This window comes from Paractinoplanes ferrugineus, assembly GCF_016862195.1.
In the GTDB taxonomy this organism is placed as follows: domain Bacteria; phylum Actinomycetota; class Actinomycetes; order Mycobacteriales; family Micromonosporaceae; genus Actinoplanes; species Actinoplanes ferrugineus.
Genome location: NZ_BOMM01000056.1, coordinates 1 through 55973 on the forward strand (window position 1 = coordinate 1; position 55973 = coordinate 55973).

Annotated in this window: 54 protein-coding genes (1 of these 54 running past the window's edge); 19 read left to right on the forward strand and 35 right to left on the reverse strand. The window is 70.5% G+C overall.

From position 1 onward, the window contains the following. Positions 1 to 2: 2 nt before the first annotated feature. The 11 genes from Afe05nite_RS31445 to Afe05nite_RS31495 all read right to left on the reverse strand — a co-directional run bounded on the left by Afe05nite_RS31445 (position 3) and on the right by Afe05nite_RS31495 (position 9591). Positions 3 to 554, reverse strand: coding sequence for a MerR family transcriptional regulator (locus tag Afe05nite_RS31445; protein WP_203820891.1), 552 nt, complete (start codon positions 552 to 554; stop codon positions 3 to 5). 132 nt (positions 555 to 686) lie between these two features. Continuing rightward, complete coding sequence (locus Afe05nite_RS31450; RefSeq protein ID WP_203820892.1) at positions 687 to 1151, reverse strand: bifunctional nuclease family protein; 465 nt, start codon at positions 1149 to 1151, stop codon at positions 687 to 689. A 90-nt stretch (positions 1152 to 1241) separates the two neighbouring features. After that, the gene (gene ftsR / locus Afe05nite_RS31455; protein ID WP_203820893.1) at positions 1242 to 1910 is read right to left on the reverse strand and encodes a transcriptional regulator FtsR; all 669 of its coding nucleotides are present in this window, start codon (positions 1908 to 1910) and stop codon (positions 1242 to 1244) included. Between the two features lie 71 nt (positions 1911 to 1981). Beyond that, complete coding sequence (gene odhI, locus Afe05nite_RS31460) at positions 1982 to 2428, reverse strand: oxoglutarate dehydrogenase inhibitor Odhl (protein ID WP_203820894.1); 447 nt, start codon at positions 2426 to 2428, stop codon at positions 1982 to 1984. A gap of 200 nt (positions 2429 to 2628) precedes the next feature. After that, positions 2629 to 3009 (reverse strand): glycine cleavage system protein GcvH, encoded by a 381-nt coding sequence (gcvH, locus tag Afe05nite_RS31465; RefSeq protein ID WP_203820895.1) that lies wholly within the window; start codon positions 3007 to 3009, stop codon positions 2629 to 2631. Between the two features lie 39 nt (positions 3010 to 3048). Further along, on the reverse strand, positions 3049 to 4206 hold the full coding sequence (locus tag Afe05nite_RS44130) for a DUF881 domain-containing protein (RefSeq protein ID WP_239118323.1): 1158 nt from the start codon (positions 4204 to 4206) through the stop codon (positions 3049 to 3051). Positions 4207 to 4208: 2 nt separating this feature from the next. Then, positions 4209 to 4541: a small basic family protein gene (locus Afe05nite_RS31475; protein ID WP_203820896.1), complete on the reverse strand. Its 333-nt coding sequence runs from the start codon at positions 4539 to 4541 to the stop codon at positions 4209 to 4211. Next, a complete protein-coding gene (locus tag Afe05nite_RS31480; RefSeq protein ID WP_203820897.1) occupies positions 4538 to 5446 on the reverse strand; it encodes a DUF881 domain-containing protein in 909 nt (302 codons plus the stop codon). Before Afe05nite_RS31480 ends, Afe05nite_RS31475 begins: the two co-directional genes overlap by 4 nt. After that, positions 5443 to 6051, reverse strand: a complete 609-nt coding sequence (gene clsA / locus Afe05nite_RS31485; protein WP_203820898.1) for a cardiolipin synthase ClsA — start codon at positions 6049 to 6051, stop codon at positions 5443 to 5445. The genes Afe05nite_RS31480 and clsA overlap by 4 nt, the downstream gene beginning before the upstream one ends. Positions 6052 to 6219: 168 nt before the next feature. Continuing rightward, complete coding sequence (locus Afe05nite_RS31490; RefSeq protein WP_203820899.1) at positions 6220 to 8163, reverse strand: VWA domain-containing protein; 1944 nt, start codon at positions 8161 to 8163, stop codon at positions 6220 to 6222. 6 nt (positions 8164 to 8169) lie between these two features. Next, complete coding sequence (locus tag Afe05nite_RS31495) at positions 8170 to 9591, reverse strand: sigma 54-interacting transcriptional regulator (protein ID WP_203820900.1); 1422 nt, start codon at positions 9589 to 9591, stop codon at positions 8170 to 8172. A 949-nt stretch (positions 9592 to 10540) separates the two neighbouring features. On the opposite strand from Afe05nite_RS31495, the gene Afe05nite_RS31500 reads away from it, so the two are divergent. After that, a complete protein-coding gene (locus tag Afe05nite_RS31500) occupies positions 10541 to 11362 on the forward strand; it encodes a PhzF family phenazine biosynthesis protein (RefSeq protein WP_203820901.1) in 822 nt (273 codons plus the stop codon). A 156-nt stretch (positions 11363 to 11518) separates the two neighbouring features. Here Afe05nite_RS31500 and Afe05nite_RS31505 read toward each other — a convergent pair whose 3' ends face one another. Further along, positions 11519 to 13375, reverse strand: coding sequence for a ricin-type beta-trefoil lectin domain protein (locus Afe05nite_RS31505; protein WP_203820902.1), 1857 nt, complete (start codon positions 13373 to 13375; stop codon positions 11519 to 11521). A gap of 141 nt (positions 13376 to 13516) precedes the next feature. On the opposite strand from Afe05nite_RS31505, the gene Afe05nite_RS31510 reads away from it, so the two are divergent. Both Afe05nite_RS31510 and Afe05nite_RS31515 read left to right on the forward strand, forming a co-directional pair. Beyond that, positions 13517 to 15151 carry an ABC-F family ATP-binding cassette domain-containing protein gene (locus Afe05nite_RS31510; protein ID WP_203820903.1) on the forward strand — a complete coding sequence of 545 codons (1635 nt, stop codon included), beginning with the start codon at positions 13517 to 13519 and terminating at the stop codon, positions 15149 to 15151. Beyond that, positions 15151 to 15798 (forward strand): maleylpyruvate isomerase N-terminal domain-containing protein, encoded by a 648-nt coding sequence (locus Afe05nite_RS31515; protein ID WP_203820904.1) that lies wholly within the window; start codon positions 15151 to 15153, stop codon positions 15796 to 15798. Before Afe05nite_RS31510 ends, Afe05nite_RS31515 begins: the two co-directional genes overlap by 1 nt. Here the strand turns inward: Afe05nite_RS31515 and Afe05nite_RS31520 are convergent. Further along, positions 15795 to 16160, reverse strand: a complete 366-nt coding sequence (locus tag Afe05nite_RS31520; RefSeq protein ID WP_203820905.1) for a cupin domain-containing protein — start codon at positions 16158 to 16160, stop codon at positions 15795 to 15797. The genes Afe05nite_RS31515 and Afe05nite_RS31520 overlap by 4 nt on opposite strands. A gap of 52 nt (positions 16161 to 16212) precedes the next feature. On the opposite strand from Afe05nite_RS31520, the gene Afe05nite_RS31525 reads away from it, so the two are divergent. Beyond that, positions 16213 to 17229 (forward strand): GlxA family transcriptional regulator, encoded by a 1017-nt coding sequence (locus Afe05nite_RS31525; RefSeq protein WP_203820906.1) that lies wholly within the window; start codon positions 16213 to 16215, stop codon positions 17227 to 17229. Here Afe05nite_RS31525 and Afe05nite_RS31530 read toward each other — a convergent pair. Next, complete coding sequence (locus Afe05nite_RS31530; RefSeq protein WP_203820907.1) at positions 17165 to 18091, reverse strand: AraC family transcriptional regulator; 927 nt, start codon at positions 18089 to 18091, stop codon at positions 17165 to 17167. The two genes, Afe05nite_RS31525 and Afe05nite_RS31530, sit on opposite strands and share 65 nt — an antisense overlap. 59 nt (positions 18092 to 18150) lie before the next feature. Here Afe05nite_RS31530 and Afe05nite_RS31535 point away from each other — a divergent pair, with 59 nt between their 5' ends. Continuing rightward, positions 18151 to 19032, forward strand: a complete 882-nt coding sequence (locus tag Afe05nite_RS31535) for an SDR family NAD(P)-dependent oxidoreductase (protein ID WP_203820908.1) — start codon at positions 18151 to 18153, stop codon at positions 19030 to 19032. Here the strand turns inward: Afe05nite_RS31535 and Afe05nite_RS31540 are convergent. Continuing rightward, entirely contained in the window at positions 18966 to 20585 is a 1620-nt protein-coding gene (locus tag Afe05nite_RS31540) for a glycoside hydrolase family 10-like protein (RefSeq protein WP_203820909.1), read from the reverse strand. The genes Afe05nite_RS31535 and Afe05nite_RS31540 overlap by 67 nt on opposite strands. Before the next feature lie 54 nt (positions 20586 to 20639). Here Afe05nite_RS31540 and Afe05nite_RS31545 point away from each other — a divergent pair, with 54 nt between their 5' ends. Continuing rightward, positions 20640 to 21512, forward strand: a complete 873-nt coding sequence (locus Afe05nite_RS31545) for an NAD(P)/FAD-dependent oxidoreductase (protein ID WP_203820910.1) — start codon at positions 20640 to 20642, stop codon at positions 21510 to 21512. Here the strand turns inward: Afe05nite_RS31545 and glgA are convergent. After that, complete coding sequence (gene glgA / locus Afe05nite_RS31550; protein WP_239118324.1) at positions 21494 to 22693, reverse strand: glycogen synthase; 1200 nt, start codon at positions 22691 to 22693, stop codon at positions 21494 to 21496. The genes Afe05nite_RS31545 and glgA overlap by 19 nt on opposite strands. Positions 22694 to 22868: 175 nt before the next feature. Between glgA and glgC the strand changes: the two genes are divergently transcribed. Next, complete coding sequence (glgC, locus tag Afe05nite_RS31555) at positions 22869 to 24101, forward strand: glucose-1-phosphate adenylyltransferase (RefSeq protein ID WP_203820911.1); 1233 nt, start codon at positions 22869 to 22871, stop codon at positions 24099 to 24101. Here the strand turns inward: glgC and Afe05nite_RS31560 are convergent. The 5 genes from Afe05nite_RS31560 to Afe05nite_RS31580 all read right to left on the reverse strand — a co-directional run bounded on the left by Afe05nite_RS31560 (position 24098) and on the right by Afe05nite_RS31580 (position 28131). Further along, positions 24098 to 25096, reverse strand: coding sequence for an AraC family transcriptional regulator (locus Afe05nite_RS31560; protein WP_203820912.1), 999 nt, complete (start codon positions 25094 to 25096; stop codon positions 24098 to 24100). The two genes, glgC and Afe05nite_RS31560, sit on opposite strands and share 4 nt — an antisense overlap. A 20-nt stretch (positions 25097 to 25116) precedes the next feature. Continuing rightward, the gene (locus Afe05nite_RS31565; RefSeq protein ID WP_203820913.1) at positions 25117 to 25461 is read right to left on the reverse strand and encodes a phospholipase; all 345 of its coding nucleotides are present in this window, start codon (positions 25459 to 25461) and stop codon (positions 25117 to 25119) included. After that, on the reverse strand, positions 25458 to 26849 hold the full coding sequence (locus tag Afe05nite_RS31570; RefSeq protein ID WP_203820914.1) for a DUF4331 domain-containing protein: 1392 nt from the start codon (positions 26847 to 26849) through the stop codon (positions 25458 to 25460). Before Afe05nite_RS31570 ends, Afe05nite_RS31565 begins: the two co-directional genes overlap by 4 nt. Before the next feature lie 15 nt (positions 26850 to 26864). After that, positions 26865 to 27059, reverse strand: coding sequence for a hypothetical protein (locus Afe05nite_RS31575; protein WP_239118325.1), 195 nt, complete (start codon positions 27057 to 27059; stop codon positions 26865 to 26867). Positions 27060 to 27219: 160 nt separating this feature from the next. Next, complete coding sequence (locus Afe05nite_RS31580) at positions 27220 to 28131, reverse strand: lytic polysaccharide monooxygenase (RefSeq protein ID WP_203820916.1); 912 nt, start codon at positions 28129 to 28131, stop codon at positions 27220 to 27222. 136 nt (positions 28132 to 28267) lie between these two features. Here Afe05nite_RS31580 and Afe05nite_RS31585 point away from each other — a divergent pair, with 136 nt between their 5' ends. Then, entirely contained in the window at positions 28268 to 28636 is a 369-nt protein-coding gene (locus tag Afe05nite_RS31585; protein ID WP_203820917.1) for an FKBP-type peptidyl-prolyl cis-trans isomerase, read from the forward strand. Between the two features lie 51 nt (positions 28637 to 28687). On the opposite strand, the gene Afe05nite_RS31590 is transcribed toward Afe05nite_RS31585, so the two are convergent. The 6 genes from Afe05nite_RS31590 to Afe05nite_RS31615 form a co-directional block, all read right to left on the reverse strand. Next, positions 28688 to 29758 (reverse strand): SGNH/GDSL hydrolase family protein, encoded by a 1071-nt coding sequence (locus tag Afe05nite_RS31590; protein ID WP_239118326.1) that lies wholly within the window; start codon positions 29756 to 29758, stop codon positions 28688 to 28690. A gap of 821 nt (positions 29759 to 30579) precedes the next feature. Next, positions 30580 to 31449: a hypothetical protein gene (locus Afe05nite_RS31595; protein WP_203820918.1), complete on the reverse strand. Its 870-nt coding sequence runs from the start codon at positions 31447 to 31449 to the stop codon at positions 30580 to 30582. Positions 31450 to 31619: 170 nt separating this feature from the next. Then, on the reverse strand, positions 31620 to 32507 hold the full coding sequence (locus Afe05nite_RS31600; protein ID WP_203820919.1) for a carbohydrate ABC transporter permease: 888 nt from the start codon (positions 32505 to 32507) through the stop codon (positions 31620 to 31622). Further along, positions 32504 to 33460, reverse strand: coding sequence for a carbohydrate ABC transporter permease (locus Afe05nite_RS31605; RefSeq protein ID WP_203820920.1), 957 nt, complete (start codon positions 33458 to 33460; stop codon positions 32504 to 32506). Before Afe05nite_RS31605 ends, Afe05nite_RS31600 begins: the two co-directional genes overlap by 4 nt. Next, positions 33457 to 34818 (reverse strand): ABC transporter substrate-binding protein, encoded by a 1362-nt coding sequence (locus Afe05nite_RS31610; RefSeq protein WP_203820921.1) that lies wholly within the window; start codon positions 34816 to 34818, stop codon positions 33457 to 33459. Before Afe05nite_RS31610 ends, Afe05nite_RS31605 begins: the two co-directional genes overlap by 4 nt. Positions 34819 to 34935: 117 nt before the next feature. After that, positions 34936 to 35145, reverse strand: coding sequence for an RNA-binding S4 domain-containing protein (locus Afe05nite_RS31615; RefSeq protein WP_203820922.1), 210 nt, complete (start codon positions 35143 to 35145; stop codon positions 34936 to 34938). Positions 35146 to 35241: 96 nt separating this feature from the next. Here Afe05nite_RS31615 and Afe05nite_RS31620 point away from each other — a divergent pair, with 96 nt between their 5' ends. Continuing rightward, the gene (locus tag Afe05nite_RS31620; RefSeq protein ID WP_203820923.1) at positions 35242 to 36078 is read left to right on the forward strand and encodes a DUF1775 domain-containing protein; all 837 of its coding nucleotides are present in this window, start codon (positions 35242 to 35244) and stop codon (positions 36076 to 36078) included. Positions 36079 to 36257: 179 nt separating this feature from the next. On the opposite strand, the gene Afe05nite_RS31625 is transcribed toward Afe05nite_RS31620, so the two are convergent. Continuing rightward, on the reverse strand, positions 36258 to 37196 hold the full coding sequence (locus Afe05nite_RS31625; RefSeq protein ID WP_203820924.1) for an exopolyphosphatase: 939 nt from the start codon (positions 37194 to 37196) through the stop codon (positions 36258 to 36260). Between the two features lie 158 nt (positions 37197 to 37354). Here Afe05nite_RS31625 and zwf point away from each other — a divergent pair, with 158 nt between their 5' ends. Continuing rightward, positions 37355 to 38848, forward strand: a complete 1494-nt coding sequence (gene zwf, locus Afe05nite_RS31630) for a glucose-6-phosphate dehydrogenase (RefSeq protein WP_203820925.1) — start codon at positions 37355 to 37357, stop codon at positions 38846 to 38848. Between the two features lie 38 nt (positions 38849 to 38886). Here zwf and Afe05nite_RS31635 read toward each other — a convergent pair whose 3' ends face one another. From Afe05nite_RS31635 to Afe05nite_RS31650, 4 genes are read right to left on the reverse strand one after another with little or no spacing between them, the layout of a single operon-like run. Next, positions 38887 to 39942 (reverse strand): amidoligase family protein, encoded by a 1056-nt coding sequence (locus Afe05nite_RS31635; protein WP_203820926.1) that lies wholly within the window; start codon positions 39940 to 39942, stop codon positions 38887 to 38889. After that, complete coding sequence (locus Afe05nite_RS31640; protein ID WP_203820927.1) at positions 39939 to 40769, reverse strand: hypothetical protein; 831 nt, start codon at positions 40767 to 40769, stop codon at positions 39939 to 39941. The genes Afe05nite_RS31635 and Afe05nite_RS31640 overlap by 4 nt, the downstream gene beginning before the upstream one ends. Next, entirely contained in the window at positions 40766 to 41323 is a 558-nt protein-coding gene (locus Afe05nite_RS31645; RefSeq protein ID WP_239118327.1) for a SigE family RNA polymerase sigma factor, read from the reverse strand. Before Afe05nite_RS31645 ends, Afe05nite_RS31640 begins: the two co-directional genes overlap by 4 nt. A gap of 11 nt (positions 41324 to 41334) precedes the next feature. Beyond that, positions 41335 to 41811 (reverse strand): peroxiredoxin, encoded by a 477-nt coding sequence (locus tag Afe05nite_RS31650; protein ID WP_275407526.1) that lies wholly within the window; start codon positions 41809 to 41811, stop codon positions 41335 to 41337. A 126-nt stretch (positions 41812 to 41937) separates the two neighbouring features. On the opposite strand from Afe05nite_RS31650, the gene Afe05nite_RS31655 reads away from it, so the two are divergent. Beyond that, the gene (locus Afe05nite_RS31655; protein ID WP_203820928.1) at positions 41938 to 42270 is read left to right on the forward strand and encodes an STAS domain-containing protein; all 333 of its coding nucleotides are present in this window, start codon (positions 41938 to 41940) and stop codon (positions 42268 to 42270) included. Positions 42271 to 42294: 24 nt separating this feature from the next. Here Afe05nite_RS31655 and Afe05nite_RS31660 read toward each other — a convergent pair whose 3' ends face one another. Both Afe05nite_RS31660 and Afe05nite_RS31665 read right to left on the reverse strand, forming a co-directional pair. Then, entirely contained in the window at positions 42295 to 44283 is a 1989-nt protein-coding gene (locus Afe05nite_RS31660; RefSeq protein WP_203820929.1) for a PPC domain-containing protein, read from the reverse strand. 105 nt (positions 44284 to 44388) lie between these two features. Then, on the reverse strand, positions 44389 to 45450 hold the full coding sequence (locus tag Afe05nite_RS31665; protein WP_203820930.1) for an ROK family protein: 1062 nt from the start codon (positions 45448 to 45450) through the stop codon (positions 44389 to 44391). Positions 45451 to 45565: 115 nt separating this feature from the next. Here Afe05nite_RS31665 and Afe05nite_RS31670 point away from each other — a divergent pair, with 115 nt between their 5' ends. The 6 genes from Afe05nite_RS31670 to Afe05nite_RS31695 all read left to right on the forward strand — a co-directional run bounded on the left by Afe05nite_RS31670 (position 45566) and on the right by Afe05nite_RS31695 (position 51592). Then, a complete protein-coding gene (locus Afe05nite_RS31670; protein WP_203820931.1) occupies positions 45566 to 47083 on the forward strand; it encodes a DUF1800 domain-containing protein in 1518 nt (505 codons plus the stop codon). A 2-nt stretch (positions 47084 to 47085) separates the two neighbouring features. Then, on the forward strand, positions 47086 to 48318 hold the full coding sequence (locus Afe05nite_RS31675; RefSeq protein ID WP_203820932.1) for a DUF1501 domain-containing protein: 1233 nt from the start codon (positions 47086 to 47088) through the stop codon (positions 48316 to 48318). Between the two features lie 11 nt (positions 48319 to 48329). Further along, complete coding sequence (locus tag Afe05nite_RS31680) at positions 48330 to 49730, forward strand: DUF2252 domain-containing protein (protein WP_203820933.1); 1401 nt, start codon at positions 48330 to 48332, stop codon at positions 49728 to 49730. Further along, positions 49727 to 50125, forward strand: coding sequence for a pyridoxamine 5'-phosphate oxidase family protein (locus Afe05nite_RS31685; RefSeq protein ID WP_203820934.1), 399 nt, complete (start codon positions 49727 to 49729; stop codon positions 50123 to 50125). Before Afe05nite_RS31680 ends, Afe05nite_RS31685 begins: the two co-directional genes overlap by 4 nt. 9 nt (positions 50126 to 50134) lie before the next feature. Continuing rightward, positions 50135 to 51082: a pirin family protein gene (locus Afe05nite_RS31690; RefSeq protein ID WP_203820935.1), complete on the forward strand. Its 948-nt coding sequence runs from the start codon at positions 50135 to 50137 to the stop codon at positions 51080 to 51082. 81 nt (positions 51083 to 51163) lie between these two features. Continuing rightward, positions 51164 to 51592 (forward strand): hypothetical protein, encoded by a 429-nt coding sequence (locus Afe05nite_RS31695; protein ID WP_203820936.1) that lies wholly within the window; start codon positions 51164 to 51166, stop codon positions 51590 to 51592. Here the strand turns inward: Afe05nite_RS31695 and Afe05nite_RS31700 are convergent. Continuing rightward, entirely contained in the window at positions 51570 to 52838 is a 1269-nt protein-coding gene (locus Afe05nite_RS31700; protein WP_203820937.1) for an RNA-guided endonuclease InsQ/TnpB family protein, read from the reverse strand. The two genes, Afe05nite_RS31695 and Afe05nite_RS31700, sit on opposite strands and share 23 nt — an antisense overlap. Before the next feature lie 25 nt (positions 52839 to 52863). On the opposite strand from Afe05nite_RS31700, the gene tnpA reads away from it, so the two are divergent. Together tnpA and Afe05nite_RS31710 are read left to right on the forward strand one after the other, a co-directional pair. Next, the gene (gene tnpA, locus Afe05nite_RS31705) at positions 52864 to 53280 is read left to right on the forward strand and encodes an IS200/IS605 family transposase (protein ID WP_203821033.1); all 417 of its coding nucleotides are present in this window, start codon (positions 52864 to 52866) and stop codon (positions 53278 to 53280) included. Between the two features lie 828 nt (positions 53281 to 54108). Beyond that, positions 54109 to 55973, forward strand: the start of a protein-coding gene (locus Afe05nite_RS31710; RefSeq protein WP_203820938.1) for a hypothetical protein. 4759 nt of this gene lie beyond the right edge of the window; only the first 1865 of its 6624 coding nucleotides appear in the window; the start codon lies at positions 54109 to 54111; its stop codon lies beyond the right edge, outside the window.

Here is a 55973-nt window from a genome sequence, read left to right on the forward strand (position 1 = left end):
CGCTAGCCGGCGCGGCGGCGGGCGCGGCGGGCTGCGAGCTCGTCGCCCGCGGCCGGCTCGTCGGGCAGCGGACCGACGGGGGTGGGGCCGGCGGCCGGCTCGGCCGGCAGGTGCGACAACGAACCCTGGATCTCCTTGAACGCTCCGCCGATGGCGATGCCGAACACGCCCTGACCGCCCTGGAGCAGGTCGACGACCTCTTCCGGCGAACGGCACTCGTAGACGGTGGTGCCGTCGGAGATCAGCGTGATGCCGGCCAGATCCTCGACCCCGCGCGAACGCAGTGCCTCGATGGCGCGGCGGATGTTCTGCAACGACACGCCGGCGTCCAGCAGACGCTTGACGACCTTGAGAACGACCAGGTCACGGAACGAATAGAGGCGCTGGGTGCCGGAACCGGACGCGTCGCGGATGCTCGGCACGACAAGTGTGGTGCGGGCCCAGTAGTCGAGCTGGCGGTAGCTGATGCCGACCGCCTGGCAAGCCGTGACCCCGCGATAGCCGACCGATCCGTCCTCGCCGACGAGTGGGCCCTCTAACGGCTGCTCGTGCACGCGACTACCTCCCCGCTGCGCGGTGCCGCTTCACCTGGACTTCACGAGCGTATATCTCAGCAGTCGCGGAAACAGTCAGGTAATGCGGCGACACGCCGCCATGGGAGGAAGTCGATCACCCGGCGCGTCCGGTCAGCCGGCGAAATCCTCCGGGCGGACCTGGTCGAGGAACTCGCGGAACTTCTCGACCTCGTCCTCCTGCTCGTCCGGGATCACGATGCCGGCCTCGGTCAGCACCTGTTCGGCACAACGGATCGGCGCCCCCACCCGCAACGCCAGGGCGATGGAATCACTCGGCCGGGCGGAAACCCGCACGTCCTCGCCGATCAGCAGGTCGGCGTAGAAGACGTTGTCCTTCAGCTCGGTGATCTCCACGGCCCGCAGCGGCGCCTTGAGAGCCCCCAGAATGTCCCGTAGGAGGTCATGGGTGAGCGGACGGGCCGGCTTCACACCCTGCTGCTCGTACGCGATGGCCGTCGCCTCCACGGCGCCGATCCAGATCGGTAGGTACCGATCACCGTCGACCTCCCGCAGCAGGACGATCGGCTGGTTGCTCGGCAACTCCACCCGAACCCCGACCACGCTCAGCTCGCGCACCGCCCGCCTCCGTGTGTCGTTGTCTGCAAAACAAACCAAAAAGCCGTCAAGTTGCACGCTACACGCCCGGGACGCGCCCGCCGGAACGGCTCAGCGGCCGAGTTCTCCGCGCAAGCCGGCCCGAACCAGTGCGGCGTGCAACTTTTGCGACAACGCCTGCAGCTCGCGGGCGGTCTCGCCGGCACGCGCCCGGGCGGCCGGGTCACTCTGCCGCACCAGCGGTGCGAGCAGCTGTGTGAACAGGCCGACCTCACGGTCCGCGGCGGCCCGGAACGCCCGCAGGTGGCGCGCTTCCAGCCCGTACCGCGTCAGCCCGACCACGGCCTCGACGATCAGCACCGCGTCGCCGTCGTACCACCCGGGTGGTTTGGCGGTGACGAGACCGATCTGCTCGAGCTCGTCGAGCAGCGCCGGGGCGACCCCAGTGCGTTCGATCACATCCTCCCGGGGGACCCGGGTGTCGGACGGATCGGACGCCTTCTCACTGCCCACCGCGACCAGCGCCGGCCGCGCGGGCGCGGGCGGTGCCTCGTCCATGCGGTCGAGTTGCTCCCGGATTACCCGCAACGGAAGGTACTGGTCGCGTTGCGCGGTCAGCACGAAGCGCAGCCGTGCCACGTCGTTCCAGGAGTATTTGCGGTACCCGGAGGCGGTGCGCTCGGGATCGACGAGCCCCTCCGCCTCCAGGAACCGCAACTTGGAGATCGTCGTGTCGGGGAACTCGGTGCGCAGGTGCGCGAGCACTTCCCCGATGCTCATCAGCGCAGCCTCGCGCTGACCCGTGGGCCGTGGCCCCGGGTCGCGTGCGGCAGCCCCTGACGAATTCACGATCAGTTACCCTCGCCCTCCGGCCGGGGGCCGGCGATGAAGACGAGGCGGAACTTACCGATCTGGACCTCGTCACCGTTGCTCAGGGTTGCCGCCTCGACGCGCTCACGATTGACGTAGGTGCCGTTGAGCGAGCCGACGTCGCGCACCGTGAAGGTGCCGGAGTCGCGGTGGAACTCGGCGTGCCGGCGCGACACGGTCACGTCATCGAGGAAGATGTCGCTGTCGGGATGCCGGCCGCTGGTGGTCACGTCGTGGTCCAGCAGGAACCGCGCTCCGGCGTTGGGGCCGCGGCGCACGACGAGCAGCGCCATACCGGGCGGGAGCGAACCGGACATCCGGCTCGGCACCACGTCGGTGTCGGGACCCTCAAGCACCTCGTCGAGCGCACCGAGGTTCAGCGTGGACGTGACGTCGAGTGGGGGGAACTCGTCGTCTGGGCGCGTCATCGGACCACCTCACGGATCAGTTGGTCGTCGCCAGGCGGCGCGAGGACTCCCCCGCCGCGGCCGTCAGGCCCGGACGCACGACAATCGGTCTTCAATTTCGTTCTGCAAAGCTGTCCAACACCACTGCACAGTTCAAAAATGCAAATGCGAGCCTAGTCAGCGCCAATATCGGCGGGCAACCGGACGCGCGGGAATTAGAGTCAGCTCTCGGTCAAAGATTGATAACCGGCGGCGTCGAGCAGCTGCCCGACCGACGCCGGGTCGTCCGGCGCGATCTCGACGAGCCAGCCGGCCGCGTAGGGCTCGGCGTTGATCAGCTCGGGCTCGTCGGCCAGCGAACCGTTCTTCGACACGATGGTGCCGGCGATCGGCGCGTAGATCTCCGAGACGCTCTTGGTCGACTCGATCTCGCCGAGCGAGTCGCCGGCCGCGACCGCCGTGCCCTCCTCGGGCAGCTGCACGAAGACGATGTCGCCCAGCGCGTCCTGCGCGAAGTGGGTGATGCCCACCCGCACGGGCCCGCTGCCGTCACCGGACACCCACTCGTGTTCCGCCGTGTACCGCAGGTCCTCAGGAATCACGCGATTCTCCCGGTTTGTCATACATTTGCCCCAAGCCTCTCACGAGGCCGGCTTGGCGTATTGCAGAGTCGTGGCCTTGCGCACCGCGGTCACCTCGACGGTGCCGCGCTGTTCCATCGTCACGCTACCGCCGCCGCTGTTCACCGACGCGACCACCCCGCCCGGGATCTGCAACGCCGTCTGCATAGTCTGCGGCTGCCCGATGACCGACAAGGTGTACGGCGCGGCGAGCTTGGCGCTGTCCGCGATGATCCCGCCCCCCTCGGCGTCCACGAAATAGCTGGACGCCACGATCCGCACGCTCAGCCCGTTCGACCCGGTCAGCTGCAACACCTCGCCGCCGGCCCCGCGCAACTCCTGCACGGCATTGAGGATCGACGACGCCTTCACCCGGTCCAGCGTGATCACCAGCCCCGGCCCGCGCCCCGGCAGCGTGCCCGCGAGCAGGCCCAGCTCATCGGCCCGCTTCTCGGCCTCGGCAAGTGCCGCCTGCCGACCCGCCACACCCGAACTCAACTGCCGCTGACTCTGCTCGAGGGCGTTGATCTGACTCTGCAGCCGGCTGTCACTGGCATCCAGATCGGACAGAATCCGCACCAGGTCCTCCTGCCGCGCACTGGCCAGTCCCTGATCCCCGTCGTTGCTGCGCAACTGCACCACGAGCGTGAACCCGAACAATGCCAACAGCAACGCGATCAGGGTGCCGGCCGAGGTGAGCCGGCGCCGGGCCGGCCCGTCCTGCTTGGGTACGGCCGGAGCACCCGCCCCCGAGCTCACCGGATCGAGTGACGCGTCGATGCCTTGGCCCGGTTCGCCGGTCCCCACCGACGCACGCTTGACCGGCTCGTCAAGCCGCGCCGTGTCCTCGTCGTCCCCCGCGCCTCGGTTCGGGGTGGTGGGACGGGGCAGCTGTTCGCCGGGCCGGGGCAGGCGCACGGTCGCGCCTTCACCCGGTGGTCCGGCGGAGGGCCGGGCGAGGGCGGCGGTCGGCTCGTCGGCGTCCGGGACGGCCGGAGGTGCCGGCGGAGTCAGGCGCGTGGTCGCCTCGCCCGGGTCGGGCCTGGTGTTCGCTGGTGAATCCGCGGGGGCGGCCGTGGTGCGGTCGGGGACGGCTTTCGCCGTACCGTCCTCGGCATTTGACGTCGGCGGAGGCCGGCGTCCCGCGGTGGGCAGATCGGGGTTCTGGTCGTCGCTCATCGTCACGCCCGGAAGAGGTGGCGGCGGATGGCCGCGACGTTGCCGAAGATGCGGACGCCGAGCACGACGACGACGCCGGTGGAGAGCTGACCGCCGACGCCGAGTTGGTCGCCGAGGTAGACGATCAGGGCGGCGACCAGGACGTTCGAGATGAAGGAGACGACGAACTGTTTGTCGTCGAAGATGCCGTCGAGTTTCGCGCGCACCCCGCCGAACACCGCGTCGAGCGCCGCGACCACGGCGATCGGCAGATAGGGCTGGAGCGCGGCGGGAACCGTGGGGTGGAACAGGATGCCCAGCGCTACGCCGGCGACCAGGGCGAGAACGGCGATCATCGGCCGCCTTCCGATGTGGACGGGCCGGCCGACACCGAGCCCGAGGAACTGGGGAAGCCCGACGGTGCGGGCGGTGGGGTGGACGGCTCGGCGACGCGCAACTTGAGCTCGGTGGCCGCGGCGAGGGTGACGTTCTTGGCTTCACGGGTGGCGAAGGACATGCCGTACTTCGTGGCGAGCTCCTGGAAGAACCGGCCCGCGTAGCCGTCCGCGAACTTCTCGGCGAGATCGTCGGGGCCGATCGCGATCACCTCGTACGGCGTGGTCACCGGCCGGAAGTCGACCAGGATCGCCTCGCCGGCCTGACGGATCGTCGACGTCGCGGTGAGCCGCTGCCCGTTGATCGTGACCGCCTCGGCGCCCTGCGACCAGAGCGCGTTGGTGGCCAGCTGGAGGTCGGTGTCCTTGACCCGGGCGGCGGTGTTGCGTTCGCCGGTGAGCGCGTTGATCGGGGTCGGGCCGTCGGCCAGGGTGACCTTGGCACCCGAACCCTTCACAGCGGCCAGCCCGGTCGCCGCCTCGAGGTCACGCAGGCGCGCCACGGTGGCTCCGCCGAGTTCCCGTTCGCGCAGGCTGTTGACCTCGTCGCTGAGCTGGTCGGCGCGGTTCTGCAGGTCGACCGTGTCGTCCCGGCGCTTCTGCACCTGGTCGATCAGGGTCGCGCGGGCCTTGGTGCGGGCCGGTTCGTCGGCGACCGTCTGCTGGTAGGCGACGACGAGCAGGAAACCGAGAACGACCAGGGTCACCGCCAGGCTGCCGCCGCTCAGCCACTTGCGGGCGCCGGTCGGCTCGCCCTCGACCGCCTTGCGGGCGGCGGCGTCGGCATATCCGGGGTCCAGCGGGTTGCGGAACAGTTCGGTGAGGAAGTCGGCGGGATAGACGCGCTTCGGCTCGGTCCCACTCATCCGGCCGCCGCCGCGGCTCTGGATGCTCGCAGGAGCTGCGCGGTCTGCGCGAGATAGAGGGCGGCGGCCGCCCAGTAGAGGCCGAGCGCCCACCAGGCCAGGCCCCAGCCGGCCGGGGCCAGCCACGACGAGACGGAGTCGACCGCCTGCGCCAGCAGGATCACCGGGAACGCGGCGAGCAGCACGAACGTGCCAGTCTTGCCGACGTAATGCACCGGTGGTGGCCCGTAACCGTTGCGGCGCAACACCAGCAGGGCGATGCCGAGCACCACCTCGCGGGCCAGCAGGGCGCCGGTCAGCCAGTAGGGCACGACGCCCCGGATGGTGAAGCCGATGAGCGTGGCCAGGATGTAGAGCCGGTCGGCGAACGGGTCGAGCAGTTCACCGAGGCGGCTCACCGAGTTCATCCGGCGGGCCACGAAGCCGTCCACCCAGTCGGTGGTGCCACCGACCGCCAGGACGATCACGGCGGCGACGTCGTGTTTCGGCCCGAGCAGCAGGTAGAGGAACAGCGGCACGCCCAGCAGCCGGATGAAGCTGATGACGTTGGGGATCGTCCAGATCCGGTTGGAGGCGGCGATGGACGGCGCAGGGTGCTGCGACATCGCGACTTCCTCTCCCCCTCCGGAGACGGCACGGCCAGACTCCGGGCAAGTCTGCCCCCGACCGGTCGGCACCGGTCACTCGCCGAGCCACTATAACCAGCCCCGAGCCCGCTGCCCGTCACCCGTCGCGTGCCGCACAGCGTGTCCGCCGTCCTAGGATCCTAGCTGTCAGCCTCTTCCCCGCCGCGCCCGCACGTAGTCGTCGACGACATAGCGGCCCAACTCGTCGGCATCCGGGCTGAACACCCGGCCGCCGTTGCGCTCGGCCACCTTCCCGACGAACGCCTGCAGACCCGGGTCCTCGCCCAGCATGAAGAAGTTGAGCGTCGCCCCGAACCGGGTCAGGTGGTCGACCTCGTGCACGGTCGCCCGCACGGTCGCGGGCGTCGGCGGCCACCAGAAGTAGGACTCACCGTCCTCGAGATGAGCGGTCGGCTCGCCGTCGGTCACGATCATCACGACCGGCTCGGAACCCGGGTGGCGGCGCAGGTGGCGGCCGGCCAGGTTGAGCGCGTGCTGCAGGTTGGTGCCCTTCTCGGCGGTCGGGTCGATCGCCGCCAACTGCCCCTGGGACAGCACCGACGCGTATTTCCCGAAGCCGATGATCTGCAGCGAATCCTGCGGGAACTGGGTCTCGACCAGGTGTGACAGCGCGAGGGCGGTCTGCTTCATCGGACCCCAGCGACCGTCCGCGTACATCGAGTAGGACAGGTCGACACACAGCGCGACCGCCGCCGACGCCCGGCGCTCGGTCTCGGCCACCTCGAAGTCCTCCGGGCGCAACCGCACCGGAAGGGTCGCCACGCCGCTGCGCCGGATCGCGTTGCCGATCGTGCGGACCACGTCGAGCGGCTGCTCGTCGCCGTACTCCCAGCGCCGCGACGAACCGATCAGGTCGCCCGCCGCACCGGCGTCGCGCAGGTCGTGCTGACCCTGCCGCTTGCCCTTGAGCTGGTCGAACACCTGGGCCAAGGCGGTGCGGCCGAGCCGGCGCAGCGCCTTCGGCGACAACGTCAGGCCTTCCGCGTCACGCTGCACCCACCCCTGCCGGGCCAGCTCACGTTCAAGATCACGCAGGCGGCGCACGTCGTCGGCCGAGCCCCGGCCCAGCTGCCGCTCCACCATCTCGACGTCGATGTCGTCGAGGGTCGCGCCCGGATGCTCCTGGCCCAGCTGGTCGAGCAGTTCGTCGAGCTCGCCGATCTCACCCAGGGCCGCCGCCGCGTCGCCGTAGCCGAGGTCGTCGGGCCCGCGCATCCGCTGCTCGCCACGTCCCCAGTTGAGCTGCGGACGCAGGGCACGCAGGTTGTCGGTGAGCTCGCCGAGCTGCCCGCGCAGCGGACCGTCCCCCAGGGCCTGGTCCATCAGCCGGGACAGCTCCTCCTGCTGTTGCGCCGACAGGGAGCGCATCAGGCGCTCGGACGCGGCCGCCCGCCGGGCCAGCGAGTCGATCAGCTCCTCGATGTTCGCCGGGTTCTCCGGGAAGAACTGGCCGTGCTTGTCCATGAACTGCCGGAAAGCGTCGTCGGTGTCCTCACCCCGCGCGTGTCGCTGGAGGAGATCGTTGAGGTCGCCCACCATCTCCGACACGCCGTCGAAGTCGCCGTTCTCCAGCGCCTGCTTCATGCCGGCGAAACGCTGCTCGACGACCTCCCGCTTGAGCCCGTCGAGAATCTGCTGGTAGAGCCCGCGCGCCTCGTCGGAGGTCCAGTTGTATTCGGACAATTCCTCGACGGCCCTCGCCGTGGACCTGGGCAGGTTGTCCAGGACGGCCTCGGCGAACCGGGAGTCGTCGTCATCGCCGGCGCGCAGAGCATCACGCTCGGTCGCCAACGCCTGGTCGAGCAACTGCTGGGCGCGGGTGACCGCCCCGTCGAGGTTGCCCCGCCGCAGCGCGTCCCGCCGCATGCGCCGGGCCCGGTCCCGCAACTCGTCGAGCCCGCGACCCTGCCGCGGCCCACGCCGCAGCAGGTCACGAAGCACGTCCCGCAGGCTGTCGCCGGCCAGCACCCGCTCGCCGACCTCGTCGACCGCGGCCCGCACGTCGTAGGGCGGCGCGAGCGGGTCCGGCCCGTCGCGCCACGCACCGTAACGAAATCTGTTTCCGGCCACGTCTGGTCAGCTCCCGTAGAGAGTGCGTCCGTCGTCGGTGAGCTCCTTGGCGAGCCGCCGAGTGAGATGCAGGCCCTCGAGCACGAACTCGATGCCCGAGGCCGCCTCGCCGGGCGTCGGCCCGTCACCCAGACCCAGCCGGTCGAGCGCCTTGGCCAGGCCCGGGACCGACCCGATCTGAGCGAGCAGCTCCTCCGCCGGCACCAGGTCGCCGGTCTCGATGATCGCCCCCTCGGCGACCAGCGCGGTGAACCCGGACAGGTCGACCCCACCGAGCCGGTCGCGGAACGTCTCGGCCGTGGCGACCCGCAGCAGGTGGGCGAGCACCTCGGTCTCGCGCCCCTCCTCACCGCTCTCGAACTCGACCTTGCCCCGCAGCGTGGACGTGACCGACACCGTGTCGCAGATGCGGGCCACCGCCTCCTTCTCGTTGCGCAGGCCATAACGCCGCAGAGCGGACGCCGACACCGTCTCGGCGGCCGCGATCGCGAACCGGGCCGAGATGCCCGACCGGGCGTCGACCGCGGGCGACTCACGGACCGCCCGCGTGTAACGCGCCAGCACGTCGAGCAGATGCTCGGGCACGACCGCGACCAGGGCGGCCTCCTGCCGGATCAGTTCGGTCTCCAGGGCCAGCTCGATCGGGTAGTGGGTGCGGATCTCGGCCCCGAACCGGTCCTTGAGCGGCGTGATGATGCGGCCGCGGTTGGTGTAGTCCTCCGGGTTGGCCGACGCCACGAGCAGCAGGTCGAGCGGCAGACGCAGCTGATAGCCACGGACCTGGATGTCCCGCTCCTCCAGCACGTTGAGCAGCGACACCTGGATGCGCTCGGCGAGGTCGGGCAACTCGTTGACCGCGAAGATGCCCCGGTTGGTGCGCGGCACGAGACCGAAGTGGATCGTCTCCGGGTCGCCCAGCGCCCGCCCCTCGGCCACCTTTATCGGGTCGACGTCACCGATCAGGTCACCGACGCTGGTGTCGGGCGTCGCCAGCTTCTCCCCATAACGCTCCGACCGGTGCAGCCACGCCACCGGCAGCAGATCACCGGTCTCGGCGGCAAGCCGCCGCGACCCCGGCGTGATCGGCGCATAGGGGTGCTCGTGCAGCTCCGACCCGGCGATGAACGGAGTCCACTCGTCGAGCAGGTCGACCAGGCCACGGATGAGCCGGGTCTTGCCCTGCCCCCGCTCGCCCAGCAGCACCATGTCGTGCCCGGCGAGCAACGCCCGCTCCACCTCCGGAAGCACGGTGTCGTCATAGCCCACGATGCCCGGGAACCGCGGCGCCCCCGCCCGCAGCCGCTCCAGCAGGTTTTCCCGCAGCTCCTCTTTGACCGTCCGGAACTCGTGCCCCGACGCCCGCAACTCCCCCACCGTGCGGGGAAGGTCAGCGGGGGCCACGGGCAGGAAAGCAGCAGCTTCTGTCACCGCACGAACGCTACTCCGCCCCTCCGACAGAAAAATGAGATCAACGCAGCACCCGGCGCGGGAATAACCGCCAACCCCAAGATCTTCTTCCGGTACGCGGGCCGCCTGTCTTTATTGGACTCGCCCGCACCCGGCCGTGGCCCCCGTCCGCCACTTGGTTTCTGCCAGTCCTGCGGGCCAGTCAGCCAGTCAGCCTTCCCGGGCGCCTCCCGCCTTTGCGTAGCCAGACCGCGCTACCCCTTTACACAGGCCGGTTCAGCGTCACGCCCGAGCGAGTCTTCCCCAGCGACCACCCGCCCGCCCCCTCGCCGCCGCCCCAAGCCACGGGCCGCCCCAAGGCCGGCCAAGATCCGCCCAACCTCAGGGAAGATGTCGCCTCCGAAGACGACGAGGCCTCATCTTCACCGAAAAGGTGCCTCGGATGACCAAGAGATCGGTCGCCAGGCCCTGGATCGCCCAGTTGACCGGCCGCCGCGTCGGGTCGCGAGTCGGGCCACCCAGCCACCGAGTCACCGAGCAAGATCCGTGCAACTTCTCTGAAAGAGGAGCCTCTGAGCGGCCGGGAGACCCCGTCTTCACGGAAAATGGGGTCTCCGAGGACCTCAAGATCAGATCGCCGAACCGCGGATCGCCGGGCCCCGGATCGTGAACGCCCGGGGTCGACCGGCTGCCGGACCGACGATCGCCGTGCCAGCGGGTTCCCCCGTCGCCGGGTCGGGCGGCCGGGGCGCCGGGCGGCCAGGTAGGGCCGGGGCGGGTGCGGCCGGGGCGGGTGCGGCCGGGGCGGGTGCGGCCGGGCCGCGTGAGAACGGCGAGCCGTCCGACATGTGCGGCAAAAGGGACCACGCGCGGCCGGCCGGACGGGTTGAAGCGGTTCGGGCGGAGGGGGAGGCTGTGACGCGCGGCAATGGCGCTGGCTTCGCCGGGGTGGGGGCGGCAGGCTGGCGGGATGGCGGAGATTCAGCGGTACGCGGCGTTCACCGAGGATCCCCAGGGTGGCAACCCGGCGGGGGTGGTGCTGGACGCGGCGGGGCTCAGTGCCGAGCGGATGCTTGCCGTGGCGGCGGAGGTGGGCTATTCGGAGACGGCGTTCCGGGTGTCGGTGGACGGTGGGCGGCATCGGGTTCGGTACTTCGCGCCGCTGGCTGAGGTGCCGTTCTGCGGGCACGCGACGGTGGCTACGGCGGTGGCATTGGGACCGGGTGAGCATATTTTCGTCACCGACGCCGGGGAGGTGCCGGTGCGTGTGGACGAGGCGGGCCGGGCCACCTTGACGAGTGTGGTGCCGACGGTGGGCGAGCTGTCCGCGGCGGATCTGCAAGCGCTGCTGGCGGCGTTGCGGTGGAATGCGTCGGATCTCGACGGGGCACTGCCACCGAAGGTCGCGTACGCCGGGGCGTACCACCCGATTGTGGCCGTCGGGACCCGGCGGCGCCTCGCTGAGCTGGACTATGACGTGCCGGCGTTGAAGGCCCTGATGCAAGCGCGCGGGTGGACCACGGTGCAACTGGTGTTCCGGGCGGCCGAGGACACGTTCGATGTGCGGGACCCGTTTCCGGTGGGTGGCGTCTACGAGGATCCGGCTACGGGGGCGGCGGCCGCCGCGTTCGGGGCCTACCTGCGGGAGCTGCGGATCGTGCCGGCGGACGCCACGCTGCTGCTGCGGCAGGGGGACGACATGGGCCGGCCGAGCCGCATCACGGTGGAGCTGCGCCGGGACGAGCCGGGTGTGCGGGTGAGCGGTAACGCCGTGCCGATCACAGATCTCTGACCGGAGCGGCGGGGCGGGACCGGGGCGAGTCGCTCGAGCCGAGGGAGGCTCGAGCGACTCGCGGCGGGTCCGGGCGAACTGAGCGGGCGAACTGAGCGGGCAAGCTGAGCGGGCAAGCTAGGCGGGCAAGCTAGGCGGGCAAGCTAGGCGGGCAAGCTAGGCGGGCAAGGACCACTTCTGGTTGGTGGCGGCGGTGCAGTCCCAGATCTGCAGGCGGGTGCCGTCGGCGGAGCTGGGTCCGGTGGCGTCCAGGCACTTGCCGAGCGAGCGCAGTGTGCCGTCGGCGTTCGGGGTCCACTGCTGCGCGGCGGTGCCGTTGCAGTCGTACAGCTGGATCTGGGTGCCGTTGGCGGAGCTTGCCGCCGCGACGTCGAGGCACTTGCCGAGCGCCCGGACGGTGCCGTCGGTGCCGACCGTCCACGCCTGGGCGCCGGTGGAGTTGCAGGTGTAGAGCTGGACCGCGGCACCGTTCGCCGACGAGGCACCGGCGACGTCGACGCACTTGCCGCCGTAACCGGTTATCTGCCCGGTGCGGGCCGGCCCGGCGCCGGCATCTCCGGCCCCGGCCCAGACGTAGGTCCCGGTGGTCTTGGCCGGCAACGTCGCGGTGAACTGGCGCGCTCCGGCCCGTACGGTAAATGTCTGGTTCGCCGAGGTCTGGTTGACCACCACGGTGACCAGGGAGTTGTCGGGGTTGACGAAGGCGACGTCGGTGACCGCGCCGGTCGAGCCGTAACCGCTGGCCACCCGCTTCGCGCCGGCTTTCACGAACTTCGAGAACTGGGCGACCATGTTGTAGTCGGGCAGCTTCCAGAACGTGTCCGGGTTCGACGTGCTCTGCACCATCATGGTCGGGTCGGGCGAACCCGACCAGCGCTCCGGCGACCGGTTCTGATCCAGCATGGACACCCAGCCCTCGTAGAGGGTGGCCTGGTTGCGGAAGTACTGCACGATCCGGTCGGCACCCGCGGTCCCCCACACCGAGCGCTCGGTCATCAGGACGTCCTTCTCCGGGTACGTGGCCTTGACCGTCGCCATCACCGACGGGTCACCGGCGTAGTCGTGGAACGCGATCCCGTCGACCGACGAGCGCGCGTCCGCGGTCAGCACGCCCGCCGCGTAGGCGGCGCCTTCGGCGAAGTTGTGGTCGAACGCCCAGATCTTGGTGGTCGGCAGTTCCGCGCGCACCGCCTTGGCCAGCTGACGCTCCTGGTCGGCGGAGACGAGCATGCCGGGATAGTCGGCGGGCGAGAACAACGGCTCGTTCTGGAGCGTAAGAGCGAAGATCGGGATACCCAGCGCCGCGTACGCCCGGACCGCCTTGCCGTAGTACGCGGCCAGGTTCGGGATGTACTGGCTGAGCAGACTCCCGCCGATGATGTTGTTGCTGGTCTTCATCCACGGCGGGGCGCTCCACGCACTGGCGAAGATCTTCAGGTTCGGGTTGATCGCCAGCGCCTGCTGCAGCGTCGAGATGATGTGGTGATCGATGTCCCGCTGGATGGAGAAGCGCGCCAGCGTCGGGTCGGCCGCCCCGTCGTCGTAGGTGTAGAAGTCGTGCGACGTGAAGTCGCTGGTGCCGAGCGTGATCCGGGCGACGTTGAAGCCCGCCCCGTTCACCGGGTCGACGAGCGCCCGCAGCGCGGCGTCCCGTCCCGCCGCACTCATCCGCGACAGGTTGTAGATCGTCGACTCCTCCAGCGAGGAGCCCACCCCGAGCACCGTCTGGTACTGCTGGGTGGTGTCGACCGTGATGGTGGCGGTTCCGCCGGCGGCCGCGGTGGCGAGGTCGGCCTGCTTGCTCAGCTGGTACGGGGTGCCGGCCAGGCCGGCCGCCGGGTTGGTGTACCAGTTGCCGTTCTTGGGCTCGTAGCCGGCGGTGCGTGACTCGGAACTGAGATGGACCTGCACGGCACCGGCCGGCGCGGCTTGGACGGAGCTTGCGGGGATACCGAGTCCGACGACGGCGAGGCCGGCGACGGCAGCTGCCGCGATGCGAGAGCGGGGGGACATCAGCGGTGCTCACCTCCCATAAATTATAAGTTGAACTAACAGTCCCGAAATACTCCCGTCCCGATAGAGGTCAGTCAATGACCTGCCGGTTCCGGAACCCGGGACGGCCGCGCCGGGCGGGCCGCCTAGGATTTGCGGGATATGAGCGCCACATTGATCGGCCGGGACCTAGCCGCGGGGCACGGCGACCGCGTTCTCTTCTCGGGGCTCGACCTCGTCGTCGCACCCGGGGACGTGATCGGCCTCGTCGGGGTCAACGGAGCGGGCAAGACGACCCTTCTGCGGACGCTGGCGGGGCTCGTACCCCTGGAGAGCGGAACCGTCTCGCTCAGCCCGCCCACCGCGAACGTCGGATATCTGCCGCAGGAGCGGGAACGGCGCGCCGGCGAGAGTGTGCGCGACTTCCTCGCTCGCCGCACCGGGGTGGGACCGGCACAGGCGGCCATGGACCTGGCGGCGGAACGGCTCGGCGAGGGCGCCGACGGGGCGGACGACGAATATGCCGTGGCCCTCGAACGGTGGCTCGACCTCGGCGGGGCCGACCTGGAGGAGCGGGCCGCGCAGGTGGCGGCCGAGCTCGGGCTCACGGTGGCGCTTGATCATCCGATGACGGCGCTGTCCGGGGGCCAGGCGGCTCGGGCGGGCATGGCGTCGCTGCTGCTCAGCCGGTTCGACGTGGTTCTGCTCGACGAGCCGACGAACGACCTCGACCTGGCCGGGCTGGCGCGGCTGGAGGAGTTCGTGCGCGGCCTGCGGGCCGGGACCGTGGTGGTCAGCCACGATCGGGAGTTCCTCACCCGTACGGTCAGCAAGGTCCTTGAATTGGATCTCGCGCAGCAGCGGGTGAATCTTTACGGCGGCGGCTATGCCGCCTACCTCGAGGAGCGGGAGCGGGCGCGCCGGCATGCTCGCGAGGAGTACGAGGAGTACGCCGACAAGAAGGACGACCTGCTCGAACGTGCTCGCATGCAGCGCGCCTGGATGGACAAGGGCGTGCGGAACGCGCGCCGGAAGGCGCCGGACAACGACAAGATCGCCAAGCACGCCCGTGGCGAGACCAGCGAGAAGCAGGCGGCCAAGGCTCGGCAGACCGAGAAGATGATCGAGCGGCTCGACGCCGTCGAGGAGCCCCGCAAGGAGTGGGAGCTGCGGATGTCGATCGCCGTGGCGCCCCGGGCCGGGGCCGTGGTGGCGACCATGCGGGACGCGGTCGTGCGGCGCGGGGACTTCACGCTGGGACCGGTCACGCTGCAGATCGACTGGGCCGACCGGGTCGCGATCACCGGCGCCAACGGGTCGGGCAAATCGACGCTGCTGGCGGCTCTGCTCAACCGCCTGCCGCTCGACGAGGGTTCGGCCGGCCTCGGGCCCGGTGTGGTGGTCGGCGAGATCGACCAGGCACGCGGACTGTTCCTGGGGCCGCAGCCGCTAGTGGCCGCGTTCGGGGCCGAGGTGCCGACCTGGGCCGACGCCGACGTGCGGACCCTGCTGGCCAAGTTCGGCCTCCGGTCCGGGCACGTGCCGCGCCCGGCCGCCACCCTGTCGCCCGGTGAACGCACCCGGGCGGCGCTGGCCCTGCTTCAGGCGCGCGGGGTCAACCTGCTGGTCCTCGACGAGCCGACGAACCACCTGGACCTGGTCGCGATCGAGCAGCTCGAGTCGGCGCTGGCCGGCTACACCGGCACGCTGCTGCTGGTCACCCACGACCGGCGGATGCTGGAGGCGATCGAGACCAACCGCCACCTCGAGGTCGACGGCGGGAAGGTGTCGGGCTGATGCACGTCGACCACGCTCGCGCCCGGGACGCGTTCCTCGGACAGCTCGACGCGTTCGTGGCCGCCGTCGAACCACTCAGCGATCGGCAGCTGCTCGAGTCCAGCCGCTGCCTCGGCTGGACGCTCGGCAACGTGGTCGTCCACGTGCACCTCGGGCTGCAGGAGATGCTCCTCGGCCTGGTCGGCAGCACCGATGCCGAGCCCGACTCGGATGCGGCCGCCTATTGGCGGGCACCGGCGCCGGGCGAGGGCGATTGGCTCGACGGGACGCGGTTCGTGCAGCTGCTGGGCGCGTCCTACCGGCGGCCCAGCGGCGCGATCCGGCACCTGGCACCGACCGTCGACGGGGTGCGTGCGGCGACCGCGGCCCTGGCGCCCGGTGCCGTGCGGTTCCAGGGTCAGGTGCTGCCGACCGGCGATTTCCTGGCGACCTGGGCCGTCGAGCTGGCCGTCCACCACCTCGACCTTCGCCGGCCCGGCGCGGCGCCGGACGCGCTGCGGCTCACCCGGCAGACCGTCGAGGCGCTGACGGGCAGCGCTTTTCCAGTCTCGTGGACGGATGAGACGGTGGCGCTGCTCGGCACCGGGCGGGTGCGGCCGACGGAGGACCAGGCACGGTTCGCCCGCGAACTGCCCGTCCTGGGCTAGCCGGCCGCAGGCCGACCGCGGCTCCAGTCCGGTTTGCCGCCGGCCGCGTTCGAGGTCACGTCGGGCCCGATGAGCAGGAAGTGGGCCTCGTCGCCGTCGACCCGGGGGCAGTGCTCGACCCCGCGCGGGATGACCAGCAGGTCGCCGGGCAGCAGCGGCACGTCGCCGTCGCGCAGTTGGATCGTCATCCGCCCGGCCAGCAGCAGGAAGGTCTCGTCCTGGTCGTCGTGCGAGTGCCAGGTCGTCGACCGGGTCCCCTTCGCCACCTTGAGCAGATTGCCGTTGGCGGTGGCGAGCACCCGCTGGGACCAGAACTCGGTGAGGCCGGCCGCTTCGTCGGCGACCGCGAATTTCGTGAGCATGCACCGATCCTGACCGGCGTGGCCGGCCCGGCGGCAGTGGTAGGAATGACCGATGCCGCAAGGATCCTCACACCGGGTCGTCCTCGTCGTCGACGAACAGTCCAACCCGTTCGAGGTCGGCTGCGCGTGCGAGATCTTCGGCGGCCCGTTGCGGCCGGAGATCGGCTTCCCGCTGTACGACCTCCGGGTGGCCGCCCCGCGCCGGTCGACACCCATGCGCGACGCCCTGTTCAGCGTCGGCGCGGTCGGACGGCTCGACGAGATCGACCGGGCCGACACCGTGATCGTGCCCAACCGGCCGTACGTCGAGACGCCGACCCGCCCGCAGTTGCTCACCGCCCTGCGCCGCGCCCACCGGCGCGGAGCTCGCCTGGTCGGGCTGTGCACAGGCGCGTTCACCCTGGCCGAGGCCGGTCTGCTCGACGGCCGCCGGGCAACGGTCCACTGGGACCTCGCCGCGGAGTTCCGACAGCGGTTCCCGGCGGTGACGCTGGAGCCCGACGTCCTGTTCGTCGACGACGGTGACGTGCTGACGTCGGCCGGCAGTGCCGCCGCGCTCGACCTCGGGCTGCACATCGTCCGGCGCGATCACGGCGCTGAGGTCGCCAACCACGTCAGCCGCCGCCTCGTCTTCGCCGCCTACCGCGACGGCGGCCAGCGCCAGTTCGTGGAACGCCCGATGCCACCGGCCGTCGACCACTCCCTCGCGCCCGCGCTGGCCTGGGCCCAGGAGCGCCTGGACGAGCCGATCACCGTCGCCGACCTGGCCCGACGCGCCGGGCTGAGCGCGGGCAGCCTGCACCGCCGATTCCGGGCCGAGCTCGGCATCACCCCGTTGGCCTGGCTCACCGCCGAGCGGGTCACCCTGGCCTGCCGCCTGATCGAACAGGACGCGCACGGGCTCGAATCGGTGGCGCGGCGCGCCGGGCTCGGCACCGGCGCGAACATGCGCTCCCTGTTCAAGCGCCACCTCGGCGTGAGCCCGGCGGACTACCGTCGGCGCTTCATCGTTCCGCAGGTGGCGGGGCGAGCCGGAACTCGCGCGGTGACCGGCCGGTCTCCCGTTTGAACGCCGTGCTGAGCGCGCTCTGCGAGCCGTAGCCGACGGCGTGCGCGATGGCCGCCAGCCCGTCGCCGCGGCGGAGGCGGTCGGCGGCCAGTTCGATGCGCCAGCCGGTCAGATAGTCGAGCGGCCCCTGACCGACCGCCTGTTTGAAACGGGCGGCCAGGGTCGAGCGCGACACGGTGGAGACCGCGGCCAGGTCGGCCACCGTCCAGGCGCGGGCCGGATCGGCGTGCAGGGCGCGCAGCGCGGGAGCCACCACCGGGTCGGCCAGGCCGCCGAGCCATCCCGGGCCGGCCGGCGGGGTGGTGGCCAGGTGCAGGCGCAGGATGTGGATCAGCATGACCAGCGCCAGGTGCTCGGCCACCAGGCGGGCGGCCACCGGGCGGTCACGCAGCTCGGCGTCGATCTGGGACAGGGCCCAGCGCAGGGTGGCGGCCGCCTCGGTGCCGCCGGGCACGTGCAGCACCGGCGGCAGGGCGTCGAGCAGCAGCTCCCGGGCCCGGGCACCGAAGTCGAACCGGCCGCCGAGCAGGAACACGTCGTCGCCGCTGCCGGTGCGGGCGATCCCGCCGGTGGCGGCGGCGAACACCGGGCCGGCCGGGCGGCGGGCCACGTCGAGCCCGCTGGCCAGCACGAACCGCTGCGGCCGGGTGAGCAGGAAGCAGTCGCCCTCGGCCAGTGGCCAGACGACGTCGTCGACGATCAGGAGGCAACTTCCGCGGCGTACGGCGTTGAACTTCACGGCCGCCGGCGGGTCGAAGTCGAGGGCCCACTCCCCACCCGCGACCAGTCCGACGGAAAGACGACTGGTCGTGCCGACGAGGGCGAGCACGTCTTCGAGGGGATCAGCGGGTTGGACGCTCACGAAACTATCTTGGATGGCCAACTATTCCACGTCCAGCTCGACGGGCGGAAGCTGAGTACATGACACGAGTAACCACCCCGTACACCGTTGGCACCACCGCCGCCGAGGTCCTGGCCGGCGTCGACCTGACCGGGAAGCGTTTCCTGATCACCGGCGGCGGTTCGGGACTCGGCGCGGCGACCGCCCGGGCGTTGCGGGACGCGGGCGCCGAGGTCGCCGCCACCACCCGGGCCGATCTCGACCTCGCCGACCTCGGCAGCGTCGAACGGTTCACCGACACGTGGGACGGCCCGCTGCAAGGCATCGTGGCGAACGCCGGGATCATGGCACTGCCGGCGTTGACCCGGGCCGCCAACGGCTGGGAGCTGCAGCTGGCGACCAACTTCCTCGGCCACTTCGCGCTGATCACCAGGCTGCGCCGGCACCTGACCGAAGGGGCCCGGATCGTCGTGGTGAGCTCCGGGGCGCAGGCGCCGATCGACTTCGCCGACCCGCACTTCGAGCGGCGCGCCTACGACCCGTGGGCCGCCTACGGCCAGTCGAAGACCGCCGGCGTGCTGCTCGCGGTCGCGCTCGCCGAGCGCTGGCAGGCCGCCGGGATCACCGCGAACGCGCTGGCCCCGGGCCGCATCCACACCGCGCTGCAGCGGCACCTCGACGACACCACGATGCGGTCGATGGGCGCCATGGCCGAGGACGGCACGCTGCTGCACCCGGACAACTTCAAGACCCTGGAGCAGGGCGCCGCGACCGAGGTGCTGCTCGCCGCGTCACCGCTGCTGGCCGGCGTGACCGGGCGCTTCTTCGACGAGGACAACCAGGAACGGGCGGTGGTCGACGGCGATTCGGCCGACCGGCTGTGGGACCTCGCCACTCAGGCGGTCAGCGGGGCGCTCGGGGCCCCCTCGTTGCCGGACCGGTCGAGCCCGGTCAGGCAGTAGACGGACCGGGCCGCCGCCGGTTTCGGGTCGACCACCGGTGTGCCGCTGCGCCCGGTCGCGACCAGCGCCGCGGCCCCGCCGGAGACCCGGTAGAGCGCCCAGCTCGTAGCGCCCGGCGCCGCCGCCGTGAACTCCAGGGCCGGTCCCGCCCTCTGCGCCGCCGACAGGGACGGCGCGGCCGGTGGGGCCGCCGGCAGCTGGGTCATCACGGCGGGCAGGGCCGGCGCCGAGTAGTGGTTCTTGGCGTAGCGGGAGACCGAGCCGAGCCGGTCGGTCCGCACCGACTTGGCGCTGAAGTGCACCTCGCCCTGCACGCCGGCCTTCTTGTCGAGGTCGAGGTGCCGGTCGATCTCGGCCGGGTTGCTCCAGGCGCCCTTCTCCCCCACCCGGTAGTCGCCCTGCCCGATCCACAGCTGCACCTTCGTGCCCTTGACCAGGTCGGTCCACCACGGCAGCAGCTTGGCGTAGTCGGCCTTGGCGAAGCCGATGTTCCAGTAGAGCTGCGGAACGATGTAGTCGAGCCAGCCGGCACGCACCCACTTGCGGGTGTCGGCGTAGATCGCGTCGTACGCCTCGAGGCCGTGCGAATCCGAACCGGCCGGGTCGGTCTCCGCGTTGCGCCAGATGCCGAACGGGCTGATCCCGAACTTCACCCACGGCTTGAGCTGTTTGATCCGCTCGTTCATCTCGCGGACCAGGGTGTCCACGTTGGTGCGCCGCCAGTCGCCGCGCGACATCCCGTTGCCGTACCTGGCGTAGCTGGCGCCGTCCGGGAAGTCCTCGCCCGCCTGCGGATAGGGGTAGAAGAAGTCGTCGAAGTGCACGCCGTCGAGGTCGTACTTCTTGACCGCCTCCAGCATCGACTCCTCGACGAACCGGCGGGCCGCCGGGATGCCGGGATCGAAGTACAGCCGGGCCTGGCTGCCCTTCGGGTAGGCGATCGCCCATTCGCGATGGGTGATCAGCGGGTGGTTGCGGGCGAGCTTGGTGAAGTCGGCGCCGGGTCCGTCGGGGCCCGGCTGCGTCCCCCGGTACGGGTTGAACCAGGCGTGGAACTCCAGGTTCCGGGCGTGCGCCCGCTCGACCATGTACGCCATCGGGTCCCAGCCCGGGGAGCTGTTGTCCCGGCGGCCGGTGAGCCACTCCGTCCACGGCGCGAACTCGGACGGCCAGACGGCGTCGCCGCTCGGCCGCACGTGCACGAAGATCGCGTTGTGGTTCTGCGCCACGGCCAGGTCGAGCCACCTGTCGTACTCCGCCTTGACCTGCGCCTGGGACAGACCGGGCCGGCTCGGGAAGTCGATGTTCATGACCGTGGTGAGCCAGAAGCCGCGGGTCTGCCTGGTCGCCGTCATCGGCACGCCACCGCATTTCCCGGCGACAGTCGCAACCTCGGGGGCCGCCGGAGCGGCGGGCTGGAGCGGGTCGGCCAGCACGGCGGCCGGCTGATAGACCGCCGCTCGCAGCAGACCGAGGCCTAACACACCCAGCGCGACGAGCAGTGAAGCGAGGGTGATGATCAGCCGGACGGGTGGACGGCGCCGGTGGAGCATGCCGAACAGTCTGCCTTGCCCGCACGGGAGCGCCACCCGCCGTAGAGTCTCGGAGTGACTGTCGTCGTTGTAGGAGCGGGTATAGCGGGGCTGTCATGCGCCCGTGAGCTGGTAAACGCGGGCGTTCCGGCCAAGGTGGTGGAACAAACGGACAAAGTTGGCGGACGTCTGGCCAGTGAGCAGATCGACGGTCGCTGGGTCGACACCGGGGCCGCCTACCTGACCGCCGACGACCCCGGGTTCCTCGGCCGCCTGCAGACCTGGCGCATCGACGGCCTCGCCCACCCGTGGACCGACACGTTGCGTGGTCAGCAGGGATCGGGGCCGATGCGCTGGGCGGCGCCGGACGGCCTCAACAGCCTCGCCAAGGACCTCGCGCGCGGACTCGACGTCACCCTTGGCGTCCGGATCACCGAACTGCCGGACGCCGAGGCGGTGGTGCTTGCCATGCCCGGCCCGCAGGCCCGCCGGATCTTCGCCGATGTGGCGGAACAGTCCTGGTCACCGGTGCTGACGGCGATCTTGACGTACGCCCGGAGGTCGTGGCCCGACTTCGCCGGCGCGTTCGTCAACGACCATCCGGTGCTCGCCACCGTCTTCGACGACGGCGACCGGCGTGGGGACGGCGCCCCGGTGCTGGTGGCGCACTCGACGGCGGGGTACGCGAAGGAGCACTCCGGTGGCGAGAAGCTGGCCGAGGCGGTCGGCGACCATCTCGGCCTCAGCGAGACGCCGCGGATCGTCACCCGCTACTGGCCGCACGCCCAGCCGCGGCCCGGACGCGACGAGTTCGCCCGGTACGGCAACGTCTATGTGTGCGGCGACGCGTTCGGCCGGCCCCGCGTGCAGACGGCCTGGCTGAGCGGCCGGGCGACGGCTCGCGCCATCCTCCGGCAGCTCGGCCGGGATCAGAGCACCGAGCGGTAGACCTCGAGCGTGTCCTGCGCGATCCGGGACCAGCTAAACTTCTCGACGGCGCGGCGGCGGCCCGCCTTGCCCATGGTGGCGGCCCGCTGCGGATCCCGGATCAGCGTGGTCATCGCCGCGGTCAGGTCGGCCACGAACTTGTCCGGCGACACCGGCGTGCCCGTACCGTCGGAAAGCTGCTCGATCGGCACCAGCAGGCCCGTCTCGCCGTCCGCGACCACCTCGGGGATTCCGCCCGTCGCGGTGGCGACGACGGCGGTCTCGCAGGCCATCGCCTCCAGGTTGACGATGCCCATCGGCTCGTAGATGGAGGGGCAGACGAACACGGTCGCGTGCGTGAGGACCTGGACGACTTCCTGTTTGGGCAGCATTTCCTGGACCCAGATGACGCCGTTCTCGTCGCGCGCGCGGCGCAGATCGTCGGCCAGGCCCTGGACCTCGGCGGCGATCTCCTTGGTGTCGGGCGCGCCCGCGAGCAGCACGATCTGCGTCTCGGGCGGCAGGTCGTGGCAGGCCCGCATGAGGTAGGGCAGGCCCTTCTGCCGGGTGATCCGACCGACGAAGACGACGCTGGGCCGGTTGAGGTCGATGCCGAGCCGCTCGATCACGTCGGTGCCGTGGTTCGGGGTGTACTGCTCGGTGTCGATGCCGTTGTAGACCACGCGTACCTTGTCCGGATCGACCGAGGGGTACGCGGTGAGCACGTCGCGCCGCATGCCGCCGGACACCGCGATGATCGCGTCGGCGTTCTCGATGGCGACGCGCTCGCAGAAGGACGACAGCGCATAACCGCCGCCGAGCTGCTCGGCCTTCCACGGGCGCAGCGGCTCGAGGCTGTGCGTGGTCACCACGTGGGGAACGCCGTGCAAAAGCTTGGCGGTGTGGCCGGCGAAGTTCGCGTACCAGGTGTGGCTGTGCACGATGTCGGTGCCCTCGCAGCCGGCCGCGATCTCGAGGTCGACCCCCATCGTGCGCAGCGCCGCGTTGGCCCCGGCCAGCTCGGCGGGCTCCGGGTAGGCCGTCACGCCGGGCTCGGTGCGGGGCGCCCCGAAGCAGTGGACGCGCACGTCGGCGAGGTCGCGCAGGTCGCGGGAGAGGTATTCCAGGTGCACGCCGGCACCGCCGTAGACCTCGGGCGGGTATTCCCGGGTGATGAGGTCGACGCGCAGCGATGTTGTCACGTAGCGGAGCCTAGTGCCTCCCACCGGAAGCGGCGCGGCGGCTCGCAAGATCCGGTAGCCTGACCCTCGCCGATTTTGCCTTCTTCGACCGGCTCCGAATTTCGAACGGCTCGGAATCTCGAACGGCTCCGAATCTCGGCTGGCATTAGTGCTGGCGGAAAGTTAGCGTCCTTCCATGGCTGTCAAGGTGCTTGCAATCGTTCTGGCCGGTGGTGAAGGTAAGCGCCTCATGCCCCTGACGGCGGACCGGGCCAAGCCCGGCGTGCCCTTCGGTGGCATCTACCGCATGATCGACTTCGTCCTGTCGAATCTGGCGAACGGTGGCTACCTCAAGATCGTCGTTCTGACCCAGTACAAATCGCACTCGCTCGACCGGCACATCACCAAGACGTGGCGGATGTCGACGCTGCTCGGCAACTACGTCACCCCGGTGCCGGCCCAGCAGCGTCTCGGGCCGCGCTGGTTCGCCGGGTCGGCCGACGCGATCTACCAGAGCCTCAACCTGATCAACGACGAGTCACCCGACTACGTCATCGTCTTCGGCGCCGACCACATCTACCGCATGGACCCGAAGCAGATGGTCGAGGACCACATCGCCTCGGGCGCCGCGGTGACCGTGGCCGGCATCCGCCAGCCCCGCTCCGAGGCCTGGCAGTTCGGTGTCATCGACGTCGACGCGGACGGCCGGCGGATCAAGGCGTTCCGGGAGAAACCGCGGGACGCCGAGGGCCTGCCCGACTCCCCCGACGAGGTGTACGCCTCGATGGGAAACTACGTCTTCACGACCCGCGCCCTGTGCGAGGCGGTCACCCGGGACGCGCAGAACCCCGACAGCAAACACGACATGGGCGGGAACATCATCCCGATGCTCGTGGAGCGGGGCGAGGCGAACGTCTACGACTTCCGCGACAACTCGGTGCCGGGCAGCACCGACCGCGACCGCGGCTACTGGCGCGACGTGGGCACGCTCGACTCGTTCTACGAGGCCCACATGGACCTCATCGCCACGCTGCCGATCTTCAACCTCTACAACCACGAGTGGCCGATCTTCACCAACTACGGCTCCTGGCCGCCGGCGAAATTCGTGCACGGCTACGACGACCGGCAGGGCCGCGCCATCGAGTCGATGATCTCGCCCGGTGTGGTGGTGTCCGGCTCCCTGGTGGAGCGCTCGGTCATCTCCCCCAACGTGCGGATCAACTCCTGGGCGCACGTCGAGGGCTCGGTGCTGATGGAGGGCGTGTCGGTGGGCCGCCGCGCGATCGTGCGCAACGCCATCATCGACAAGAACGTGGTGATCCCGGAGGGCGCCCAGATCGGCGTCGACCTCGATCGCGACCGCAAGCTCTACACGGTCTCCGACAACGGCATCGTGGTCATCGGCAAGGGCCAGCGGATCGAGCTCTAACGCCGGTCCCGCAACGTCTGCGAGGGGGACACACCGAACCTCTCGCGGTAGGCGCCGGCGAAGCGGCCCAGGTGGGTGAAGCCCCAGCGGTAGGCCACTTCGCTGACGTTCACCTGCCATGGGTCGGAGCGGGACAGCTCGGCGTGCACGCCGTCGAGGCGTAATCGCTTGAGGTACGTCAGTGGGGACATCCCGACGTGCTGCCGGAACGACTCCTGCAGCACGCGGATGCCCACCCCGCCGACCGATGCCAGCTCGGCCGCCGTGAACTGGTGCCACGGCTCGGCGTGCATGGCATCCAGCGCTCGTTTCACCGTCCGCGGGCGGCGCGGGCCCTGCAGACCGGCGGGCTCGTCCACGCCGTACGGGTGCTCGACCGTCAGCGCGAGACCGCTGACCACCATGTCGCGCCAGCGCGACGCCATCCGCGGCTGGCGGATCAGACCGTTCTCGGCGCACAGTTCGGCGTGCAGCAGCCGCACCAGGGCCGCCCACGTGCGGCCGGGGCCGTCGACCAGGTCGAAGCTCTCGCCCAGCAGCAGCGGGGACACGAAGCGCTGGTCGAGGGCCGCGTCGAGTTCGCGTTCGAGGGCCGCCCGCTCCACCTTGACGCTGAGCAGCCGGCAGTCGCCGGGCCAGTAGAGGTCGATGTCCCCGACCGGGCGGAACACCGCCGCCCGGGTCGAGTCGGCCAGCACGGTGGCGCCGCGGTGCCGGGACCGCAGCGTGCCGGTCAGCGGGGCCAGCACGTGATAGGCGGTCTCGAGATCGCCGATGTTGACGTGCATGTCGGCGCCGTAGCTGATCTCGCCGACGGTGACCGGACCGAGCATCACCACGTCGCCGGAAAAGGCGAACCCGCTGAGGTCACCGATCGGGGTGACCTGCAGCGGGCCGTAGAACATCTGGCGGCAGAACGCCTTGGCCTCGGCCACGTCGCGGGTGTGAAGCGCGATGTGGACCGGTGTGTCGAGAGGCGTGGCCGGGCCGACCATGCCGTCCACCCTAGACCTCGTCAGGCCGCGACGGTGGCCTCCACGGGCCAGGTGAACTCGCCTACGCCGCCGTCCGGGACATCGACCTCGGCGAGTGGCGTCACCGGATCCCGCCAGACCGTGTACGGGCCGGCCGGGAGACTGTCGATGACGACACTCCACATGACCCCGCCCCGGACATAGCGGGCGCGCACCGCGGCGTGCGTCCGTGTTCCCGGGTCGTCGATCGGGCTGACCTCGATCTCGTGGCCGTGCAACCGGCCCGGCGTGTGGATGAGCAGCGCGCCGACGCCGTTGCCGATGTTCAGGACGACTGTGCCCTGCCCGCTCGGCGCCATCGTGTGGTGCGTGTGTGAGTGGCTCATGGGTTGTTGAACCCGTCGAACGGAGTGCCGAGGAAGGGGAACTTCTTGAGCAGGCCGGCGCTGGAGTTCTTGATGCTCAGGCCCTGCTCGACCAGACCCGCGGCGGCGTCCGGCTTGAACTTCTCGTCGACCAACGCGAAGGTGACCCCCGCCACCGCCTTGATCGAGATGGAGACCACGTCGTCCTCGATGCGGCGCCCGTTCGGGAAGCCGGCCAGGTCGCCGTCGAGGATGCCGAACTTCTTCGGCTCCTTCACCGGCGGGATCGCGGTGTTCAGGCGCAGCATGTCGGCCTTGACGTCGCCGGTGGCGTTCTGGAAGCCCTTGATCAGCCCGTCCGGGATGCCGGTGAGCAGGATCGCGACCAGGTCGGCGCGCGGCGTCTTGGCCTTGTTGAGCTTGTCGAGGTTGTTGAACAGGCCCGGGTAGAGCACCGGCAGCAGCCCGGCGAGCTCGGGCTGTTCGACGAACCCGGCGAACCGCTTGTCCTCCTTCGGCTCCAGGCTGTTGAACAGGTCCTTCTGGGCCATCGGGATGACGACCTCGTTGACCAGCGGGTTGCCCAGCCGGGAGACCTGCACCTGGGGGCCGACCTCGACGTCGGCGTTCTTCTTGTCGCCCTGGCGGACCTGCACCTGGCGGCGGCTCGCCGACGTCCAGACGCCGATGACCGCGCCCGGGTCGCTGGCCTTGACCTTCTTCTTGCCGTCGCGGCGCACCATGTGCAGCGGCACCTGGATGGCGATCGAGTGCACGTTCAGCTTGTCGACGGCGTTCACCGCCTTGCCGGCGTAGTTGAACAGGCTCTGACCGACCAGGTGTTTGTCCTGGAACGGGCGCAGCGTGCCGAGGTCGAAGATCGAGCCGAGGTCGACGAAGAACGCGTCGGCGCGCTGGCCGGCGAACACCTTCTCGCCGGTCTTGAGCTTGGCGACCGCGTCGGCGGCGAGCTTCTCGTAGTTCGGGATCGAGATCTTGCCGACGTTGCAGGGCGGGCAGGGCAGCTTCGAGTGCAGCACCGTGCTCTTGCCGTGCGCGTCGACCTTGGTGACCGAGAAGAACTGCCGCCGGTTCCAGTTCGCGTCGTCGAGCGACTTGATCTGGCCGGTGTTGTAGAGGAACGTTTTGTCGTTACGCAACTCGGTGCGGAACCGGAACTGGTAGGTCACGTCCGGTCGCGCGTCACCGTTGGCGTCGATGTGGATCTCGTACAGGACGTCGTCACCGAACTCGAAGAAGTTCGGGCCGCTCGCCGGAAGCTGCATCGGAACGTAGTTCGCGATGATCGTCACAGTGTCCGGGTCGTCCGGGCTGACGAAGGCGTAAAGGTCGGACGAGTCCGCGACCGGGTCCTTGCTGATTTCCGGAGCTTCACGATGCGAAGACATTTAGAAAAGCTCCCTTCAGGCCTTTGCGGCTTTGACGAGTTCGGCGGCGAGCTTCTTGTTCGTGACGGTCTTTTTCGAACCGCCCTTGAAAATGTCGATGGTGCCTTTGCCCGCGTCCCGCACGGAGATCACCAGGGGCTGGCCGTCGTCCTTCGCCTCGGTCTCACCTGCGAGGCTCAGCCCCGCGACACCGGCGACGGAGACGCCCACACCGGCCGTCGCGGCGATGGCGAGAACCCTGCGGCGGTTGAGGCGGGAGTCCGCCGGGCCGCGGTAACGAACACGACTCATGGTCGGCCTTTCGTCATTCTCTTCAGGAACGGGTTTGCAGCGTCGACGCTCATCAGTACGAGGACCGAACCTGGGAGGTTCAAAGGTTTTCTCGCCTCTTTCTCAGGAAAGTCCCAACAACCGCCCACAGCAGCGCCCCGCCCCCCAGAAGCACGGCACCCATCAAGATCTGGTGACCCAGCGTGGCCTGCGTATCCTCACTCACAGTGGCTATCGCCCGGGTCTGCCCGGTCGCGTCGGAAGTTTCCGCCGGCGCCGCCACCGGTTCCGCCGACTTCTCCGTCGTCTCCGCGATGTCCGGCTTCTTGGACGTGGCCGCCGTCACAGCCGGCTTCACGGCCGCCTTCACCGCCGGCTTCTTCGCGGCGGGCGCGGCGTCGAACGCCAGATCCGAACAGGAGTAGTAGGTGTCGACCGTGCTCGACGTCTGCCAGACGATGTAGAGGATCTGCCGCCCGGTCCGGTCCGAGGGCAGCTTCACGCTCATCTGATAGGCGCCACCGCGCAGCGGCGGGTCCTTGATCTCGGCCAGCTTGCCGCCGAGATCATCCCAGCTGAGCTGCCGAGTGGGGTCGAACCCCTGTTTCGTCAGATAGATCCGGAAGCTGCCGGCGTGCGGCAGTGTCGCCCGATACTTGATCTTCAGGGTCTCCCCCGCACTCACCGCCGTCGACGGAAAATCGTCCCGCGCGACGTCCAGGCCCTTGAAGTTCGTCAGGCCGCCACTGCACAGCTCCCCGTCCGGCACGAACTTCCGGTCGTCCCCGTTGACGTTGGGAACCCGCAGGTTGTCGAACGTCCCGAACGGCCCGCCGTTGGCCTTGAGCGCCGCTTTGCAGGCCGCCGTGCCGGTGGCGGTCCCACCTCCGGCCGCGCAGGCGGCGCTGCGGCTGATCGGGGTGGTGGGTGCACCGTGCGCGAACGCGGGTAAGGCGGTAATCAGCGGCGCCAGTGCCGCGACGGCGGCAGCGGCGGCGAGTCGGCGGATCATGGGCGTACTCCCGGTGGCGAGACAGCGGGGCCCGGGCCGGCTCCGCACGGGGAAGTACGCAGATGCCCGGTCAGCCGTTCACCTTTGAAGCCGGTGTGATTGCATGGCTGGGTTCCAACCGAACCGGAGGAGAAACATGGAAAAGCCCGAGATCGGCCCGATCCAGGGCGAGCCGCCCGCCGACCTGGTGATCGAGGACATCACCGTCGGCGACGGTCCGGAGGCCACCGCCGGCCAGCTCGTGACCGTGCACTACGTGGGCGTCTCGCACTCGAACGGCGTCCAGTTCGACGCCTCGTGGGACCGCGGTGAGGCGTTCGACTTCCCGCTCGGTGCCGGCCAGGTGATCGGCGGGTGGGACCAGGGCGTACAGGGCATGAAGGTCGGCGGCCGCCGCAAGCTGACCATCCCGCCGCACCTGGGCTACGGCGCCCGTGGCGCCGGCGGCGTCATCAAGCCCAACGAGACGTTGATCTTCATCGTTGACCTGCTCGGCGTGAAGTAGGCAGCTCCGCGCGGGGGCAGAGGGAGGCGGCCCGCCTCCCTCTGCCCCGCATCAACGGAACAACCGCAGGTCGATCGACTCGGCCATGGCGCGCTGCCCGGCCACGTTGGGATGCAGGTGGTCGGCCTGATAGGCGGGCAAGACCTGAGACGGGTTCGCCGGATCGCGGAGCGCCGCGTCGAAGTCGGCCACCCCGTCGAACTCACCCGCCGTGCGCACCCAGGCGTTGACCGCCTGCCGAGTCGCCTCCTGCGCCGGCCCGAAACACCCGGCCGCGCACCCGTAGGGCGTGATCGTCGCACCGATCACCCGAATCCCCGCCCGGTGCGCGCGCTGCGCGATCGTCCGCAGCCCGGCGATCAGGTCCTCGGCCGCCGCGTTGTAGCCGATGTCGTTGATCCCGTCGGCCAGGATCAGGTAGCGCACCCCGGTCTGCCGCCGCACGTCGGCCTTCTCCCGCTTCAACCCCGAGACGCTGGTGCCGGCTCCACAGCAGTCGGTCCGATCGGTGAGCACCTGATTGCCACCGATCCCCTGATTGAGCACGCCGAACCGTCCCCCGAGCCGCCCGGCAAGCACATCGGTCCACCGATCGTTGCCGTTCCAGGTGGTGTAGGCCCCGTCGGTGATCGAATCCCCGAGCGCCACGATGCTCCCCCGCACCCCCCGACCGGCCTCGACATCGACCCCGGCAAGCCAGAACCAGCTATTGACGTACGACGTGAAGCCCGCCCCCGCTCCCCCGGCCAGATTCCCCGCGCCGACGAATTGCGTGCCCTGAGCCGCATCGTGCCCGGTGATCGCCGCCGCGTCGGCGCCCGCGGTCACATAGACGTCCACCGCGAGGTCCTGCCCGTACGCCACACTCAGGTCGACCGGATCACTGACCGCGGCCGCCCCCATCTTGACCGTGACCCCGGCCCGCCCCCGGAACGTGACCCGCCGGGCCGTCCCCGCCACAAGCTCGGCCGACCCCGAGGCAACCGCCCGCGCAACCCCCACCGCGCCGAACGTCACATCGGCCGCCCCGAACGCGTTGGACAGCCGAATCCGCACCGTCTCCCCACCCACCGTCGGGTGCACGATCATCCGCAGCGTCTGCCGAGCGAACGTCGGCCCCACCTCCCGCTGCGGACTACTGGCCCAGGCCCCCACCCAGCGCCCGCCCCCCTTCCCCGCGCCCGAATCAGCCGCCGCGCTCATCCCTCCCGGCCCGGCGGCCGCGGCGGCGGAGTTGGGCAGCAAACTGAGAGCGACAGCCACGGCGAGCCCCCAGCCGACCGCCCGACGACGCGGCCTCACGACCGCAGATCCATCAACATCGATATATTGCGCATGGCCCGATCGTCGTCGAACCGCTTCGACGAGGCAAGACCCAAGCGCCCACTTCCCACCTGACGCCCGATCTCGCGCCGCCGGTCCCGGCGCGCCTGACCCGACAGGGCGGATTCCGCGCAACATCACTGAAAGAGGGCCTCGGCCCGATTCAAGGCCCCATCTTCCTTGAGAACCGCCCTCGATGCGGCGCGGAAGCCCGACACCGCCACGACCGCGGGACGAGACGCCGACCGCCGTCGCACCCGCACCGCACCGCAGTAACGGCGCACTGGACAGGGCTCGCCGAGCCGGAAATGTCATACCGAAATAACCCGGGACGCCTAACCAACCGCCCGTGGAACGGCCCGGCCCCGCCCCAGCCGCCCGGCCCGGCCCGGCCCCAGCGGCCCGGCCCCGCCCCAGCCGCCCGGCAGCGGGACAGAGCAGCTGGGCGGGGCAGCGGGGCAGGGCGGCGGGCGGCTAGCGGCTGGTGGGGCGGGGGCGGCAGACGAGCGGGGTGGGACGGGCCGGCACAGGGTGGTCCTGCGTCGGCCCGTCCTCCTCACCCCCGGTGCGTTGCTCGAAACGGTTGTCCTCTCCCGGTTCGAGCGGCTCCCCGATCGGTGTCACCGCACCCCCTTGAGGGCGGCGCAGCTCTTCTCCTCGGGGAGCAGTGGGCGGAAGGTGATCGACCACTTCGCGCCGCCGGCGGTCCACGGGGTGCTCGTGGTGGCGGTCTTCGCGCTGGTCAGCACCTTCGCGGTGGCGGGGCCGGTGACGTCGACGCAGCCGATGCCGAGGCCGGGGTTCATTTCCGGGCCGGGCAGGGTGGGGCCGGGCCACGCGATCTCGGGGCTCTTCGGCTCCTCGCCCTGGGGGTCCACGTAGGAGCGGACCAGGGCGGCGACGGAGTCGGGCACGTAGGCGACCGGGGCGGCGACACCGGGGGCGCCGGACAGCGACTCCAGAGTTTTGACGTAGGCGGCGAGTTTGTTGCGGGCGGTGCGCTGGGCGGTTGTCAGATTCGGGTCGCTGGCCTGGGCCTCGCTGAGGGCTACCACGCTCACCGACTGGTCGCCGGCGACGACCCGGGTGGAGGGGGCGTCGGCGATGTTGGGGCTGCCGAAGTCGGCCCCGTTGCGTACACCCGCCTCTTGGCCCTTTTTGACCAGGTCTTGCACCATCTCCGGGGTGAGCATCTGCTCCAGCAGGTTGGGCAGCGCCGGGCCGGGATAGATGGCGGTGGTCGGACCTTCGGAGATCATGCGGCCGTCGGCGTAGATGCTGACGGCGGGGAGCCGGCCCAGGTTGTGCTCGGGCGGCACGAAACCGCCGAACGACTCGACGCGAAGCACGAGGCCCTGGGGATAGGGGGCGGCGCTGCTGTCGCGGGCGTCCGGCGAGGCCGCCGCGCTGTTGCCGGCGGTCTGGGCGCAGGCGCTGATCAGCAGCAGGGGAACGGCTGCGGCGAGGATGGTGCCGCGGAGACGAGTCATGCCCTGTTCGACGATTCAGGTCCCGAGCCGGTTCCGGCCGCGATCACGATTTCGGTCGAAAAGGTGGCTGCCGCCGAAGCAGGCCCCGAACGCGCCGGGGAGGAAATAGGGTGGCCGGCCGCCGCGGGGGACGGGGCCGGCCACCCGTTCTTCGGGGGAGGCGGGGAAAGCTATTTGACCGAACCGAGGGAGAGGCCCTGAACGAGCTTGTCCTGGGCGGCGAAACCGGCGATCAGCACCGGCAGGGAGACGACGAAGGCGGCCGCGCACAGCTGGGCGAGGAACAGCCCCTGGCTGGTGACGAAGCTGGTGAGGAACACCGGTGCGGTCTCGGCGACGGTGGCGGTGAGCACCCGGGCGAAGAGCAGCTCGTTCCAGCTGAAGATGAAGCAGATCAGTGCGGTGGCGGCGATCCCGGGCATGACCACCGGCGCGATCACCGAGCGCAGCGTCTTGGTGAGCCCGGCACCGTCGACCGCGGCGGCCTCGAGCATCTCGACCGGCACCTCGGAGAGGAACGAGCGCATCATCCACACCGCGATCGGCAGGTTCATCGAGGTGTAGAAGACGATCAGCAGCCAGATGTTGTCGAGCAGGCCGGCGCTCTGGGCGAACAGGTAGAGCGGGAGCAGGCCGGCGACGACCGGCAGCATCTTGGTGGAGAGGAAGAAGAACAGTACGTCGCTCCACTTGCGCACCGGCTTGATGCTCAACGCGTACGCGGCCGGGATGGCGAGCAGCAGCACGAGCAGGGTGGACAGGACGCTGGCGGTGAGCGAGTTCAGCAGCGGCGGCCACGGGGAGGCGCCGCCGGAGAAGAACTCGCGGTAGCCGTCGAGGGTGAGCGGCGCGAGCACGGACGGCGGGTTGGTGGCGGCGTTCTCCTCGGAGTGCAGGGAGGTCAGCACCATCCACACCACCGGCAGCACGAACAGGACGCCGACCACCCAGGCGAGCAGGCTGAGCCAGACGTTCGCCCCGTCCCGGCGTTTACGAACCGGGCGGCCCCGCGAGTCGCGGGTCGCGGGGACGGGAGCGGTGTCGGTGACGGAGCTCATCGGCCGGCCTCCTGCTTGAACAGCGACGAGACGGTACGCAGGGCGAACGTCGCGATGATGATCGTGCCGAGGACCACGATGACGGCGGCCGCGGAGGCTCGTCCGTAGTCGTGGGCCTGGTAGAAGATCTGGTAGATGGTGTACGGCAGGTTCGCCGTGCCCAGGCCGCCGGACGTGATGGTGAAGACCGCGTCGAAGTTCTGCACGATGTAGATCGACCCGAGCAGCGCACCCAGTTCGAGGTACTGGCGCAGGTGCGGCAGGGTCATGCTGCGGAAGATCTGCCAGCTGTTGGCCCCGTCGATGCGGGCCGCCTCGATCACGTCGAGCGGGCGTCCCTGCAGGCCGGCGAGCAGGATCAACATCATGAACGGCGTCCACTGCCAGACCAGGGCGAAGATGACCGCCCACAGCGGCATGTTGCTGATCCAGTCGGGTTGCGGCGGATTGTCCGCGCCGAACAGCCCCCAGAGCCAGGTCAGCGCACCGTTGAAAAGGCCGTACTCGGGGTTGTAGAGCGCGTGCTTCCAGATCAGCGCGGCGGCGACCGGCACCACCAGGAACGGCGCGATCATCATGGTGCGCACCGCCCCACGCCCGCGGAACTTGCGATCGAGCAGAAGAGCAATACCCAGACCCAGAAGCAGACTGATGAGTACGACCCCGGCGGTGAGCAGGATCGTCGTCCAGACCGCGTCCCGCATGTTGACGTCGGTGAAGACCCGTTTGAAGTTGTCGAACCCGGCGAACCCGACCTCGTCGGGGTAGTAGGCGTTCCAGTCCATGAACGAGATGACCAGGGTGGCCACGAACGGCAGCTGGGTCACGATGATCATGAAGATGAGGGCGGGCAGCAGGGGCGCTCGACGGGCCCAGGCGGAGACCCGGCGCACCGCTCCGGACGGTGGCGGCTCGGCGGTGTCGACGCTCGGTTTCTCGGCGACTGATGTCATTTCGCCTCCTCGCGGGACCGGTAGCGCTCGGCGACGTCCTCGGCCAGGCGTTGACCGCGGTCGAGGGCCTCGTCGACGCTCATCTGCCCGGCTATCGCCGAGCTGACATATTGCGACACCTGGGTGCCGAGGTCGGTGAACTCCGGTATGTCGATGAACTGGATGCCGATCGCGGGCCGGGGCTGCACGCCCGGGTCACGCGGGTCGGCGCCGGAGATGGCCTTCTCGGTCGGCTCGGCGAAGGCCGACGCGACCTGGAGATATTCCGGGTTCCGATAGGTGGAGGCGCGTTTGCCGGCCGGGACGCTGGACCAGCCCACCTGCTGGCCGACCAGTTCCTCGTACTGCCGGGAGGACGCCCAGGAGATGAACTTCCAGGCGTTGTCCTTCTTCGAGCTGGCCTGCTGGATGCTCCAGGACCACGCGTACAGCCAGCCTGAGCTGCGGGTCTTGTCGACCGGGGCGGCGACGTAACCGATCTTGCCCTTGACCGGGGACTTGTCGGCCTCCAGCGAACCGGCGGCACTCGTGGCGTCGTACCACATCGCGGTGTTGCCCTGGATGAGGTTGTTCAGGCACTCGGTGAACCCGGCCTGCGGCGCGCCGTTCTCCCCGTGCGCCCGGACCAGGTCCACGTAGAACTTGGTGGCGGCGGTGAACTCCGGGCTGTTGACCCTGGGGGTCCAGTCCCGCTCGAACCACGTGCCGCCGAAGGTGTTCACGACGGTGGTGAGCGGCGCGAAGATCTGCCCCCAGCCGGGCTGGCCGCGCAGGCAGATGCCGCGCATGCCGGGCTGCTTGCCGTCGACCTGGGCGGCGATGTCGGCGACCTGCTGCCAGGTGGGGTTCGCCGGCATCCGCAGACCGGCCTGGTCGAGCACGTCCTTGCGGTACATCAGGAAGGACGACTCGCCGTAGAAGGGCTCGCCGTAGAGCTTGCCGTCGTCGGCGGTCAGCGACTGGGTCATCGGCGGCAGGATGTCGGCCTGGTCGAACCCGGTGTCGGCCTGGACGTAGGCGTCGAGCGGGGCGATCCACTTCGACTTCGCGTAGATCGGGATCTCGAAGTTGCTCAGCGAGGCCACGTCGTACTGGCCGGCCTGGCTGGAGAACTCCTGGCTGATCTTGTCGCGGACGTCGTTCTCGGGCAGCACGGTGAAGTTCACGTGGATGCCGGTGGTCTTGGTGAAGTTGTCCTCGGTGAGCCGCTGCAGGTCGATCATCTGCGGGTTGTTCACCATCAGCACGTTGATGGTGTCCGGACCGCCGCCGTCGGGGCCGCCGCCCCAGCCCGCACATCCGGCAAGGGTTGCGGTCAGGGCGATGGCCAGCCCGGATCGGATGTGCACGCGAGACATTGAGCCTCCCCATCGAGGCGCTGTGTGACGCCGGTAACACAACGGACCTCAGTAGATGCCTGAGGTCACGCAATGTCAACCGGTCGTCACGCAGGGAGGCGCCGACTTCCGATCGTCCTACCTCGACACCCGGGCCTGGTTGCCCAGTACCTCCACCACGTCGCCCGGATGAAGCTGCCGGCCGCGGCGGGTGTCGACCTCCCCGTTCACCGTCACGTCGCCGGAGGCGATCAGGACCTTGCCCTCGCCGCCGGTGTCGATGAGATCGGCAAGCTTGAGGAATTGTCCGAGTCTGATCATGTCGCCGTCGATCTCCACGTCACGCATCAGGTCATCATCGCCGACAAGTTTCCCAAAGATGTTCGTGGGTGGTTGAACCATCCGCGTGCCGGATCCGAACTACCCCTCGTGAGGCACTTCTCGATGGCCCGCCGAGCGGGCGTTCCCGCGGCTGCCGTGGTGATCGGCGCTCTTGTCGCCGCTCCCGCGTTCGCCGACGTGACGGTCTCCCCCACGACCGCCGCGCAGGGCAGTGGGGAGAACCTGACCTTCCATGTGACCAATACCGGCACCGCGCCGGTGCAGACGATCGCGGTCCAGCTCCCGAACGACACGGCCATCGCCGAGATGTACCCGCTGTCGGTCGACGACTGGGCGCCGAAGATCGAGATGAAGCCGCTCGCGACGCCGCTCGCCACGATCCACGGCGGCACCCCGGCGACCGAGGCGGCCCACTCGATCACGTGGCTCGCCATGCCCGGCCGGCAGCTCGCCCCGGGCGGGTCGGCGGACCTGTCCATCGCCATCGGGCCGCTGCCGACCCTGAGCTCGATGGCGTTCACGGTCGCCACGACGTACGCCGACGGCAAGGCCGGTCCGACGATGCCGGCCCAGATCTCGCTGACGCCGGCGGTCGAGGGGCAGACGGCGACGCACGCCCACGGCGGCACCGTGACGGACACGACCGACGCCTCCGGCGACGACGCCGAGGCGGCCGTGTTCGCGGACGCGGTGGCCGACGCGACGCGCGGGCCCTCGATCTGGGCGATCGGCGGCTGGGTGGTGGCCGGTCTGGCCCTGCTCGGCAGCGCGATCCTCGTGGTGCGCAGCCGGCACCGCGCCGGCGACGACGACGAACCGGACGACGAGGACGAGTCGAAGCCCGCCACGGCCGAGGTCAAGGACGCCGAGGTCAAGGACGCCGAGGCCGAGGTCGTCAAGGAACCGGTCAGCGCCAGCAAGTGGAGCCTGCGCTCCTAGAAAGACTCCCGCGCGTGGTGGATGCGGGATGGGTCGTGATGATGCGCGTGGGGCGCGGAACACGACCGGCGGGTGGGGCCAAATGGGCATGGCCCGCGACTCGCGGTCGCCGGGGTGGACGGGGTTCGGCCCGTCCGCCCCGGCGCACAACTCGTTCCGGACACCTCGGCGCCGGACCGCTAGACGGAGACCGTCCGCGGCGAACGAAGCGCGTCGACGATCTCCTGCTGCACCCGGTCGGACTCGTCGTGCGGGACCTGGCAGGTGCCGGCGGCGATGTGCCCACCGCCGCCGTAACGCAGCATGACCTCGCCGATGTCGACCGGCGAGGTGCGGTCGAGGATCGACTTGCCGCAGGCGAACACGGTGTTGAGCTTCGCCCGGCCCCAGATGACGTGCACCGACACGCGTGACTCCGGGAACAGGGCGTAGATCATGAACCGGTTGCCGGCGTGGATGACCTCTTCGTCGCGCAGGTCGACGATCACCACGTCGCCCTCCAGGTGGCTCACCCGTTTCAGCTGCTCCACGAACAGGTCGTACTGGGAGCGGAACAGGTCGGCCCGCTCGGCCACGTCGGGCAGCGCCAGGATCTCGTCGACGTGCGGGATCTCCAGGCAGGCGTCGATCAGCTGCATCATCAGCTGGTAGTTGGAGATCCGGAAGTCGCGGAAGCGGCCCAGGCCGGTGCGGCTGTCCATCAGGAAGTTCAGCAGCGTCCAGCCCTCGGGGTGCAGCACGTCGTCGAGCGAGTACTGGGCCGAGTCGGCCTGGTCGACCGCGAGCATCAGGTCGTCGGAGATCTTCGGGAAGCGCTCCTTGCCGCCGAAGTGCTCGTAGATCACCCGGGCCGCCGAGGGCGCGTCGGCGTCGATCACGTGGTTCTCGAGGTTGCCCTCGTTGCGCATGGTCTCCGAGTGGTGATGGTCGAACACCATGTAGGCGCCGGGAGCGTACGGAAGGTTGGTCAGGATGTCGTTCTGGGTGACTTCGACCTCGCCGTCCTGAACGTCCTTCGGATGGACGAACTTGATCTCGTCGATCATGTCCAGGTGGCGAAGCAGCACGGCGCAGACCAAGCCGTCGAAATCGCTCCGGGTCACGAGCCGGTACTTCACGAGGCCCCCTCAAAATAAAGCTTTACTCCAGTTTGCCACTTTTGTCGCGGTGGGCCTGCTCGCATCGAGGGATGAGTCTGAACTACCGGCCCGGACCCTGCGTAAGGTTTCCTCGGACGCTTGCAACGGCGGACGAAACGGTCGGAGGACTCGAAGAGATGGACAACGCCCCCCCGCTCATCCAGGAGCGCAGCGCACCACCGGCCACGCTGGTGATCTTCGGCGCCTCGGGTGACCTGACCCGCCGCAAGCTGCTGCCCGCCGTGGAGAGCCTGGCCCGGCACAACCGCCTGCCCAACCAGTTCGCCCTGGTCGGGGTGGCCCGCACGGCGATGGCCGACGACCAGTTCGCGGCCAGCGCGCTCGGTGGCCGCAACCTCAACGACAAGGCCCAGCTCGCCGGTGGCATCCGGTACGTCTCCGGCGGCTACGACGACCCCGAGACGTACAAGCGGCTCGCCGAGACCCTCGACGCCCTCGACGCCGAGCGCGGCACCTCCGGCAACCGCATCTTCTACCTCTCGACGCCCGCCGAGGCGTTCGAGCCGGTGATCAACGGCCTTGCCGGGGCCGGGCTCAACCACGCCCGGGAGGGCTCCTTCTCCCGGCTGGTCATCGAGAAGCCGTACGGCCGGGACCTCGAGACGGCGTACGCGCTGGACGGCATCGTGCACGCCGCGTTCGACGAGCCCAGCGTCTTCCGGATCGACCACTACCTGGGCAAGGACACCGTGCAGAACGTCCTCGCCCTGCGCTTCGCCAACTCGATCTTCCAGCCGATCTGGGACCGCTCCTGGGTCGACCACGTGCAGATCACGGTGGCCGAGACGCTCGGGGTAGGCACCCGCGGCGGCTTCTACGAGCACGCCGGCGCGATGCGCGACATCGTGCAGAACCACGTGCTCCAGGTGCTCGCGCTCGCCCTGATGGAGCCGCCCGCCTCGTTCGACGCCGAGGGGCTGCGCAACGAGAAGGTGAAGCTGCTCCAGGCGATCCGGCTGCCCACCCACCGCGACATCGCCGACCTCTCGGTCCGCGGTCAGTACACCCGTGGTGGCACCCGTGAGGACCTGATGGCGGGTTACCGCGAGGAGGTCGGGGTCGACCCGCTGTCCCGCACCGAGACGTACGCGGCGATGCGGCTCAACGTCGACAACTGGCGCTGGGCGGGTGTGCCGTTCTACGTACGCACCGGCAAGCGCCTCCCGGCCCGGGTGACCGAGGTGGCCCTGACCTTCCAGCGGCCGCCGCACCTGCCGATCCCGCAGGACCAGCTGACCGGGCTGGAGGCGGACGCGCTGATCCTGCGGATCCAGCCGAACGAGGGCATCTCGCTGCGCTTCGGCGCGAAGGTGCCGGGTCACTCGTTCCGGGTGCGCACGGCGAGCATGGACTTCTCGTACGAGCAGACGTTCCCCGAGGAGTCCCCGGAGGCGTACGAGCGTCTGCTGCTCGACGCCCTGCTCGGCGACCCGACGCTGTTCATCCGCAGTGACGAGGTCGAGCAGTGCTGGCGGATCGTCGACCCGATCATCGAGCACTGGGCGAACGACCAGTCGCCGATCCCGACGTACGAAGCGGCCTCGTGGGGCCCGGCCGACGCGGAGCGGCTGATCGGCCGCAGCGGGCGGCACTGGCGCAACAGCGTCTGACGTGATCCGTCCGGCCGGCCCCGTGGCCGGCCGGACCGTCACCGCTGCGCGAGGCTCTCGGCAGCGATCTCCATCAGGCCGGAGACGCCCCCGGCGGGGGCTGCCGGGAACGGCTCCGGGTCAAGGCAGCGGTCGAGCAGCAGCTCGACCAGCGCGGCTTGGTTGACGATCGCGTCGGCGTCGATGGCGCCGGGCAGGATGCGGATCTCGAGGGTGTCCCGGACCGGCTTGTCCTTGACCAGCTGGGTCAGGTTGACGTCGAAGTACTTGGTCAGCTCGCCCGCGTCGGCCGCCTTGCGGAGCTGGTCGAGACTCGGCGCGTCGACCGAGGCGGCGGCCACCAGCTCGGCGGGCAGCGGGGCGAGGCGACGGCAGGCCGGGTTGGTGCGCAGGAGCTGACGCAGCGGTTCACGCCAGTAGGCGAACAGGCGGATCACGTTGGCGAGCGCCTGCGGCGCGCGGAACGGCGCCCCGTCGAAGTGGAAGTGCACCGCGGCCTCGGTGGGCACGGTGAACCCGAGATCACGGGCCGGCTCGAGCAACTCCGCCAGAGCGGCTCGGTGTTCGCGGGCCAGGGGCGGCGTCACGATCTCGCACGGGCGCTCCCGCTCGGCCCCCTGCGGCGCGGCGAGGGCGACGGTCGCACCGGACGGGTCGTCGAGGCGCACCACCGCACCGATCAGCTCGGTGGTGGAGCCCCACAGCGCGGCCACCGGCGCCAGCACCTCACGCAGCGGTGCGCCCGGGTCGCATTGCCGGCTGAGCAGCGACAGCAGGCGCGGATCGTCGCTGAGAACGCGGTACCAGCCGGGCGGGGCCGGGGTGCGCGGCTCGAGACCGTCGAGCAGCGTGATGTCGTCGACCAGGGTGCACATGGGTGCGCCGTCGGCCCGGGTCACCTCGAACCCCTGGGTCAGATGCAGGAACCGCCCCAGGCCCGGGACCAGGGACGGTTCGCTGTCTTGATGCCAGACCGGCCGGATGCGGCCGCCGTGGCGGCCGGCCAGGTCGTAGGCAAGGCTGCGCCGGCTGCGGCCCGGTGGGGCCATCAGCTCGATCTCGAATCCGATCCGCCGGCGCAGCGTGGGGGTCACGGCTTGATCGGCAGGCTCTGTCCGGCGAGGATGCGCTTTCCGCCCTCGATCTTGGCGCTCCACGCGTCCTTCAGGTGCCAGATCTTGGCGAGCTTGACCGCGTCCTCGACGCTGTAGCCCTTGTTGAAGAAGGCCGCGACCTGCTTCTCCTCCTTGGCCGCCTTGACGTTCGCCGGCTTGGGCTGCACCGGCAGCGTCTCACCCGCCAGCAGCTTCTTGCCGGCCATGACCTTGGCGTCGCTCGGGTCCGAGAGGTGCCAGATCTTGGCCAGCCGCACCGCCTCGTCCCACGTGTAGCCGGCGCCGAAGAACGCGTCGAGCTGCTTGTCCGCCGCGGGGCCGGCCGGCCGGGTCGGCTCCGGGGCGTTCGGGGTGGCCGGGAAGGGCAGCGTCTCGCCGGCGAGCAGACGCAGGCCGGCCTCCGCCTTGACGTTGCCGATCGGGGCCTTGACGTGCCACAGCTCGGAGAGCTTGACGGCGTCGTCGTAGTCGTAGCCGGCGGCGAAGTAGGCCGCCCAGCCCTTCTCGAGGTCGGCCTCGCTCAGCGACGGGATCGCCGACGGTGCGGCGGACGTGGGGACGGCACCCGCCGGGAAGCTGACGGACGACGTGTTGCGGGCGTTACCCGGGAGCAGGTTGGGCACCGTCACGATGCCGGCCACCGCCAGCCCGGCCAGGGCCGCGCCACCGGCGACCTGGAAACCACGGCGGCGCCGCTTGTATTTTCCGGACAGTTCCTGAACCCGGGCGTAGACCGCGACGGGGTCGGGAGTGTCGTTCTCATGAATCTCGAAGGCCTCGCGCAGCTGATCTGCGTGCTCGGTCACGACTTCTCCTCGGCATGGATCCGTTCCTGGCGCTCCGACAATCGGAGCGTCTTGAGCGCCCTCGAGGCATGGCTGCGCACCGTGGCGGGGGCGCATCCGAGCACGTCCGCGATCGCCTCGTCCTCCATCTGCTCGTAGTAGCGCAGGACGAGAACGGCCCTCTGCTTGCGGCCCAGGGTCGACAACCTGGACCACAGAGCGTCGGCCTCGGCGATCCCGTCGGCGTGGTCGCGAATCCCGCCGCGGGCGTCGTCGAGGTCGGTGAGGCGCTCCCCCACGGCGTGCACGTGCCGGAACTGCCAGCTGCGCCGCCACGACAGGTACTCGTTGAGCACCATGCGTCGCACGTACGCCTCCGGCACATCCGACTCGCTGATCCGCCGCCACCGGACCTGAGCCCGGGCCAGCACCTCCTGGACGATGTCCTGAGCGAGATCACGGTCGCCGGTGAGGACGACCGCGTAACGCAGGAGACTGGGAAGCCGGGCCATCGCGAATTCCTCGAAGGTCACACCCTCAGAGACGCGGCCCGGCTCCCGCTTGTGCAACGGCATACCGACAATTCTTACTCGGCGGCGGACTTGCGGGCGGTGAGCGTCTGCAGCGCCTTCGCCGCGTGCTCCTGCATGTTGGTCTCCGAGTGGATGACCTCGAGCACGGTGCGATCGGTGTCGATGACGAAGGTGATCCGTTTGGTGCTCAGCGGTCCCAGCGGCAGCTTGCGCTTGACCCCGAGCGCCGAGGCGACCTGCGAGTCGGGGTCGCTGAGCAGTGGGTAGTCGAAGCTGTTGAGCTCGGCGAACTGCTTCTGCTTGGCCGGCAGGTCGCGGCTGATGCCGACCCGCTGGGCGCCCGCCTCGCGGAACTCGGCCGCGAGGTCACGGAAGGAGCAGGCCTCGGCGGTGCAGCCGGAGGTCATCGCGGCGGGGTAGAAGAACAGCACGACCGGGCCGCCGGCGAGCAGGTCGGTGAGGCGGCGGGAGATGCCGTCCTGGTCGGGAAGCTCGAAGTCCTCGACCTTGTCACCCTCTTTGATTGCCATGGCAACTAATCTACCCCGGTCCTACCTGCGGGTAACAGGGCGGCCGGGCCGCGAGGGGCGCTCCGCGCCGAGGATCGATAGGCTGGGTGTCCCCTCCGCCCCCCGAAGCTCGAAAGCGACAACGTCATGCAGGTTTCGGTCGCGCACCATCCACCGAACACGGCCGTCCTCGTTCTGCGCGGTTCACTCGACATCGACACCGCGCCCGTCCTCAAGGCAAACCTCAGCCGCCTCGTCGATCGGCCCAGCCCTCGGGTCGTGGTCGACGTCGCGGGCCTCGACTTCTGCGACTCGATGGGGGTCGGTGTGCTGGTGACGGCGCACGGCCGGGCCACCGAGCGAGGCGGCTGGGTGCGGCTGGCCGCACCCAGCAGCTTCCTGCGCCGGCTGTTCGACACCCTCGGGCTGGCCGATTACCTGGCGCTCTACCCCGACGTGGCGGCCGCCCTCGCGGAGTGAGGACGACCGCCGGCCGGCGCAGGGTCAGCTGGTGATGCCGAAGACGATTCGGCCCAGCGTGTCCTCGGTGCCCTTGAAGCCCTCGGACGGGATGAACTGGCTGTCGCCGAAGTCGACGTCGGCGTCGTCGGCGGTGCCGCCCACGCCGTCCGGGCCCACCCCGAACAGGGTGGCGAAGCCGGTGCCGCCGGCGTCCATCAGGTTCGGCTGGCTGTCCTGGTTGTCGGTGTGGTAGTCGCCGAAGAAGTGGCCCGCCTCGTGCGAGATCACGTTGGACAAGGCCTGGGAGACGAACTTGAGCCGGTCGCTCGCCGGCGTGAGGTACGTGTTCAGCGACGCCGCCGAGTCACCGGCCGGGGCGCTGAGCACGTCCAGCAGCACGAGCGCGGTCTCCTTGGTCTCGAAGTTGCCGGGGTCGATGCTCTGCGCGATGCCGATGGTGTCGACGCCGCTCTCCTCGATCGTGCCGCCGACGATGATGCGGCTGACGTTGGCGCCGCCCCACGGGTCGTCGTCGTCCTTGCTGTTCTTGATCTTCAGCTTGAACTTCGGGTTGAGGCCACTGGCGACGAGGTCCTTCTTGAGGTTCTCGGTGACGCCGGCGGTGACCGCGTCGATGACCGCGTCCTCGTCCGCCCGGGTCAGGCCCCAGCTGGCCAGGAACGCCGCGAACGGGCTGAGGTCCCGGTTGCCGGAGCCGCCGAACACGCCGGTGTTGACCCGCTCGCCGTCGAAGTCCAGGAAGAGGGTCTGGTTGGGGGTCGCGCCCTGCAGCACCGGACGGTAGGCCTCGACGGTGATGTCGTACGCCCCGGAGCCGGCCCGCACGCCGACGTAGTGCCAGCCGGCCTTGGTGGCCACGTAGTCGGTGACCGCGTTGCCACCGGCGGGCAACGGCGAGGACATCGGGTAGATGGAGGACGCGTCCTGCGACGAGCCGTGCACCTCACGCGGCACGGTGTCGTAGACCGTGATGTAGGAGGGGCTGCCCTTGACGTACGCGCCGAGGACGTCGCCGGGCTTCAACTTCACCGCGAAGAAGTCCTTGTCGACGCCGCCCGAGCTCAGGGTCAGGGTGTACGGGCCCTCGGTCGGCGGGGTCGGGTCACCGATGCCCCCACCGCTGGCCGAGTCGAACGGGTCGGCGGGCAGCCCACCGTACGCGGCGACGGCGAGGTAGAACGTGCCGCCGGTGGTCACGTCGTAGGTGATCTGGCTGTCCAGGCCGGTGAAGTCGTCGTTGACGGCGAGCAGTGTGCCGTCCGCCGCGAACAACTGGATGACCGTGTCGAGCGGCCCGGTCGGCGTGGCCGTGGTCAGCTTCAGCGTCTTCCCGGCGGGCGCGACGATCTTGTAGAAGTCGAAGTCGTTGCTGCCGTCGCCGGTCTGCCGCCCGTGCGGCCCGTCGCCGATCTGAGCGGTGACGGTCGCGCCGGTGCGGATGGTGCCGATCCCGGTGTCGCCGGCGAGCGGGATGGAACCGTCGTCCTCCGGGGCGGCCGGCACCGCCGGCGTGCTGACCACCTCGTTGTCGAGGCCGCCCAGCACCCGGATCTTGGAGTATTGCCCGGAGCCGGTGCCGAAGACGCTTATCCGCTGCGCGTTGACCGGGGTGTCGTTGCTGCCGTTCGTGCCGTCGATCTCGTCCTCGTCGACCACCACGGCCGGCGCGGCGGCGGCCTTGGCGGCGAGCGACGGGTTGGTGGCGGCGAGCGTCCTGGCCCGCTGGGCCGCCTTGGTGGCCGACTGCGCCTTGAGGTAGTTCGCCCAGCCCGCGTAATCGACCTTGGAGCGGTCGGCGACCTCGGCGAGGAACGGGTTGGGACCCTTCGGCCGGGTGCCGTACGGCGCTTTGGGAGCCACCCCGACGCCGGCGGCGAGTGACGCCTTGTCGGCCGGTGACAGACCATCGGACTTGAACGTGGGAGTGGTCGGGGCGGCCTGGGCGGCACCTGGCGTGATCAGTGCCAGGCCCAGCATTACCGCAGAGATGGTTGCGATGCTTCGTCGCATTCGTCCCCCTTCAGCACCTCCGAGGCCCCCGGCCACGGATGGCAAGGGCGACGTTACTGAAGGACAACCATCAATATCTAGAGTGGTAAATGCGTCGTTACAGATCTATCGACCATCGGTCGACCGGCGCTGCTGCACCCCCTCCAGCGCGGCCACCGCGGCCCCCCGGGCACCCGCCATGTCAAGGTCCGCCACCAGCGCGAACGTGGCCGCCGCCGACTGCTCGTCGCGCAGCGCGGTGCTCTCCCGGATGGTGTTGAGGACCCACTGGCGGAATTTCGGCGCCGCCTCGACCACGCCCCCGCCGAGCAGGTAGGCGTGCGGGTCGGTGAAATTCGCGGCGATGGTGAAGAGCTTCCCGATCGCGCGCGCCTGCTGCCCGAACACCGCCAGCGCGAGTGGATCCTCGTTCTCGCCGTAACCCCGCAGCTTCTTCGCCGCCACGCTGATCGGCTCGGCGGCGAGCGGGTGGTCGGGGAATTTCGACAACCAGTACGGCAGGAGATTGTTCTTGATGCCGGTCAGCGACGCGATGCTCTCCACGTCGCCCTCGAAACCGCAGTTGCACAGCGGGATCGGCTGGTCGGGCTCGAGCACGCCGTGCAGCGGGATCTGCACGTGACCGAGCTCGCCGGCCATCCCGGCCGCACCCGCGACGACCCGGCCGTTCTCCACCACCCCGCCGCCGAGGCCGGTGCCGACGATCGCGGCGACCGACGAGCGGCGCATCGCGTCGGCCCCGAAGTGCTGGTGGTGGGCGTAGAGGGCGGCCGCGTTGGCGTCGTTGTTGTAGAACACCGGCAGGCCGATGCGGGCCTCGAGCGCGCCCCGGATGTCGAAGCCGTGCCACGACTTCTGGTTGAAGTTCGTCGCGCCCTTGGACGAGATCACCCCGGTCGCGCTGGCCGGGCCGGGCGTGTCCAGGCCGACCGCGCGCACCAGCGTCAGCGGGGTGCGGGTCAGCTCGAGGATATTGGTGAACGCCTCGGCCAGTTGCTCGACGGCCAGCTCGGGACCGTCGGTCACGAGGCTCGGATTCTCCACCAGGTGATCGACGAGATATTGCCCCGTCGCGTCGAGCACGGTGGCGTTGTTGCAGGTCCCGCCGTTGTCGAGACCCACAACGACCCAGGAGGCGGGGGTGCGTACCGGTTCAGCCTGATCCACAGAGCTGAGCGTACGTCCGGTTCCGCCCCGGGGCGACGGGTGCGCGCCGATTGCGAATGGGTTAGTCACGGTTGCAGCCGCGACGGCCCCCGGCGTACGCGTCGAACGGTCTGGCATGACGACCCGCCGCACGCTTCTCGCCGCCGCCGGAGCCACCACCGCGGTTGTCGCCGTCGGGGGCGGCGCCGCCGCGGCCGCACCCCCGAGCGCCGCACCCCAGAGCGCCGCACAGCTGGGCCTCGCCGCCGACCCGATCGCGCACCTGCTGCGCCGCGCCACCTTCGGCCCGACCCCGGCCACCCTCGCCGAGGCCGCCCGGCTGGGCGTGGACGGCTGGCTGGACCGGCAGCTGGCCCCCGAGAAGATCAGCGACGCCGAGTGCGACGCCCTCGTCGCCCGCCTGCCGCTGGCCGGGGCGAGCATCGCCACCGTGCGCGCGAAGCTGCCGGTGCACTCCTACGAAGCGGTCAAGCAGCTCGGCCGGGCCGGCGTGGCCCGCGCCGCGTGGAGCAACCGGCAGCTGTTCGAGAGCATGGCCGCGTTCTGGGCCAACCACCTGCACGTGGCGGCGCCGTCGAGCGGCGGCTGGGACTCGCGCGCCGACTACGACGCCCAGGTGCTCCGCAAACACTCGTTCGGGAAGTTCGCCGAGCTGCTCAAGGCGTCGATGCGGCACCCGGCGATGCTCACCTACCTCGACAACCGCTCGTCGATCCGGACCCAGCCGAACGAGAACTACGCCCGCGAGCTGATGGAGCTGCACACGGTCGGCCTGATCTACACCGAGGACGACGTCAAGGCGGCCGCGCGCCTGCTCACCGGCCTGACCGTGGCCAAGGACGGCGGCTACGCGTACGACCCGTCGAAGCACCTGGCCGGCGCGGTCGAGGTGCTCGGCTTCACCGACCCCAACGCCGCGGGCGACGCCGGACCGCTGGCCTTCGCCGACTACCTCGCCCGCCACCCGGCCACCGCCCGCCGGATCGCCACCAAGCTCTGCGTCCGGTTCGTCGCCGACGACGCGCCGGCGAGCCTGGTCGCCCGGCTCGCCAAGATCTATCTGGACAACGACACCGCCGTCAAGCCGGTGCTGCGGGCCCTGTTCACCTCGCCGGAGTTCGCGGCGGCGACCGGGCAGAAGACCCGCACGCCGTTCGAGGACCTGATCGCGACGATCCGCACCCTGGGCCTCGGACCGGAGAAATCGGGCACCGGCGCACTCGACGCGCTCTACCACGCGCTCGTGGACATCGGGCACGCCCCGTACCGCTGGGGCCCGCCGAACGGCTACCCGGACGTCGCCCCCGCCTGGGCCTCGCCGTCGGTGTTCCTGCTCAAGTGCAACTGGCACCTGAACCTCGCCGCCGGCTGGTATCCCAGCACCCTGACCCGCCCCGCCGACCTGCGCAAAGCCCTGGTGCCGACACTGCCGGCGACCTACGGCGCGTTCCTCGACGCGCTCGCCGTCCGGCTGGTCGGCACGAAACTGCCCGCCACCCACACCGCCGCCGTGCTCAGCGTTGCCGGGAAGCTGCCGACCAGTCCTCTGACCAGCTCCGACAAGTCCCTCGCGGGGAGCCTGCCCTATCTCGTGGCGCTCGTCCTCGACTCGCCGACGTTCCAGCTGAGGTGATCATGAAGCTGCCCGGATGCGCCGAACACGTGACCCTCAGCCGCCGCGGCCTGCTCGGCGCGGCGGCCCTGACCGGCCTCGCCGGCGCCGGCGTCTCGACCCAGCTGGCCTGGGCCGACCCCGGCTACTCGGGCGACACCCTGGTCGTGCTCTCGCTGCACGGCGGCTTCGACGGCCTGTCCGCGATCGCCCCGATCGGCGACCCCGGCTACTACGCCGCGCGACCCACCATCGCACTGCCGAAGAGCCAGGTCATCGCGGGCGACGGCACCTTCGGGCTGCACCCGGCGCTCGCCCCGCTGCTGCCGCTGTGGAAGGCCGGCGACCTCGCCGCCGTGCACGCGGTCGGCCAGCCCAACCCGACCCGTTCGCACTTCGCCGCCATGGAGGCGATGGAGAACGCCGCGCCCGGCTCGTCGATCCGCAGCGGCTGGCTCGACCGGATGCTCGGCGGCACCGGAGCCACCGGTCCCCTCGCCGGCGCGTCGATCGGCGCGGCCATGCCCGCCCGCCTCCTCGCCGGCCCCGTACCGGCCGTCTCGATGGCCGCCATCGACAAGTTCAAGCTCGCCGGCGATTCGGCGAAGCGGCCGATGGCCGAGGCACTGCGCCGGATGTACGCGGACGCACCGGCCCCGCTGGCCGGCCCCGCCCTCGCCGCCGGCCGGACGCTGGCCGGCACCGCCTCGATCCCCGCGGCCGGCGGCACCGCCTACCCCGACACCGACCTGGGCGCCGCGCTGCGCGACGTGGCCCGCCTGATCAAGGCCAAGGTCGGCCTGGTCACGGCGGCCGTCGACAGCGGCGACTGGGACATGCACGACTCGCTCGGCACCGCCGTCAAAGGTCAGCGGATGCACGACAACCTCACCGACCTGTCCCTCGCCCTGGCCGCGTTCGCCGCCGACCTCGGCCCGGCCGCGATGAACTCGGTGACCCTGCTGACGGTGAGCGAGTTCGGCCGGCGGGTCCGGGAGAACGCGTCCCGGGGCGCCGACCACGGCCACGGCAACGCGATGCTGCTGCTGGGCGGCGGGATACGCGGCGGCAAGGTGTACGCGGACTGGCCCGGCCTGTCCCCCGCCGCGCTCGTCGCCGGCGACCTGGCCGCGACCACCGACTACCGCTCGGTCATCGGCGAGATCCTGCAGAAGCGGTGCGGGTTCGGCACCCTTTCCGAGGTGTTCCCCGGGGTGAAACCGTCCGCGTTCGGGCTGGCCGCCGCCAGGACCTAGGCTGGCGGCTGATGGAAAGCATGCTCGACACAGGTCAGGACGACGGGTTCACGTCACTGCGCAGGCCCGCCCGGCCCCGCGCCGAGCGGTACGAGCTGGGCCGGTCGCTGCGCGAGCGGGCGCACCGCGCCGACCTGGCGCACTGGACGCCGCCCGCCGACCGCCTCGACCCGGTGCGGCAGGTCATCACCCAGAACCAGGGCCGGCAGGAATGGCTGGTCCCGCTCCGGATCGGCCGGATGATCTCGTCGCCCTACGCGTTCCTGCGGGGCACCGCCAACATCATGGCCGACGACTTCGCCCGGCTGCCCGCCACCGGCATCACCCCGGTCATCTGCGGCGACGCCCACCTCGGCAACTTCGGCTTCTACGCCTCCCCCGAGCGGGAACTGGTGTTCGACCTCAACGACTTCGACGAGGCCCACCCCGGCGCCTGGGAATGGGACCTGCGCCGGCTCGCGGTGAGTGTGTACGTCGCCGGCCGGCAGAACGGCTTCCGTGAGTCGCACTGCGGCGAGGCCGTCCAGCACTGCGTCGAGGAATACCGCGAACAGCTCGCCCAACTGGCCGAACGGCCACTGCTCGGGCGCAGCTTCGACCGCGTCGACGTGGACCGGCTCCGCTCCGCCGCGTCCCGCGCCAGCTTCCGCGAGGAGATCGAACGGGCGGCCCGCCGGGCCCGCCGCCGCACCAGCGACCGGGCGTTGCCGCGGTTCACCGAGCGGCGCGACGGCACGTACCGGATGGTCGAGGAACCGCCGGTGATCACCCGGCCGACCGACGAGGAGCGCGAGGCCCTGGCCGAAGGGCTCGACGGCTACCTCAACACGCTCCCGCCGCACTGGGCGCGCATCCTCGCCGGCTACCGGGTCGTCGACATCGCCCACAAGGTGGTCGGGGTCGGCTCGGTCGGGCTGCGCGCCTATGTCGCCCTGTGTGAGGGCAGCAACCCCGACGACGTCGTGTTCCTGCAGCTCAAGCAGGCCCGGCGGTCGATCGTCGCACCGCACCAGCACGGCGAGGCGGCCTGGCACCGGCATCAGGGCCAGCGGGTGGTGGAATATCAACAGGCGCTGCAGACCGTGAGCGATCCGCTTCTCGGCTGGACCACGGTCGGCGAGCACCAGTACTACGTACGTCAGTTCCGTGACATGAAGGGTGCGATCGTTGTCGAGGACATCAGTGCCGGCGCTCTGGCCGACTACGCCGGGATCTGCGGGTTCCTGCTCGCCAAGTCGCACGCCCGCACCAGCGGGGCCTCGATGATCACCGGCTACATCGGCGGCAGCGACAAGCTGGCCGAGGCGCTGTGCCGCTTCGCTCGCGCGTACGCCGATCAGGTGGAACGTGATCACGCAGCCCTCGTCCACGCGGTCCGGCGGGGCGTCCTGGCGGCGGAGCCGGCGGCATGAGCGGCGTCGTCGCGCTGGACAACGCCGCGCTGCTCGAGTTCTGGACCGAGCAGCATCTCTGCACGTTCACCACCCTGCGCCGGGACGGCTCGCCGCACGTCGTGGCGGTCGGCGCCACACTGCTGGGCGACACCGCCCGGGTGATCTCGTCGGCCACCTCGGCGCATGTCCGGCACATCCGCAACGGACAGCAGCGGGTGGCGATCTGCCAGGTCGACGGCCCCCGGTGGGCGACCGTCGAGGGGCTCGCCACGGTGCACGACAGCCCCGAGAAGGTCGCGGAGGGCGAGAAGCTCTACGCCGCCCGCTACCGCGTCCCGCGGCCCAACCCGGCTCGTGTGGTCATCGAGATCAGCGTGACGAAGATCCTCGGCTCCGGCCCGTTCACCCGATAACGTCGACCCGTGAGCAGTTTCGAGGCCGATCCCGAGGTCGGTCCGGCGTGGCCGACGGAGCTTCTGGAAGGCGCGCCGGTCGCGCTGGGCGGACCGCGCGGCTTCGCCGTCACGCGGACCCTGCCCAACCGGCAACGGCGCATGGTGGGCGCGTGGTGCTTCCTTGACGCGTACGGGCCGCATGACCTCACCGGCGACGCGGGCATGCGGGTCGGGCCGCACCCGCACACCGGGCTGCAGACGGTGACGTGGCTGGTGGCGGGAGAGGTGCTGCACCGCGACAGTCTCGGCAACACGCAGGAGATCCGGCCCGGCCAGCTCAACCTGATGACGGCCGGGCGGGGCATCTCGCACGCCGAGCAGACCCCGGTCGTGAACTCGGGCGTGCTCCACGGCGTACAGCTGTGGGTCGCTCTGCCGCACGCCGACCGCGACATGCCGGCGGCCTTCGCCCACCACGATGATCTGCCCGTCGTCACCGACGGCGGTCTGACCGCGACCGTCCTGATGGGCTCCCTGGCCGGTGCCGAGTCGCCGGCCCGCACCCACACGCCCCTGGTCGGCGCGGAGCTTGCGCTCGCTGCCGGGGCCTCCGCCCGGATCGAGCTGCGGCCGTCCTTCGAGTACGCGATTCTGGCCCTCGACGGTGCGGCCGATGTGGACGACGCGAGCCTCAAACCCGGACCGCTGCTCTACCTCGGATCGGGGCGCTCGTCGGTGCGGTTGTCGAGCGGCCCGTCGGCCCGGTTGCTGCTGCTCGGCGGCGAACCGTTCGAGGAACGCCTCGTCATGTGGTGGAACTTCGTCGGCCGGGAACACGACGAGATCGTGCAGATGCGCGCCGACTGGGCCTCGGGCACGCCGCGCTTCGGGGTGGTGCGCGGCTATGCCGGGCCGCCGTTGCCGGCCCCGCCGATGCCGATCACCCGGCTTGTCCCCCGTGCGAGGGTGCGCTGACGCCGGCGCTTGACGGCACCCGACGGCGGGCGCATCGTCGAGTGTGACGGCCGTCCTCCATCGCCGTCGTGGAGACTCGACTTGAGCGTCTGGGACGTTGCGAAGCTCGTGCTGATCATCGCCACGCCAACTCTGCTCGGCGCGGCACTTCTGTACGCACCGAAGTGGTGGGAGGCCGCCTCCGCCTACCGCCAGGCGCGGCGCCCGCCCGACTCCGAGCCGTCCGGGCCGCCGATCGAACGGCTCGCCGCCGACCTGCGCCGCCTGCTCCGGCTGCACGCCTCGCTGACCGCTTCCGCCCACATCGCCATGCGAGCCCACCGACTGTGGTCGGTCGAGGCGGCGATCGCCGTGCGAGCCGTCGAGACCGCCCGCGCCCTCGACGTGCCGCACCCGCCCACCACCGACCCGGGGGATCTGCACCGCGACCAGATCGCCGCGCTGCTGCACCGCCTGTCAGCGGCCGGGCTGGTCCTGCCCGCCCACTTCACGTCGGACGGACGGCTTTGACATCCTCTCCGCCCTGAAGGACGGAGATTCCCGCCACGCTGCGCGTGGAACACGCGGCGTCCGGGTGGGTTACCGCTTCACTGCGCGGTGCCGGGACAAGTCCTGGTCTTACCTGCGCTCCACGGTCGTTGAAGTCCGCCTGTCCGGCGGCCTTGATGGTCCTCGCCGCGTTGACGTCCCGGTCGTGGTGACTGCCGCACGGGCAGTCCCACTCCCGGACGTCCAACGTCATCTTGTCGTTGATCCGGCCGCAGTCGGAGCACATCCGGGTGGAGGGGAAGAACCGGTCCACCCGGGCGAACGTGCGCCCGTACCGGGCCGCTCTGTACTGCAACATGCCCGTAAACGACGCCCAACCGGCGTCGTGCACGGACTTCGCGAGCCGGGTACGGCCGAGACCGACGACGCACAGGTCCTCGACGTACACCGCTTGGTTGTCGCGGATGATTGCCGTGGACAGCTTGTGCTGCCAGTCTCGCCGAGTGTCGGCCGCCCGCGCATGGGCGCGGGCGACCTTCACCACGGCTTCCTTGCGGCGGTTGCTGCCCTTCTGCTTGCGCGAGAGGGCCTGCTGCAACCGCTTGAGTCTGCGGGCCGCGCGGCGCAGGAACTTCGGCGCGGTCACCTTCGTGCCGTCGGACATGACCGCGAAGTGGGTCAGCCCGAGGTCGATGCCGATCTCGGAGTTGACCTCCGGCATCGTCTCGTCCTCGCTGGTCTGTACGACGAATGAGGCGAAGTACCGTCCGGCCGCGTCCTTGATCACGGTGACCGAGGTGGGCTCGGATGGCAGGGTGCGCGACCAGCGGACCGGCACGTCGCCGATCTTCGGCAGCCGCAGGCGGCCGTTGCCGAGGACCTTGAACCGGGCGTTCTTGGTAAACCTGATGGTCTGCCGGTTGTCCTTGCGGGACCGGTACCGGGGCGGGGCCACCTTGCGGCCCTTGCGCTTGCCGGACAGCGAGGTGAAGAAGTTGCGGTATCCGGTGTTCAGGTCCGCGAGGGCCTGCTGCAACACCACAGCGGACACCTCGGAAAGCCAGGCCCGCTCTTCGGTGGTCTTGGCCCGGGTGATGACCAGCTTCGACAGGTCGGCGTCCGAGACGTACTTCTCGCCCGCTTCGCGTGCCTGTTGCCGTAGACGCAGTCCGTCGTTGAAAACCACACGGGCACACCCGAACGCCTGCGCCAGCGCGGTGCGCTGGGCGGCGTCCGGGGTGACCCGGTAGTTGTAACGAAGTTGCATGACCACCACTGAATCATGTCGGTTTATGGTCGAACTTCAAAAAATCCGCACTGGCAGACACTGTGTTTTCGCGATGCATGTCCACTTGGTTTTCGTCACGAAATTCCGGCACCAGGTGTTCGCCGACCGGCACCTGACCCGGATGGAGGCGATCATACGAGACGTGTGCCGTGACTTCGAGGCCGACCTGATCGAGTTCAACGGCGAGAACAACCACGTGCACCTGCTGGTCAACTTCCCGCCCAAGGTGGCCGTGGCCCGGCTGGTCAACAGCCTCAAGGGCGTCTCCTCACGTCGGCTACGGCAGGAGTTCCCCGACCTGGCACGGCACTACTACCGGGCCAACAAACTCTGGTCGGGCTCATACTTCGCGGGCTCCGTGGGCGGCGCACCGCTGAGCGTCGTGAAGCAGCACATCGAACAGCAGAACCGTCCCGGTTAAGGCACTGCTCGGGCCCGGCGGCCCTCCCAGCGCGGGCCTTCACCCCCGACCTGAAGGCCGGAGCACTGGCCCGCATTCCGGTAGCGGTGGGTGCTCGAAACGGCGGCGGTGTGCACCCCGCCGCCGTTCCCGTCCCGGCACTGTCCGCGCCGCCATGACCACACACCTGCGCATGGGGGGCAGGCGAGATGTGTGCGTCGGTGGGGTGTGGCGCGGACGGCGGCCATCTCTTGTTACCGGGGGCGGCGGCCGCCGGCCGGGGGATCGGGGCCACGTTCCCGTGGCGCTCCTCCACCGTGACATCCCGGAGTGGCTTGATCCGCGCCGCGGCGAAGTGGTGTTCGCCACCAGCCGGCCGGCCCGCCGTCCGATTTGGGTCGCCCGTCCGGGGTCGTGGGGATCCTCAATTGAGGTTTAAGAATTGCTTAAGTCCACGCCGCGAAATCCGGTGACCACGCGTTATCCACCGACGGCCATCCGTGCCCGGCGAAACACGTTTGAACTGTTCGGCGCCCTGCCTCGTACCACCGCGCGAGAAGTCGACCGCGGCCCGCGCTCCGCCGCCACCGACTCTCGGTCACCGCGTCGCCACCGAGCCGTACGACGCGCTCCCGAGGGTGCTGGCGCAGTGCGCAAAACCGTGGTTAACCTTCCACAACTGCCGGATGGAGGGGACTGTCCGGGCACCGGGCGAACGAGAGCGGGGGGCACGATGCGGTACTGGGGCCTATGGCCGACCGCCGGCCTTCGCCTGCCCTCCGCAGAGGCCGCCGCATGAGCTACGAGGACGATGAGTATTGGGAAGACGAATACTCTGAGTATTCAATTATGCCCAATTCGGCTGTCGTCCAGGAAAAGCAGTTCGCCAAGCGGACGGCCCCCGACCCGGTCATCCCGACCCGTCGCTCCGGCTCGCCGGCCGGCCCCGACGGCGCCGTCGACGAACTGGCCGCCCGCCGCCACCGCCGGGCCACCAGCGGCAACCTGCAGGCGCGCAAGCCCCAGGTGGCCTTCGACAGCCAGCGGCCCAGCTGGCTGGACGACCCGGACTTCGCCCCGGTCGACACCTCCCAGCCCAACCTGGCCGGCAACGAGTTCGACGATGTCGACTTCAACCGCCCCGAACTGGGCGCCGACTTCGACGCCCCCGACTACCCCATCCCCAGCACGCCCGGCCCCAGCACCCCCGGCCCCAGCTCCGGCCAGGTGCGCCAGCGCCGCGACGACCGCTTCGGCGACTTCCAGGACGACATCGACGAGCCTTTCGACCACCGCGACCTGGCCGCCTACGGCCACGACCCGAACACCACCACCCGCGCGGGCCAGGTCGAGGACTCCCCCCGCCGCCGGAACAGCGGCCGCCCCGGGCCCGTCGCCCCGCAGCGCGGCGGGCGCCCGGATGGCCCCCAGCGCGGTGTCCACCCGGAAGCTCCTCAGCGTGGCGGGCGGCCGGATGGTCCCCAGCGTGGCGGGCGACCGGAAGCTCCTCAGCGTGGCGAGCGGCCGGAAACTCCTCAGCGTGGCGAGCGGCCGGAAACTCCTCAGCGTGGCGGGCGGCCGGCGGCGAACGACGAGCGGCAGCGCTGGGCCGGGAACGCGCCGCAGCGCGGCGCCCGCGCCGAATGGGCCGACGACCGCGCCGAATGGGCCGACGATCGTGGCTCGGACGGCGACGGCTCCCAGGCGGTCGCTTGGGCCGGCGACGGCTACCAGCCGATGGCACGGGCCGGTGCCGGCTCTGACCAGGCCGGCTGGGGCGCGGATGGTTCCGACCAGGTCGGCTGGGGTGACGACGGTTCCGAGTCGGCCGGCTGGGATGCCGACCGTCCGGAGCAGGCCGGATGGATCGAGGACGACGACCCGTGGGCTGAGCAAGGCGCGCCGCGGAAGGCGGGCCGCGAGGCACCCGCTCCGAAAACCGGTCGCAAAGGCGCCCCGCCCGCCGGCGATGCAGCGGAACAGCCGGCCAAGAAGGGGGGCTGGCTGCGCCGCTTGAAGAACGGCGACCAGGGCAAGTCCAAGCGCGGCGCCGAGCAGCCCCCGACGACGGCCGCAAGTCCGCAGGCACTCCAACCCGCGCCCAGCGCGCCCCGGCCGCAGGTCACACCCGGCACTGCGCTCCCGCCGGCCGCTCAGGGCGCTCCGGTCCCGCAAGCCCCACCCAGCAGTCCCCGTCCGCCGGTCACCCCTGGCCGCGCTGTCGTACCGCAAGCCGCTCCGCCCGCCGGCCCGCCCGTCCGGAGTGCCGGCCCGCAGGACGCGCCGCCCGTCCGGGGGGCCGGCCCCCAGGACGCACCGCCCACCCGCGATGCCGCTCCGCAGGACGCCCCGCCTGCCCGGGGGGCCGGCCCGCAGAGCGCTCCGCCCGCCTCCGCCGGTGCGCAGGGCGGGCGCGCTGCCGACCCGCGGGACGCCGACCCGGTGGCGAGCGGGCGGGCGCAGGTTCCCGGGATCCGGGCCGTCGAACCCGAGGTCCGCTACCGTCGCCCCGAGGACGGCCGCGCTGCCGACGGAGGCCGAGCCGCCGAAGTAGGCCGAGCCGTCGAGGTCGGCCGCGCGACACCGGCTCCGGACGGGCGTCCCGCCTCCGGACCCAGCGGCGTCCGAGACGAACGCGCCCCTCGAGACGAGCGTGGTGTCCGAGACGAGCGCGGTCCGCGCGACCAGCGAGGGCCTCGCGACGAGCGCGGTCT

Bases quoted from the DNA above. Each gene is read 5' to 3' on its own strand.
- ftsR (WP_203820893.1), bottom strand. From the start codon at position 1,910: ATGAGCATCGGGGAAGTGCTCGCGCACCTGCGCACCGAGTTCCCCGAC.
- odhI (WP_203820894.1), bottom strand. From the start codon at position 2,428: ATGACGCGCCCAGACGACGAGTTCCCCCCACTCGACGTCACGTCCACG.
- Afe05nite_RS44130 (WP_239118323.1), bottom strand. From the start codon at position 4,206: ATGAGCGACGACCAGAACCCCGATCTGCCCACCGCGGGACGCCGGCCT.
- Afe05nite_RS31475 (WP_203820896.1), bottom strand. From the start codon at position 4,541: ATGATCGCCGTTCTCGCCCTGGTCGCCGGCGTAGCGCTGGGCATCCTG.
- Afe05nite_RS31480 (WP_203820897.1), bottom strand. From the start codon at position 5,446: ATGAGTGGGACCGAGCCGAAGCGCGTCTATCCCGCCGACTTCCTCACC.
- clsA (WP_203820898.1), bottom strand. From the start codon at position 6,051: ATGTCGCAGCACCCTGCGCCGTCCATCGCCGCCTCCAACCGGATCTGG.
- Afe05nite_RS31500 (WP_203820901.1), top strand. From the start codon at position 10,541: ATGGCGGAGATTCAGCGGTACGCGGCGTTCACCGAGGATCCCCAGGGT.
- Afe05nite_RS31505 (WP_203820902.1), bottom strand. From the start codon at position 13,375: ATGTCCCCCCGCTCTCGCATCGCGGCAGCTGCCGTCGCCGGCCTCGCC.
- Afe05nite_RS31510 (WP_203820903.1), top strand. From the start codon at position 13,517: ATGAGCGCCACATTGATCGGCCGGGACCTAGCCGCGGGGCACGGCGAC.
- Afe05nite_RS31515 (WP_203820904.1), top strand. From the start codon at position 15,151: ATGCACGTCGACCACGCTCGCGCCCGGGACGCGTTCCTCGGACAGCTC.
- Afe05nite_RS31520 (WP_203820905.1), bottom strand. From the start codon at position 16,160: ATGCTCACGAAATTCGCGGTCGCCGACGAAGCGGCCGGCCTCACCGAG.
- Afe05nite_RS31525 (WP_203820906.1), top strand. From the start codon at position 16,213: ATGCCGCAAGGATCCTCACACCGGGTCGTCCTCGTCGTCGACGAACAG.
- Afe05nite_RS31535 (WP_203820908.1), top strand. From the start codon at position 18,151: ATGACACGAGTAACCACCCCGTACACCGTTGGCACCACCGCCGCCGAG.
- Afe05nite_RS31540 (WP_203820909.1), bottom strand. From the start codon at position 20,585: ATGCTCCACCGGCGCCGTCCACCCGTCCGGCTGATCATCACCCTCGCT.
- glgC (WP_203820911.1), top strand. From the start codon at position 22,869: ATGGCTGTCAAGGTGCTTGCAATCGTTCTGGCCGGTGGTGAAGGTAAG.
- Afe05nite_RS31560 (WP_203820912.1), bottom strand. From the start codon at position 25,096: ATGGTCGGCCCGGCCACGCCTCTCGACACACCGGTCCACATCGCGCTT.
- Afe05nite_RS31565 (WP_203820913.1), bottom strand. From the start codon at position 25,461: ATGAGCCACTCACACACGCACCACACGATGGCGCCGAGCGGGCAGGGC.
- Afe05nite_RS31570 (WP_203820914.1), bottom strand. From the start codon at position 26,849: ATGTCTTCGCATCGTGAAGCTCCGGAAATCAGCAAGGACCCGGTCGCG.
- Afe05nite_RS31580 (WP_203820916.1), bottom strand. From the start codon at position 28,131: ATGATCCGCCGACTCGCCGCCGCTGCCGCCGTCGCGGCACTGGCGCCG.
- Afe05nite_RS31585 (WP_203820917.1), top strand. From the start codon at position 28,268: ATGGAAAAGCCCGAGATCGGCCCGATCCAGGGCGAGCCGCCCGCCGAC.
- Afe05nite_RS31595 (WP_203820918.1), bottom strand. From the start codon at position 31,449: ATGACTCGTCTCCGCGGCACCATCCTCGCCGCAGCCGTTCCCCTGCTG.
- Afe05nite_RS31600 (WP_203820919.1), bottom strand. From the start codon at position 32,507: ATGAGCTCCGTCACCGACACCGCTCCCGTCCCCGCGACCCGCGACTCG.
- Afe05nite_RS31605 (WP_203820920.1), bottom strand. From the start codon at position 33,460: ATGACATCAGTCGCCGAGAAACCGAGCGTCGACACCGCCGAGCCGCCA.
- Afe05nite_RS31610 (WP_203820921.1), bottom strand. From the start codon at position 34,818: ATGTCTCGCGTGCACATCCGATCCGGGCTGGCCATCGCCCTGACCGCA.
- Afe05nite_RS31615 (WP_203820922.1), bottom strand. From the start codon at position 35,145: ATGCGTGACGTGGAGATCGACGGCGACATGATCAGACTCGGACAATTC.
- Afe05nite_RS31620 (WP_203820923.1), top strand. From the start codon at position 35,242: ATGGCCCGCCGAGCGGGCGTTCCCGCGGCTGCCGTGGTGATCGGCGCT.
- zwf (WP_203820925.1), top strand. From the start codon at position 37,355: ATGGACAACGCCCCCCCGCTCATCCAGGAGCGCAGCGCACCACCGGCC.
- Afe05nite_RS31645 (WP_239118327.1), bottom strand. From the start codon at position 41,323: ATGCCGTTGCACAAGCGGGAGCCGGGCCGCGTCTCTGAGGGTGTGACC.
- Afe05nite_RS31650 (WP_275407526.1), bottom strand. From the start codon at position 41,811: ATGGCAATCAAAGAGGGTGACAAGGTCGAGGACTTCGAGCTTCCCGAC.
- Afe05nite_RS31655 (WP_203820928.1), top strand. From the start codon at position 41,938: ATGCAGGTTTCGGTCGCGCACCATCCACCGAACACGGCCGTCCTCGTT.
- Afe05nite_RS31660 (WP_203820929.1), bottom strand. From the start codon at position 44,283: ATGCGACGAAGCATCGCAACCATCTCTGCGGTAATGCTGGGCCTGGCA.
- Afe05nite_RS31670 (WP_203820931.1), top strand. From the start codon at position 45,566: ATGACGACCCGCCGCACGCTTCTCGCCGCCGCCGGAGCCACCACCGCG.
- Afe05nite_RS31675 (WP_203820932.1), top strand. From the start codon at position 47,086: ATGAAGCTGCCCGGATGCGCCGAACACGTGACCCTCAGCCGCCGCGGC.
- Afe05nite_RS31680 (WP_203820933.1), top strand. From the start codon at position 48,330: ATGGAAAGCATGCTCGACACAGGTCAGGACGACGGGTTCACGTCACTG.
- Afe05nite_RS31685 (WP_203820934.1), top strand. From the start codon at position 49,727: ATGAGCGGCGTCGTCGCGCTGGACAACGCCGCGCTGCTCGAGTTCTGG.
- Afe05nite_RS31700 (WP_203820937.1), bottom strand. From the start codon at position 52,838: ATGCAACTTCGTTACAACTACCGGGTCACCCCGGACGCCGCCCAGCGC.
- tnpA (WP_203821033.1), top strand. From the start codon at position 52,864: ATGGTCGAACTTCAAAAAATCCGCACTGGCAGACACTGTGTTTTCGCG.